71 protein-coding genes (1 of these 71 cut by a window edge) are annotated in these 54,139 nt (G+C 72.9%); 56 read left to right on the forward strand and 15 right to left on the reverse strand.

All coding sequences use genetic code 11. The annotated features are described in order from the left end of the window. The first annotated feature begins 132 nt into the window (after positions 1-132). The 10 genes from ACFVHV_RS06635 (at position 133) to ACFVHV_RS06680 (ending at position 4,666) form a co-directional block, all read left to right on the forward strand. Positions 133-696 (forward strand): hypothetical protein, encoded by a 564-nt coding sequence (locus ACFVHV_RS06635; RefSeq protein ID WP_380349224.1) that lies wholly within the window; start codon positions 133-135, stop codon positions 694-696. Continuing rightward, on the forward strand, positions 693-1,463 hold the full coding sequence (locus ACFVHV_RS06640; protein WP_380349226.1) for a hypothetical protein: 771 nt from the start codon (positions 693-695) through the stop codon (positions 1,461-1,463). Before ACFVHV_RS06635 ends, ACFVHV_RS06640 begins: the two co-directional genes overlap by 4 nt. Positions 1,464-1,465: 2 nt before the next feature. Further along, the gene (locus ACFVHV_RS06645) at positions 1,466-1,648 is read left to right on the forward strand and encodes a hypothetical protein (RefSeq protein ID WP_380349227.1); all 183 of its coding nucleotides are present in this window, start codon (positions 1,466-1,468) and stop codon (positions 1,646-1,648) included. A 59-nt stretch (positions 1,649-1,707) separates the two neighbouring features. Further along, positions 1,708-2,037, forward strand: coding sequence for a hypothetical protein (locus ACFVHV_RS06650; protein ID WP_380349229.1), 330 nt, complete (start codon positions 1,708-1,710; stop codon positions 2,035-2,037). Positions 2,038-2,092: 55 nt separating this feature from the next. Continuing rightward, complete coding sequence (locus ACFVHV_RS06655; RefSeq protein ID WP_380349231.1) at positions 2,093-2,368, forward strand: hypothetical protein; 276 nt, start codon at positions 2,093-2,095, stop codon at positions 2,366-2,368. After that, positions 2,365-2,802: a helix-turn-helix transcriptional regulator gene (locus tag ACFVHV_RS06660; RefSeq protein ID WP_380349233.1), complete on the forward strand. Its 438-nt coding sequence runs from the start codon at positions 2,365-2,367 to the stop codon at positions 2,800-2,802. Before ACFVHV_RS06655 ends, ACFVHV_RS06660 begins: the two co-directional genes overlap by 4 nt. Next, positions 2,799-2,969 (forward strand): hypothetical protein, encoded by a 171-nt coding sequence (locus ACFVHV_RS06665; protein WP_380349235.1) that lies wholly within the window; start codon positions 2,799-2,801, stop codon positions 2,967-2,969. Before ACFVHV_RS06660 ends, ACFVHV_RS06665 begins: the two co-directional genes overlap by 4 nt. A 49-nt stretch (positions 2,970-3,018) precedes the next feature. Further along, positions 3,019-3,747, forward strand: a complete 729-nt coding sequence (locus tag ACFVHV_RS06670) for a hypothetical protein (RefSeq protein WP_380349237.1) — start codon at positions 3,019-3,021, stop codon at positions 3,745-3,747. Positions 3,748-3,812: 65 nt separating this feature from the next. Then, positions 3,813-4,394: a hypothetical protein gene (locus tag ACFVHV_RS06675; RefSeq protein ID WP_380349238.1), complete on the forward strand. Its 582-nt coding sequence runs from the start codon at positions 3,813-3,815 to the stop codon at positions 4,392-4,394. Beyond that, positions 4,391-4,666, forward strand: a complete 276-nt coding sequence (locus tag ACFVHV_RS06680) for a hypothetical protein (protein ID WP_380349240.1) — start codon at positions 4,391-4,393, stop codon at positions 4,664-4,666. The genes ACFVHV_RS06675 and ACFVHV_RS06680 overlap by 4 nt, the downstream gene beginning before the upstream one ends. Before the next feature lie 238 nt (positions 4,667-4,904). Here the strand turns inward: ACFVHV_RS06680 and ACFVHV_RS06685 are convergent, their stop codons facing one another. Next, the gene (locus ACFVHV_RS06685; protein ID WP_380349242.1) at positions 4,905-5,381 is read right to left on the reverse strand and encodes a DUF2511 domain-containing protein; all 477 of its coding nucleotides are present in this window, start codon (positions 5,379-5,381) and stop codon (positions 4,905-4,907) included. A gap of 46 nt (positions 5,382-5,427) precedes the next feature. Between ACFVHV_RS06685 and ACFVHV_RS06690 the strand changes: the two genes are divergently transcribed. The 30 genes from ACFVHV_RS06690 to ACFVHV_RS06835 all read left to right on the forward strand — a co-directional run bounded on the left by ACFVHV_RS06690 (position 5,428) and on the right by ACFVHV_RS06835 (position 26,529). Next, positions 5,428-5,811 (forward strand): holin, encoded by a 384-nt coding sequence (locus ACFVHV_RS06690; RefSeq protein WP_380349244.1) that lies wholly within the window; start codon positions 5,428-5,430, stop codon positions 5,809-5,811. Beyond that, the gene (locus tag ACFVHV_RS06695) at positions 5,808-6,011 is read left to right on the forward strand and encodes a hypothetical protein (RefSeq protein ID WP_380349246.1); all 204 of its coding nucleotides are present in this window, start codon (positions 5,808-5,810) and stop codon (positions 6,009-6,011) included. Before ACFVHV_RS06690 ends, ACFVHV_RS06695 begins: the two co-directional genes overlap by 4 nt. After that, entirely contained in the window at positions 6,008-6,319 is a 312-nt protein-coding gene (locus ACFVHV_RS06700) for a hypothetical protein (protein ID WP_380349248.1), read from the forward strand. Before ACFVHV_RS06695 ends, ACFVHV_RS06700 begins: the two co-directional genes overlap by 4 nt. 297 nt (positions 6,320-6,616) lie before the next feature. Further along, positions 6,617-7,237, forward strand: coding sequence for a hypothetical protein (locus tag ACFVHV_RS06705; RefSeq protein ID WP_380349250.1), 621 nt, complete (start codon positions 6,617-6,619; stop codon positions 7,235-7,237). Next, positions 7,237-7,503 (forward strand): hypothetical protein, encoded by a 267-nt coding sequence (locus tag ACFVHV_RS06710; RefSeq protein WP_380349252.1) that lies wholly within the window; start codon positions 7,237-7,239, stop codon positions 7,501-7,503. The genes ACFVHV_RS06705 and ACFVHV_RS06710 overlap by 1 nt, the downstream gene beginning before the upstream one ends. After that, entirely contained in the window at positions 7,484-9,058 is a 1,575-nt protein-coding gene (locus ACFVHV_RS06715) for a hypothetical protein (RefSeq protein ID WP_380349254.1), read from the forward strand. Before ACFVHV_RS06710 ends, ACFVHV_RS06715 begins: the two co-directional genes overlap by 20 nt. 13 nt (positions 9,059-9,071) lie before the next feature. Then, positions 9,072-10,550, forward strand: coding sequence for a phage portal protein (locus ACFVHV_RS06720; protein WP_380349256.1), 1,479 nt, complete (start codon positions 9,072-9,074; stop codon positions 10,548-10,550). Positions 10,551-10,553: 3 nt separating this feature from the next. Then, a complete protein-coding gene (locus ACFVHV_RS06725) occupies positions 10,554-11,564 on the forward strand; it encodes a hypothetical protein (protein ID WP_380349258.1) in 1,011 nt (336 codons plus the stop codon). A gap of 225 nt (positions 11,565-11,789) precedes the next feature. Continuing rightward, complete coding sequence (locus ACFVHV_RS06730; protein ID WP_380349260.1) at positions 11,790-12,557, forward strand: hypothetical protein; 768 nt, start codon at positions 11,790-11,792, stop codon at positions 12,555-12,557. Between the two features lie 18 nt (positions 12,558-12,575). Beyond that, positions 12,576-13,439 (forward strand): P22 coat protein - protein 5 domain protein, encoded by an 864-nt coding sequence (locus ACFVHV_RS06735; RefSeq protein WP_380349262.1) that lies wholly within the window; start codon positions 12,576-12,578, stop codon positions 13,437-13,439. Between the two features lie 15 nt (positions 13,440-13,454). After that, positions 13,455-13,820: a hypothetical protein gene (locus ACFVHV_RS06740; RefSeq protein WP_380349264.1), complete on the forward strand. Its 366-nt coding sequence runs from the start codon at positions 13,455-13,457 to the stop codon at positions 13,818-13,820. Continuing rightward, the gene (locus ACFVHV_RS06745) at positions 13,820-14,113 is read left to right on the forward strand and encodes a hypothetical protein (protein WP_380349266.1); all 294 of its coding nucleotides are present in this window, start codon (positions 13,820-13,822) and stop codon (positions 14,111-14,113) included. The genes ACFVHV_RS06740 and ACFVHV_RS06745 overlap by 1 nt, the downstream gene beginning before the upstream one ends. 9 nt (positions 14,114-14,122) lie before the next feature. After that, a complete protein-coding gene (locus tag ACFVHV_RS06750; protein WP_380349268.1) occupies positions 14,123-14,683 on the forward strand; it encodes a hypothetical protein in 561 nt (186 codons plus the stop codon). Continuing rightward, complete coding sequence (locus ACFVHV_RS06755) at positions 14,683-15,090, forward strand: DUF6093 family protein (protein WP_380349270.1); 408 nt, start codon at positions 14,683-14,685, stop codon at positions 15,088-15,090. Before ACFVHV_RS06750 ends, ACFVHV_RS06755 begins: the two co-directional genes overlap by 1 nt. Next, the gene (locus tag ACFVHV_RS06760) at positions 15,087-15,470 is read left to right on the forward strand and encodes a hypothetical protein (RefSeq protein ID WP_380349272.1); all 384 of its coding nucleotides are present in this window, start codon (positions 15,087-15,089) and stop codon (positions 15,468-15,470) included. Before ACFVHV_RS06755 ends, ACFVHV_RS06760 begins: the two co-directional genes overlap by 4 nt. Beyond that, a complete protein-coding gene (locus ACFVHV_RS06765) occupies positions 15,467-15,877 on the forward strand; it encodes a hypothetical protein (protein ID WP_380349274.1) in 411 nt (136 codons plus the stop codon). Before ACFVHV_RS06760 ends, ACFVHV_RS06765 begins: the two co-directional genes overlap by 4 nt. Before the next feature lie 10 nt (positions 15,878-15,887). Next, entirely contained in the window at positions 15,888-16,217 is a 330-nt protein-coding gene (locus tag ACFVHV_RS06770; protein WP_380349276.1) for a hypothetical protein, read from the forward strand. A 67-nt stretch (positions 16,218-16,284) separates the two neighbouring features. Further along, complete coding sequence (locus tag ACFVHV_RS06775) at positions 16,285-16,764, forward strand: hypothetical protein (RefSeq protein ID WP_380349278.1); 480 nt, start codon at positions 16,285-16,287, stop codon at positions 16,762-16,764. Further along, positions 16,764-17,276 carry a hypothetical protein gene (locus ACFVHV_RS06780; protein WP_380349280.1) on the forward strand — a complete coding sequence of 171 codons (513 nt, stop codon included), beginning with the start codon at positions 16,764-16,766 and terminating at the stop codon, positions 17,274-17,276. Before ACFVHV_RS06775 ends, ACFVHV_RS06780 begins: the two co-directional genes overlap by 1 nt. 32 nt (positions 17,277-17,308) lie before the next feature. Further along, the gene (locus ACFVHV_RS06785; protein ID WP_380349282.1) at positions 17,309-17,587 is read left to right on the forward strand and encodes a hypothetical protein; all 279 of its coding nucleotides are present in this window, start codon (positions 17,309-17,311) and stop codon (positions 17,585-17,587) included. Continuing rightward, complete coding sequence (locus ACFVHV_RS06790) at positions 17,584-20,934, forward strand: phage tail tape measure protein (RefSeq protein ID WP_380349284.1); 3,351 nt, start codon at positions 17,584-17,586, stop codon at positions 20,932-20,934. The genes ACFVHV_RS06785 and ACFVHV_RS06790 overlap by 4 nt, the downstream gene beginning before the upstream one ends. Before the next feature lie 14 nt (positions 20,935-20,948). After that, complete coding sequence (locus ACFVHV_RS06795; protein WP_380349286.1) at positions 20,949-21,818, forward strand: hypothetical protein; 870 nt, start codon at positions 20,949-20,951, stop codon at positions 21,816-21,818. 10 nt (positions 21,819-21,828) lie between these two features. Then, the gene (locus tag ACFVHV_RS06800; protein ID WP_380349288.1) at positions 21,829-22,875 is read left to right on the forward strand and encodes a hypothetical protein; all 1,047 of its coding nucleotides are present in this window, start codon (positions 21,829-21,831) and stop codon (positions 22,873-22,875) included. Then, on the forward strand, positions 22,876-23,961 hold the full coding sequence (locus tag ACFVHV_RS06805) for a hypothetical protein (protein WP_380349289.1): 1,086 nt from the start codon (positions 22,876-22,878) through the stop codon (positions 23,959-23,961). Then, the gene (locus tag ACFVHV_RS06810; protein ID WP_380349291.1) at positions 23,958-24,422 is read left to right on the forward strand and encodes a hypothetical protein; all 465 of its coding nucleotides are present in this window, start codon (positions 23,958-23,960) and stop codon (positions 24,420-24,422) included. Before ACFVHV_RS06805 ends, ACFVHV_RS06810 begins: the two co-directional genes overlap by 4 nt. Before the next feature lie 12 nt (positions 24,423-24,434). Then, entirely contained in the window at positions 24,435-24,815 is a 381-nt protein-coding gene (locus tag ACFVHV_RS06815) for a hypothetical protein (protein WP_380349293.1), read from the forward strand. 12 nt (positions 24,816-24,827) lie between these two features. After that, positions 24,828-25,760, forward strand: a complete 933-nt coding sequence (locus tag ACFVHV_RS06820; RefSeq protein WP_380349294.1) for a hypothetical protein — start codon at positions 24,828-24,830, stop codon at positions 25,758-25,760. 2 nt (positions 25,761-25,762) lie between these two features. Beyond that, entirely contained in the window at positions 25,763-25,987 is a 225-nt protein-coding gene (locus ACFVHV_RS06825; protein WP_380349296.1) for a holin, read from the forward strand. A gap of 56 nt (positions 25,988-26,043) precedes the next feature. Next, complete coding sequence (locus ACFVHV_RS06830; RefSeq protein ID WP_380349298.1) at positions 26,044-26,244, forward strand: hypothetical protein; 201 nt, start codon at positions 26,044-26,046, stop codon at positions 26,242-26,244. 90 nt (positions 26,245-26,334) lie between these two features. Beyond that, positions 26,335-26,529, forward strand: a complete 195-nt coding sequence (locus ACFVHV_RS06835) for a hypothetical protein (RefSeq protein ID WP_380349300.1) — start codon at positions 26,335-26,337, stop codon at positions 26,527-26,529. A gap of 8 nt (positions 26,530-26,537) precedes the next feature. On the opposite strand, the gene ACFVHV_RS06840 is transcribed toward ACFVHV_RS06835, so the two are convergent. Continuing rightward, positions 26,538-26,726 (reverse strand): hypothetical protein, encoded by a 189-nt coding sequence (locus tag ACFVHV_RS06840; RefSeq protein ID WP_380349302.1) that lies wholly within the window; start codon positions 26,724-26,726, stop codon positions 26,538-26,540. Between the two features lie 109 nt (positions 26,727-26,835). Here ACFVHV_RS06840 and ACFVHV_RS06845 point away from each other — a divergent pair, with 109 nt between their 5' ends. The 5 genes from ACFVHV_RS06845 (at position 26,836) to ACFVHV_RS06865 (ending at position 29,188) form a co-directional block, all read left to right on the forward strand. Further along, complete coding sequence (locus ACFVHV_RS06845) at positions 26,836-28,020, forward strand: helix-turn-helix domain-containing protein (RefSeq protein WP_380349304.1); 1,185 nt, start codon at positions 26,836-26,838, stop codon at positions 28,018-28,020. A 103-nt stretch (positions 28,021-28,123) separates the two neighbouring features. Next, positions 28,124-28,402 carry a hypothetical protein gene (locus ACFVHV_RS06850; protein WP_380349306.1) on the forward strand — a complete coding sequence of 93 codons (279 nt, stop codon included), beginning with the start codon at positions 28,124-28,126 and terminating at the stop codon, positions 28,400-28,402. Next, positions 28,402-28,566, forward strand: coding sequence for a hypothetical protein (locus ACFVHV_RS06855; RefSeq protein WP_380349308.1), 165 nt, complete (start codon positions 28,402-28,404; stop codon positions 28,564-28,566). The genes ACFVHV_RS06850 and ACFVHV_RS06855 overlap by 1 nt, the downstream gene beginning before the upstream one ends. Before the next feature lie 263 nt (positions 28,567-28,829). Continuing rightward, the gene (locus tag ACFVHV_RS06860) at positions 28,830-29,042 is read left to right on the forward strand and encodes a hypothetical protein (protein ID WP_380349310.1); all 213 of its coding nucleotides are present in this window, start codon (positions 28,830-28,832) and stop codon (positions 29,040-29,042) included. Positions 29,043-29,065: 23 nt separating this feature from the next. Further along, complete coding sequence (locus ACFVHV_RS06865) at positions 29,066-29,188, forward strand: hypothetical protein (RefSeq protein ID WP_380349312.1); 123 nt, start codon at positions 29,066-29,068, stop codon at positions 29,186-29,188. Between the two features lie 45 nt (positions 29,189-29,233). Here the strand turns inward: ACFVHV_RS06865 and ACFVHV_RS06870 are convergent, their stop codons facing one another. Beyond that, entirely contained in the window at positions 29,234-29,479 is a 246-nt protein-coding gene (locus ACFVHV_RS06870) for a helix-turn-helix domain-containing protein (RefSeq protein ID WP_380349314.1), read from the reverse strand. A gap of 250 nt (positions 29,480-29,729) precedes the next feature. On the opposite strand from ACFVHV_RS06870, the gene ACFVHV_RS06875 reads away from it, so the two are divergent. Next, on the forward strand, positions 29,730-29,936 hold the full coding sequence (locus ACFVHV_RS06875; protein ID WP_380349316.1) for a hypothetical protein: 207 nt from the start codon (positions 29,730-29,732) through the stop codon (positions 29,934-29,936). A 132-nt stretch (positions 29,937-30,068) separates the two neighbouring features. Continuing rightward, a complete protein-coding gene (locus ACFVHV_RS06880; RefSeq protein ID WP_380349318.1) occupies positions 30,069-31,511 on the forward strand; it encodes a cation:dicarboxylate symporter family transporter in 1,443 nt (480 codons plus the stop codon). Between the two features lie 143 nt (positions 31,512-31,654). Here ACFVHV_RS06880 and ACFVHV_RS06885 read toward each other — a convergent pair whose 3' ends face one another. Further along, entirely contained in the window at positions 31,655-32,728 is a 1,074-nt protein-coding gene (locus ACFVHV_RS06885) for a hypothetical protein (RefSeq protein ID WP_380349320.1), read from the reverse strand. Positions 32,729-32,825: 97 nt separating this feature from the next. Further along, on the reverse strand, positions 32,826-33,380 hold the full coding sequence (locus ACFVHV_RS06890) for an RNA polymerase sigma factor (protein ID WP_380349322.1): 555 nt from the start codon (positions 33,378-33,380) through the stop codon (positions 32,826-32,828). A 361-nt stretch (positions 33,381-33,741) separates the two neighbouring features. On the opposite strand from ACFVHV_RS06890, the gene ACFVHV_RS06895 reads away from it, so the two are divergent. Continuing rightward, positions 33,742-34,113, forward strand: coding sequence for a hypothetical protein (locus ACFVHV_RS06895; RefSeq protein WP_359898613.1), 372 nt, complete (start codon positions 33,742-33,744; stop codon positions 34,111-34,113). Between the two features lie 123 nt (positions 34,114-34,236). Here ACFVHV_RS06895 and ACFVHV_RS06900 read toward each other — a convergent pair whose 3' ends face one another. The 7 genes from ACFVHV_RS06900 to ACFVHV_RS06930 all read right to left on the reverse strand — a co-directional run bounded on the left by ACFVHV_RS06900 (position 34,237) and on the right by ACFVHV_RS06930 (position 42,901). Further along, complete coding sequence (locus ACFVHV_RS06900; protein WP_380349364.1) at positions 34,237-34,866, reverse strand: ATP/GTP-binding protein; 630 nt, start codon at positions 34,864-34,866, stop codon at positions 34,237-34,239. Positions 34,867-34,951: 85 nt separating this feature from the next. Beyond that, positions 34,952-35,299 (reverse strand): DUF742 domain-containing protein, encoded by a 348-nt coding sequence (locus ACFVHV_RS06905; RefSeq protein WP_359898661.1) that lies wholly within the window; start codon positions 35,297-35,299, stop codon positions 34,952-34,954. A gap of 125 nt (positions 35,300-35,424) precedes the next feature. Further along, positions 35,425-35,835 carry a roadblock/LC7 domain-containing protein gene (locus tag ACFVHV_RS06910; protein WP_359898615.1) on the reverse strand — a complete coding sequence of 137 codons (411 nt, stop codon included), beginning with the start codon at positions 35,833-35,835 and terminating at the stop codon, positions 35,425-35,427. Further along, positions 35,832-38,966 (reverse strand): nitrate- and nitrite sensing domain-containing protein, encoded by a 3,135-nt coding sequence (locus ACFVHV_RS06915; protein WP_380349326.1) that lies wholly within the window; start codon positions 38,964-38,966, stop codon positions 35,832-35,834. The genes ACFVHV_RS06910 and ACFVHV_RS06915 overlap by 4 nt, the downstream gene beginning before the upstream one ends. A 106-nt stretch (positions 38,967-39,072) precedes the next feature. Beyond that, the gene (locus tag ACFVHV_RS06920) at positions 39,073-39,936 is read right to left on the reverse strand and encodes an MHYT domain-containing protein (RefSeq protein ID WP_380349328.1); all 864 of its coding nucleotides are present in this window, start codon (positions 39,934-39,936) and stop codon (positions 39,073-39,075) included. Between the two features lie 371 nt (positions 39,937-40,307). After that, positions 40,308-41,714 (reverse strand): cytochrome P450, encoded by a 1,407-nt coding sequence (locus tag ACFVHV_RS06925; protein WP_359898621.1) that lies wholly within the window; start codon positions 41,712-41,714, stop codon positions 40,308-40,310. A 119-nt stretch (positions 41,715-41,833) separates the two neighbouring features. Then, complete coding sequence (locus ACFVHV_RS06930) at positions 41,834-42,901, reverse strand: RNA ligase (ATP) (protein ID WP_380349331.1); 1,068 nt, start codon at positions 42,899-42,901, stop codon at positions 41,834-41,836. Between the two features lie 411 nt (positions 42,902-43,312). Between ACFVHV_RS06930 and modA the strand changes: the two genes are divergently transcribed. The 3 genes from modA (at position 43,313) to ACFVHV_RS06945 (ending at position 46,402) form a co-directional block, all read left to right on the forward strand. Then, on the forward strand, positions 43,313-44,161 hold the full coding sequence (gene modA, locus ACFVHV_RS06935; protein WP_380349334.1) for a molybdate ABC transporter substrate-binding protein: 849 nt from the start codon (positions 43,313-43,315) through the stop codon (positions 44,159-44,161). A 167-nt stretch (positions 44,162-44,328) separates the two neighbouring features. Then, a complete protein-coding gene (locus ACFVHV_RS06940; RefSeq protein WP_380349367.1) occupies positions 44,329-45,144 on the forward strand; it encodes an ABC transporter permease in 816 nt (271 codons plus the stop codon). A 181-nt stretch (positions 45,145-45,325) separates the two neighbouring features. Beyond that, on the forward strand, positions 45,326-46,402 hold the full coding sequence (locus ACFVHV_RS06945) for an ABC transporter ATP-binding protein (protein ID WP_380349337.1): 1,077 nt from the start codon (positions 45,326-45,328) through the stop codon (positions 46,400-46,402). Positions 46,403-46,486: 84 nt separating this feature from the next. Here the strand turns inward: ACFVHV_RS06945 and ACFVHV_RS06950 are convergent, their stop codons facing one another. After that, entirely contained in the window at positions 46,487-47,146 is a 660-nt protein-coding gene (locus ACFVHV_RS06950; protein WP_380349370.1) for a response regulator, read from the reverse strand. Between the two features lie 44 nt (positions 47,147-47,190). Further along, entirely contained in the window at positions 47,191-48,573 is a 1,383-nt protein-coding gene (locus ACFVHV_RS06955; protein WP_380349340.1) for a sensor histidine kinase, read from the reverse strand. A gap of 201 nt (positions 48,574-48,774) precedes the next feature. Between ACFVHV_RS06955 and ACFVHV_RS06960 the strand changes: the two genes are divergently transcribed. The 3 genes from ACFVHV_RS06960 (at position 48,775) to ACFVHV_RS06970 (ending at position 51,294) form a co-directional block, all read left to right on the forward strand. Further along, positions 48,775-49,692, forward strand: a complete 918-nt coding sequence (locus tag ACFVHV_RS06960) for an ABC transporter ATP-binding protein (RefSeq protein WP_380349343.1) — start codon at positions 48,775-48,777, stop codon at positions 49,690-49,692. A 65-nt stretch (positions 49,693-49,757) separates the two neighbouring features. After that, positions 49,758-50,507, forward strand: a complete 750-nt coding sequence (locus tag ACFVHV_RS06965; RefSeq protein ID WP_380349346.1) for an ABC transporter permease — start codon at positions 49,758-49,760, stop codon at positions 50,505-50,507. Between the two features lie 43 nt (positions 50,508-50,550). Then, positions 50,551-51,294, forward strand: coding sequence for a hypothetical protein (locus ACFVHV_RS06970; RefSeq protein WP_359898633.1), 744 nt, complete (start codon positions 50,551-50,553; stop codon positions 51,292-51,294). Between the two features lie 356 nt (positions 51,295-51,650). On the opposite strand, the gene ACFVHV_RS06975 is transcribed toward ACFVHV_RS06970, so the two are convergent. Beyond that, positions 51,651-52,790 (reverse strand): helix-turn-helix domain-containing protein, encoded by a 1,140-nt coding sequence (locus ACFVHV_RS06975; RefSeq protein WP_359898635.1) that lies wholly within the window; start codon positions 52,788-52,790, stop codon positions 51,651-51,653. A gap of 87 nt (positions 52,791-52,877) precedes the next feature. Between ACFVHV_RS06975 and ACFVHV_RS06980 the strand changes: the two genes are divergently transcribed. After that, positions 52,878-53,969, forward strand: a complete 1,092-nt coding sequence (locus ACFVHV_RS06980) for a ferredoxin reductase (RefSeq protein ID WP_380349349.1) — start codon at positions 52,878-52,880, stop codon at positions 53,967-53,969. Positions 53,970-53,974: 5 nt separating this feature from the next. Further along, positions 53,975-54,139 carry the 5' portion of an acyl-CoA desaturase gene (locus tag ACFVHV_RS06985; protein ID WP_359898638.1) on the forward strand. It continues 954 nt past the right edge of the window, so only the first 165 of its 1,119 coding nucleotides appear in the window; the start codon lies at positions 53,975-53,977; its stop codon lies beyond the right edge, outside the window.

Genomic DNA, 54,139 nt, shown 5'->3' on the forward strand with positions numbered 1-54,139 from the left:
ACCGCCCCCTGGGACACCAACACCACGGCCGTCACCCCCCCCCCTTAATAACCCCCCCCCTGCCCCGGGGTACCGGAATGTCCCCTGCTGCGCCCCCACCGCCCCCGCACCGCAACCAGTTGAGGACCCCCGATGACCGCCCTCCCCGGCCGCACCACCCTCCTCGCCGCCGAGCTCGCCTGGCTCCTCCGCCAGGCCGGCCCCATCACCCTCACCACCACCCACCACGACGTCCTCGGCCCCGCCCTCCAGTCCACCACCCCCGACCAGCCCCCGCGCTACACCCCCACCGCCGGCGGCCCCTGGACCCACACCATCCCCGCCACCGACCTCCCCGCCCTCCGCGCCTGGCTCGACCGCCTCGACGACGACACCCCCGTCCGCATCGGCACCGCCACCCTCGCCGACGGCACCGGCACCCTCCTCACCGCCCGATCCGGACCGCAGACCATACGCATCCACCAGCCCATCAACACCGCCGTCGAGGCCCGGTGCGCTCGCTGCCAGCAGCGCCGCGTCGTCCACCCCGCCAGCCCCGCCTGGGGACACGCCCCCACCCCGCTCTGCGGTACCTGCTGGAACCGGTACGCCGACGCCCGCGCGGCCAACGACTACGTCGACTGGCCCGACGCCCTCCGCAACGCCGACGACGACCAGATCACCTGCGCGCTCACCTCCGAGGAGCCCACCCGATGAACCAGACCCAGCCCGCCACGTGCACCACCTGTCACACCGCCATCCACTGGATCGACTGTCCGACCGGCGGTTGGTGGAGGCACGACCAACACCCCGCTGACAACCACGACGCCGAGCACGACCGCATCCGCGAGGCCCTCGACGAGATGCACACCGCCGTGCAGGGCATCGTCCAGCGCTTCATCGACCGCTGCCCCGAGGGCTTCAACGCCGTCGATGTCGCGGACGCCATCGTCGAGGTCTGCTCCGACGAACTCACCGACCTCTACGAGGCATACGCCGGACTCGGCGAGCACGGAGTCCCCGGCGCCGCCAACATCCCCATCGGCCGCCTCGACTTCGGCGACGGCGACCAGGCCGACGCCGACCGCGACTTCGTCCTCAACGCCCACCGGGACGTCGAGCAGCTCCTCGCCCGGGTCCGGCAGCTGAAGGCCGAGCTGGCCGCCGCCAAGGCCGCTGGCTACCGACAGGCCGCCGACAACATCGCCGAGATGACCACCACCCACGGCGCTGACTTCGACCCGCAGATGATTCAGCACTTCCTCCAGCACGGCGCCGAACTCCGCGAACAGGCCGCCGCCCAACAGCTCGCCACGGACCCGATCGTCACCCTCTGGGACCGCATGGTCATTCACCCCACCGACCCCACCGAGCCGACCATCGTGTGCTGCAAGACCGACGACGGACACCCCGTCGCACTCTTCCTCGGCCCCGAGCACCGCGAGGCCCTCGGCCTCCAGCTTGTCGACCCCGACGGCGAGTAGGCGTGAGCGTCGCCACCTACGTCGAGATCCGCTGCGACGGCCCCAAGGAGTGCGGTGCCGCCACCCACCTGCCGTACTCGTCGACCGCCGCCGAGGTCCGGACCATCCATCGAGAGGCCGGCTGGCATCAGCGCCCCGGCGGCCGGGACATCTGCCCCACCTGCTGGACCGCCGCCCACCGCTGACACCCGCTGACGTCCGCCCGCACCCTGCGGGCGGCCCAACCCCCGAGGAGACCACCGCCATGGGCATCTGGAACTCCGCCGTCCTGCTGTACGGCATCCCCCTCCCCGACGACCACGACGCCGCCGGCTGGCAGGGCGAGGAACTCCGCGACAGCGTCCTCAACCACCACGACGGCATCGGACACGCCTCCGCCGGCCCGTACGACCGCCACACCACCTACCTCTGCACCGACTACGCCGACGCCGACATGGGCGAGACCGAGACCGTCACCCCCTTCGACCCGGCCGGACAGGACGAACGCAATGCGCGCCTGCACCACGCCTGCCTGGAACTCGACTACGCCGACCACCCCGAGCCGGCCTGGCACCTGATCGCCAGCCAGAGCTGACCCACCCGCCCCGGCCTGCCGCCCACCAACGGCAGGCCCCACCCGAAGGAGCACCATGACCGTCCACACCCGCCGCGAGATGACCATCCGCCGCGTTGCTCATGTCCTGCCCACCCCCGCCGTCGGCGCCGACCTCGGCAAGGCCTGGCGCGCGGCCCAGGCCGACTACCGTCGCGACTTCGCCGTCGATCCCAACCGGATGCTGCCCGACGACGCGCTGACCGTCACCATCGGCGATGACGAGGTCGTCATCTCGTACGAGGTGACCGTCAAGTGCCGGGACACCATCAACCTCCGCACGGTGCTGGGCCAGGACGGCGGGGAGCAGTGACCCGCCCCCTCACCCAGCGCGAGGCCGACGTCCTTCGGTACGCCGCCCAGGGCTACCCCGTCCGCATCATCGCCGCACGACTCGGACGCGCCGCCAGCACCGTCCACAGCATCCTCCGCCGGGCGACCGCCGCCCTCGGCGTGCGCACCGTCGACCAGGCCATCCAACTCCACAACCAGCCGACCCCGCCCCCGGTCCCGGCCCCGACCGAAGACGCCATGGACACCCCCGCCCAGATCGCCTACCACGCCTACGGCGCCGCGACCGGCGGCCTCACCCACACCGGCCGTCCCATGCCCACCTGGGACCAGCTCGGCCGCACCATCCAGCACGCCTGGGCTGCAGCCGCACAGGCCGTCCTCGACGCCGCCGCCCCCGCGGCCCCGCCCACGAAGAAACGCGCGACCAACCGCGCCGAGCGACGCCGCCGGTGACCGCCCTGGTCGTCCTCGCCCTCGGCGGCCCGGCATCCCTCATCGGCATCTACTGGCTCGGCACCATCCGCGGCGAGCACACCGAAGCCGACCGCGCCCAGGCCGAACAGGACCGGGTCGACGCCGAGTTCATCCGCCTCATCACCGCCGAGTTCCAGCAGCTGTAACCCGGCCACCCGCGCCCACCACCGCACCACCCAACGCCCAGGAGCCACCATGAGCACCGCCCACACCGACCTCACCCACATCGCCGCTCAGTGGCCCGTGCTGCGCGAGCTCCTCGAGGCCTCCACCCCGCGCACTTGGCCGCCGATCATGGGCCTCCAGCACGCCCAGGACGACGAAGAGGCCCTGGCCGCCGCCGACCAGGCCGCCGCGGTTGAGCGCGCCGAGCGCACCGCGGTCGCCCCCGGCGAGCGCCCCGCCCCGCTCCGCGTCAGCGTGCTCGACACCATCACCGAGCTGGAGGCCGAACTCCTCACCCTCGCCGACGAGATCGCCAGCACGGTGCAGAGGCCCGCGTTCACCACCCGGTTCCCCTCGGCCAGCCCGAACGACGACGTCGCCCGCTCGCTCGCCCTGGCCGGCCTCAAGGACGTCAACGACGTACGGCGGTGGCGGTTCAACATGGCCCACCGGGACGGTATGCGGGCCGCGGCCTGGCTCGCCGCCCGCATCGCAGGCGACGACGGCCCGTTCCGACCGCTGTCCGACCAGCAGCGCGCCCGCATCGGCCTCATCGCCGCCAACGTCTGCCGCCGTCTCGACCGCACCCTCGGCGAGCAGGAGGCCACGCGCACCCGCATCCGCGTCACCTGCGGCTGCGGCGGCAACCTTGAGATGCTCACCGGCCAGGGCGACCCCCGCATCCAGTGCGACCGCTGTGGCACCCACGCCAGCATGTTCGCCCTCCTTGACGGCCTCGACGGCCTCGACGCCGCCTGAACCCACCCACCGTGAGGGCGCTCACGCACCGTTTGTGAGTGCCCTCACCCACCGGAGACCATCACATGAGCCCCCTCACCATCGGCGCCTGGCACGCCGCCGAACTGCACGGCATCGCCGGCCCCTGGACCATCCACGGCCACGCCACCATCTGGGCCATCCAGCACCACCCCGGCGACACCACCACCGTGACCGTCGAGCTCAGCGCCCCCGGCGGCACCGGCCAGCCCGGCCACTACACCTACGCCATCGGCTCCGTGAACACCCTCACGGACGGCCGCACCGAGCTCACGCACCTCATCACCCCGCAGCCCGGGCCCAGCCGGATCATCCTCAGCGCCGCCCCCGAGTGCCACCTCGGCAACGCCGACGCCCAGCACCACCTCGCCCGCTCCGTGAGTGTCCTCACGGACTGGCAACCCATCCCCACCGGCGACGGACCGCTCGACGTGAGCGCGCTCCCGTGGCTCGCCCGCGCCGCCCAACGCGCCGCCGAAGCCCGCCAGGCCGGCACCGACCGCAACCACCTCATCCGCCGCCTCGACGCTGGCGGAGTCGCCCGCGAGCTCATCGCCCGCACCATCGGGCGCCACCCCACCCGAATCGCCCAACTCCGTCACGCCCCCTGTGCCAAGGTGAGTGCATGACGCCGACCGGGTACGACAACGCCATCCACAACGCCGCTCACCGCGCCGCCCAGCTGGAACGGCTCCGCGACCACGCGGCCTGCCTCGGCCTCGCCCGAGACCGGGCCGACGCCCTGCTCGCCCAGACACAGGGCGCGTGGGCTGGCAGCACCCCTACAGACGACGGCTTCTTCGCCGCGAAGCAGCTACTCTGGACCGAGTACGAAGCCGCCAACCCGATCCCGGGCGGCGACCCGTTCGCCAAGTTGCACACCGGCATGGCCGGCGCTTGACGCGCCAGGCCCCGGTGATCCACACTGGGCCCCAAGTTCGGCGTGCCCGGACACAGAACTTTCCGAAGGCCCCGCGGCCGAGCAGCAGCTGCGGGGCCTTCGCCATTCCCCATAGAGTTCCGTCTCGCGTCTCCGCTCTCCCCGCGTCAGGGTGCAACCGGATGAGGCGACGGAGCGGGTACCGAAAGGCCCGCACGGCCCCGGTGGTGACGCCCCCGGGGCCGTTTGGCTTTCCCGCTCAGCACAATGCGAGCCCCGCGTTGAGCATCGAGCTGATGTCCACCTTCAACCCGTTGCCGAGCACCGGATCGTCGGCCCAGATCGGCAGCAGCTTCGGGTACCTGGCCTGCGCAGTACCGTTCACCCCGTACTCCCGCCCGCCCGCCTCGAACGTCACCGCCTGCCCCGATCGGCACCGCAACGTCCCCGACTCCACCGTGAACGGCCACGGGCTGATCAACGTCCGCGTGACGAGGCGCTCGTGCGCCCCGCCAGCAGGCACCCCCTGCACCGGCGCCAGAGTGGCCCGCCCCGTGAGGGTCGACGAGACCACTGGGTACGACGGCGCGGCCGCATCATCCCCGCCGCCCCCGGACGCCGAGTACCAGAGCAGCACGAAGAGCACGAGCACCCCGCACCCCAGTGCCGCCTGGGCATTGTCCTTCCGCCGCTTCTGCTGCTCGCGGACATCCCGCGGCGTCAACTCGTCGTCCACGCTTCCTCCCCAATGAGGCGGCTCAGCGTAGGGCAGGTGATCACCCGTGGCCAGACGCAGAGCACTCACCGTCTGCAGCGTGGCCGGCTGTCCCGAGCTGACCGACAGCGGCCGCTGCCCCGCACATCGGGCCGAGGCCGAACGCGCCCGCGGCACCCGTACCCAACGCGGCTACGGACAGCAGCACCGCACCCGCTTCCGCCCCGGCGTCCTCGGCCGCGATCCGGCGTGCGTGTGTACCGTGCAGGACCACGGACACGGCCAACCCTGCGGCCAGCCCAGCCAGCACGCCGACCACTGGCCCCTCTCCCGCCGCGAGCTCGTCGCCGCCGGCCACGACCCCGACGACCCGCAGCACGGCCGCGGCCTCTGCCACAGCTGCCACAGCCGCGAGACCGCACAGCACCAGCCAGGAGGATGGAACGCATGAGCGAGGACTACCGGGCCCTGGCCCAGTGCAACCTTGACCAGGCCGCACTCGCACTCCGCCAGATCCCCACCGGGCCGACGCCCACCGACGTGATGATGGCCTGGTCCGCCAAGGCCCAGGCCATCGCCACCGCCGGCCTGCTCCAGGCCGTGCTTCACCTCGCCGCCGTACTCACCGAGAGGCAGGCGGAGAAGCCGTGATGACCCACCATGACATTCGCAAGCTGCCCGACGGCGGCCAGGTGGTAGCCGAGGAGCACACGCTCACCACCGACCAGATGCAGCAGGCGCTCGCCACCGGCGGCACCGTCACGCCCGGCCTGCTTGTCGACCCGGACCATGGGCCCGACGGGTGCGTGCTGCCGCCTCGGGCTGGCCGCCTGATCGACGTGACCACGATGAGTGACAGCGGGAAGCGATTCCTGCTGGTCCCGCTCGTCCAGGCCCAGCCGACCCAGCAGGTGGACACGGACAGCCAGCACCTGACCCACAACGGGCACAGCCTGTAGCCGAGCGGCATGGCTGACGGCCTCGTAGTGACGGCGACACTCACCAGCAGTACGCGCGACACCCCAGCGAGGACACTGTGAGCGACCGACTCCGCAGAGTGACTGACTACGGTCCGTCATGACCCCTGGGGGGTGACCCCCGGTCTGATCTTCCAGGGACCCGCGGGGGAGGCAGCTCGCAGTCTGTACGGGTCTGGGAGTCCCAGAACCGAGCGTCAAGTGACGCACCGTGACACCAGGCCGGGCCGCAACGGCTCCGGTTGCACCGTGCTGCAACGGCACACCCGGGGAGGCGACATGGCAGGCATGGGCCCGGCGCCGAAGCCGGGGGCCGAACGGCGGCGGCGCAACGCCACGCACGCGACGACCAAGCTGCCTGCAGGCGGCCGTACCGGCGAGGTGCCGCGCTGGCCCCTGCTCGACGACATCGTGATGACGACCCAGCGCGATACCGCCCAGCGCACGGTCGACGAGCTCGAACTGCAGCTCCTGGAGCCCACGCTCAAGGGCCGCCCGCGCGCCGCCGCCCAGCGCAAGCTCGACGCGGCCCGCTCCGAACTGAACATCGTCTCCGCCCAACTGGATGCCGCCCGCCGGGTCGAGGCCGAGCTGTGGACCGAGCTGTGGGCCACCCCGCAGGCGGCCGCCTGGGAGCGCCTCGGCTGGACCCGTGAGGTCGCCCAGTACGTCCGGTGGAAGGCCAAGGCGGAGCAGGGCGACATGGACGCCGCCAAGGAGGCCCGGCAGCTGGCCGACCGCCTCGGCCTCAACCCACTCGCGATGCTGCGGCTGCGGTGGGAGGTCGCCGAGGACGAGGTCGCCGAGCAGCGGCAGGACCGGACGGCCCGGACGCGGCCGGCCAGCGCCCGCCAGCGCCTCAAGGTGATCGACCCGAACGCGGCCGCAGGGGGTACGTGATGCTTTACGTCATCTGCGCGGGCACCTACGACGAGGCCCTCGCCTGGGCGCACGAGCATGGGATCACCCGGCGCCGTGCTCTCTATGCCGGGCGGGCCAGCAGCGTTGACGGCCTGCGGAACTTCGTCACCATCAGGCTGCCGAGCTTCTTCGGTCGCCCGGACTGGCGGGAGATCGAGGCCACCATCCGCCGCAGTGAGCTGAAGATGGCGGCGAATCCGGCGGCGCGCGGTGAGAGCAACCCCGATGGCCTGGCGGGGGGCTGAGTACCCCGGCGAGTTCCCCACCCTCGGCTGGTCGGTCGGCGAGTGGATCGAGGAGCACTGCGTCATCCCGGACGGCGACCGGGCGGGCGAGCCGTACCGGCTCACCGACGAGATGTGGCGCTTCCTCGCCCACCACTACCGGCTGAAGCTCGACGCCCAGCCCGGCCAGCGCGCGCCAGCGTTCGCCCACCGCCGCTCGCAGTTGGTGAGGCCGCAGAAGTGGGGCAAGGGTCCGTTCAGCGCGTCCCTGATCTCTGCCGAGGCCGTCGGCCCGGTGCTGTTCGACGGCTGGGACGCGAACGGCGAGCCGGTCGGCCGACCGTGGCCAACCCCGCTGATTCAGATCGCGGCCAACAGCGAGGACCAGACCGCCAACGTCTACGCCGCGCTGCAGCCGATGATCGAGCTGGGGCCGCTCGCCGACCTGATCCCGGACACCGGCGACACCCGGATCAACCTGCCGGGCGGCGGCCGGATCGACCCGGTCACCTCCCGCGCCCGCACCCGGCTCGGTCAGCGCGTCACCTTCGTGGTGCAGGACGAGACCGGCCTGTGGACGGTGGCCTCCGGCATGGTGCAGGTCGCCGAGACACAGCGCCGCGGCCTGGCCGGCATGGGCGGCCGCTCGATCGAGACCACCAACTCCTGGGACCCCAGCGAGGATTCGGTGGCCCAGCGCACGGCGGAATCCCGGGTGCGCGACATCTACCGGGACCACCGGCTCGCCGACCCGCACCTGAAGTACAAGCTCAAGGCGGACCGGCGCAAGATCCACCGGGTCGTCTACGGCGACTCGGCGAAGAAGCCCGGCGGCTGGGTCGACCTCGACGCCATCGAGGCCGAGGCCGCCGAGCTGATCGAGAAGGACCTGGCCCAGGCCGAACGCTTCTTCGGCAACAGGATCACGGCCGGCACCGGCACCTGGCTGGAGCGGGCCGTGTGGGAGACCCTCGCGCAACCGCGCATCGTCCCCGCCCGGGCCCGGGTCGTGCTCGGCTTCGACGGCTCGGACCTCGACGACTGGACCGGCCTGCGCGCCGAGACGCTCGACGGCTATCAGTTCACCCCCACCTACGGGCCGGACCGGCGGCCGACGATCTGGGACCCGGCCGACTGGGGCGGCCAGGTCCCGCGGCTGGAGGTCGCCGCGGCGTTGGACGAGGTGATGACCACGTACGACGTCGTCCGCGGCTACTTCGACCCGCCCTACTGGGAGACCGAGGTCGACACGTGGTCCGAGAAGTACGGCGACCAGCGCGTGATTCGCTGGCACACCAACCGGATCACGCAGATGCATGCCGCAGCCGAGCGGCTGCTGACCGACGTCACGAAGGTGGACACCGGCTTCCGGCACGACGGCTGCGAGACCACCGCCGCGCACGTCGGCAACGCCCGCAAGGCCGCCCGGCCCGGCGGCAAGTACGTGCTCCGCAAGGCCAGCACGACGCAGAAGATCGACCTCGCGGTGTGCTCGATCCTGGCCCGCGAGGCGGCGGGCGACGCCATCAAGGCCGGTCTCGGCCGGGACGACGACGAGTGGGTGTGGACCGCGTGAGAGGAGGTGCATCGTGGGACTGACCCTGGAACAGGCCGGCGCCCTGGCCGATGTCCTGCTGGCCGAGCTGCAGCACCGGAGCGGTACTGCGCGAACGGCCCAGAACTACTTCAAGGGCAGGGTGCCGCTGCGGTTCGCCACCGACCAGTACCGGGCCTACTTCGAGAAGACGTACAAGGGATTCTCCGACAACTGGGTCGCACCGGTGGCGGAGGCCCCGGTCGAGCGGCTCGCCGTCGTCGGCGTGAAGGCGGCCGGGCAGGTGAGCGCCGACGACGAACTGTGGGGCGTGTGGCAGCGCAACGGCCTCGACGCCGACTCCCAGCTCGGCTTCCTCGGCGCCGGGCTGGCCGCCCGGGCGTTCTGCCTCGTCTGGGGCGACCCGGACGACCCGGACACCCCGGTCGTCACCTTCGAGGACGCCACCCAGGCCGTCGTTCAGTACGAACCGGGCAGTCGCCGGTGCCGCCGGGCCGGCCTGAAAACCTGGCAGGACGGCTTCTGCGAGTACGCCACCCTGTACCTCAAGGACGAGGTCTGGAAGCTCAAGCGCGCGCACGGCGCCGAGGAGCGCAAGTCCGCGAACCTCTCCCAGGCCGAGGAACTGGAGAAGTCCTGGCAGCTGCGCAACTCCGGTGACGAGCCGAACCCGCAGCCGAACCCCATGGGCGTGGTGCCCCTGGTGGAGCTGCCAAACCGGCCGCTGCTGGCGTCCGACCCGATCAGCGACGTGTCCGGCGTGATCGCCATGCAGGACGCCGTCAACCTGACCTGGTCCCAGCTGTTCACCGCCTCCGACGCCGCGTCCTTTCCGCAGCGGGTCATCCGCGGCGCGCAGACGCCCAAGACACCGATCCTCGACCAGAACGGCCAGGTGATCGGCAGTCGGCCGGTGCCGCTCGACAAGTTCGCCGTCGACAAGGTGCTGTGGCTCTCCAGCGAGAAAGCGGCCATCGACTCGTGGCCCGCCGCGAACCTTGAGGCGTACACCAAGGTCATCGAGGTCGCCGTCGGCCACATCGCTGCCCAGACCCGCACCCCGCAGCACTACCTCATCGGCAAGATGGCGAACCTGTCCGGCGACGCGCTGATCGCGGCGGAGACCGGCCAGGTCAAGAAGGTGCAGCAGAAGCAGCTCTGGTACGGGCAGGCTCTGCGCGAGGTGTTCCAGCTGATCGCCCTTGCCCGTGGCGAGACAGCCAAGGCCCGGGTGTTGGCGGGCGGCACGGTGATGTGGGCGGACGCCGAGTCCCGGTCGATGGCCCAGCTCACCGACAGCCTGCTGAAGTTGAAGCAGATCGGGTTCCCCTTCGAGTACCTCGCCCTGCGGTACGGCCTCACACCGACCGAGGTCGCGGACTTGATGGCCATGCGCGAGCAGGAGGCCGCTCTGGACCCGGTGTCGGCGCTGATGAACAGCGCCCAGCAGGCCCAAGGCGCCCAGCCGACGGCACCGTCCGGGGTACCGACCGGGCCCTCGCCGGCGGGGTGAGCCGTGGACCTCGTGGAGCTCGCCGGGCGGCACCTCGTCGCGCGCCGCCGCGTGGCCGCCGCTGCGGTTCTGGGAGCGGTGCGCGAGTGGCGCACCCTCGACAGCCGGGACCTCACCGGCTCCTGGGCCCAGCTGGCGCCCCGGCTGCTGGCCGTGGTGTCTGCAGGGCAGACGGCGTCCGCCGCCAGCGCTCAGGCCTACACCGAGCGTTCGGCCGCGCTGCAGGGCGCCCGGCCCGAGCCGGCCGGGGCCGTGGTCGCCCAGGCGTTCGCCGGGTACGCCTCGGACGGCCGGGACCTGGCCAGCCTGTTGTACCTGCCCGTGATCGACAGCAAGGAGGCCATCGCCTCCGGCGCGAGCACCTCGGAGGCGATGGCGGTCGGCGAGCGCAAGCTCCGCATGCTCGTGGACACCGAGGTCGCCGACGCGGGCCGGGCCGCCGACGGCGTCGGCATCACGGCGGACCGGGCCCTGAGCGGCTACGTCCGCATGATCTCCGGCGGGGCGTGCGGGCGGTGTGCAGTGCTCGCCGGGGTCCGGTACGCCTACAACAAGGGGTTCCAGAGGCACCCGCACTGCCACTGCACGCACGTCCCGGTCGCCGGCCGCGGCAGGCACCGCCCCAAGGTGCCGACGCTGAACCCCCGGGTGTACTTCGACTCGCTGACCGCCGCCCAGCAGAACCGGGCCTTCACTGTCCACGGTGCGCAAGCCATCCGCGACGGCGCCGACATCAGGCAAGTGGTCAACGCCCGCCGCGGCGTGGCCACGACCGGGTCCTGGGTGGAGAACGGCGTCACCCACCGGGGGCGCCTCGCGCGCACCGGCACGGGCCAGCAGGTCACCACGACCTCGTTCGGCACCTCGCGCCGCAGCCTCGCAGGCCGGCGCCTGCGCGAAGCCGGGGCCCGCGGGCAGCAGGTGCGCCGACTGACGCCGGAGGCGATCTACCGGCTGGCCAGCACCCGCGACGAGGCGATCCAGCTGCTGTACCGGCACGGCTACATCGTCTGACTCTTGTCCTTCACCGATTCGGGGCGAGGCACACCACCGGGCCGGGCCGCGGCAAACCGCCGCGCCTTCCCCTCGGTGGCGAACCAGGCCCGGTACCCGGTGGCACAGATGGCATGCCAGCCCCGAACGGGGTCCGGCTGGAAGTTCCACATGACGTCAGCTTCGCACGAACCCCTTGGCCGCGCGCAACGCGTGGCACCTGCGCCCGCAACGGGAGATACCGACATGCCTGACTCCACTGACCCTCTTCTGTCCGCAGCCGAGCTGCCCGTCCACCCGATCACGGGCCTGATCGCGCTCGGCTGGCGCAAGCCCCGCCCGGGCGAGCACCGGTTCCAGCCGATCTGGCCCATCCTCGGAGGCGCCCCCGGTGACGGGGACGATGACCCCGTCGACGAGCCGGACGACGACAGCCCGGACGACGGCGACGACGAGCCGGACGACGAGCCGCTCGGCGACGCCGGGACGAAGGCCCTGGCCGCGGAGAAGGCCCGCCGCAAGGCCGAGGCCGACCGCCGCCGGGTCGCCGAGAAGCGCGCCGCCGACCTGGAGGCCGAACTCGCCGCTGCGAAGCAGGGCGACGGCGGCCCCGACCCGGACCAGATCCGCCGCGACGCGACCACCGCCGCCACCGCCCGGGCCAACGAGCGGATCCTGCGTTCCGAGGTCCGCGCAGCCGCCGCAGGCAAGCTGTCCGACCCCCGCGACGCCCTGCGCTTCCTCGACCTCGACAAGTTCGAGGTCGACGAGGACGGCCAGGTCGACGAGGACGAGATCGCCGACGCGATCGCCGACCTCCTCAAGTCCAAGCCCTACCTGGCCGCAACGGCCGGCAGCACCAAGCCCCGGTTCGAAGGCACCGGGGACGGCGGCGCGCGCAAGGCGCCCACCGGCCCCCGACAGCTCACCGAGGCCGACGTCAAGAAGATGACGCCCGAGCAGATCGACGAGGCTCACCGCAAGGGTCAGCTGCGCGACTACATGGGCTCCTAACCGAGAGGACCCACACCAGTGGCCATCACCCGATTCAAGCCCGAGATCTGGAGCGCCAAGCTCCTCGTCGCCTCCCGCAAGGCCCTCGTCTACGGCGGCCCCCAGGTCATCAACCGGGACTACGAGGGCGACATCTCCGACGCGGGCGACACCGTCCGCATCACCTCGATCAGCGACCCGACCATCGGCACCTACGTGCCGAACTCCACGACCATCACCCCCGAGGAGCTCACCGACGCTCAGCGGACCCTGGTGGTTGACCAGCAGAAGTACTGGGCGTTCAAGGTCGACGACGTCGACAAGCGGCAGGCCAAGGGCGACGTCATGACCGAAGCCATGTCCCGGGCCGCCTACAAGATGGCCGACGTCCAGGACCAGTACATCGCGAGCTTCTACACCGGCATCCAGGCCGCGAACGTCATCGGCTCCACCGGCGCCCCGATCAACATCTACACCACGCCGACCGACGCCTACGACAAGGTCCTGGTCCCCCTGCGGACCAAACTCGCCAAGGCCAACGTCACCACCCAGGGCCGGTACCTAGTCGTCTCGCCGGAGTTCATGGCGTCCCTGCTGCTCGACCCGCGCTTCATCAAGGCCAACGAGTCCGGCACGCCGGACGCCCTGCGCAACGGCTTCGTCGGCCGGGCCGCCGGCTTCGACATCTACGAGTCCAACAACGTCCCGGTGCCGTCCGGCGACACCCAGGTCATCCAGGCGGGCGTCAACGCCGCGATCACCTTCGCCGACCAGATCGTCAAGACCGAGGCCTACCGGCCGGAGTCGAGCTTCTCCGACGCGATCAAGGGCCTGGCCGTGTACGGCGCCAAGCTCGTCCGGCCCGACATGCTCGCCTGCGCCTACATCGACCCCGCCGCCTGATCGGAGACCTGACCCATGGCCCGCACCGCCCTGCCCTACAGCAGCCTCCTGCCCAACAGCAGTCTCGCCGACCCGGCCGGCACCGCACTCACCTCCGGCGCCGGAAACGGCGGCCAGATCGCCAAGGCCGCCCCCGAGCTGACCCTCCTGCGCCTGTCGAACGCCTCCGGCGGCTCCGGCACCGCCACCATCAAGGCCGGCGCCTACCCGCCCGCCCTGGCCGCTGGCCTCGGCGACCTGCCCGTCACCGTCGCCAACTCCGCCACCCAGTGGATCGGCCCGTTCGAGTCCGGCCGCTTCCTCCAGAGCGACGGCTCCCTCGTCATCGAGACCTCCGTCGCGATGACCGCCACCGCCTTCCGCGTCCCGAGGAACACCTGATGCCCGACACCATCCACGTCCGCGGCGAGGGCGGCGCGGTCATCGCGATGGACCTGCCGCTGCACGAGGCGATCGCCCACCGCCTCGCCACCGGCCAGCTGCAGCGCGTCAGCGAGGACGGAAGCCCGTACACCGAAGGCGACGACGACGTCCCGTCCACGCCGACCAAGCAGCCGGCGAAGACCGACCCGAAGGCGCTCTGGGTTGGCTGGGCCGTAGCTCAGGGCGCCGATCCTGACGAGGCCGACGGCATGACCAAGAACGACCTGATCGAGGCATACGGCGCCGAGTAGGAGGCGAGCATGAGCCTGCCCCCACTCGCCACCCAGGCCGACGCCACCGTCTACGGCTACAGCCTCCCGCCCCAGGCCGCGGACGCCCTCCTCGCGAGAGCCTCCGCCCGCATCCGGCGGGCAGCCGGCCAGCCGATCACCTCCAGCACCTCCACCGTCCGACTCCCGGCGCACGACGGCACCGTGACCCTTCCCGGACCTCCGGTCACCGCCGTGGCATCGGTCGTCGCCGTCGACTGCACCGGCGCCACCTCGGCCCTGCCCTGGTGGTGCTGGGACGGCGACCGGCTCACCGTCCCGTGCGGCACCGGACAGGTCGAAGTCGTCTACACCCGCGGCTACACCACCGTCCCGGACGGCGTCGTCGAGCTGACCTGCGCGGTCGCCTCGCGGTTCGGCGCCACCCCGGCCGGCGCCGACGGGCTGCTGCGGTCCGAGCAGATCGACGACTACAGCAGGACGTTCGCCACCGAGGCCATCACCGCGGCCGGCGACCTGCTGCCCGGAGAACTCGAGGCCCTCGAAGCGGCCCTCGGTACGCCCGAGGCCTGGATGACGGGGAGCCGCTGATGGCCATCTTCCCTCTGCTGGCCGCCGGCCGGGCGGCCCACGAGGCGCTGATGCTGGACACCGTGCGCCTGGTGCGGCCCGGCCAGGACGTCTACGACCCGGCGACGGGCGCCACCGGCCAGCCGGACGCCCGGGTGCTGTACAGCGGCCCGGCCCGGGTCAAACCGATCGTCGCCCAGGACCAGGGCATCGAGGCCGGGCAGCGGCAGGTAGTGCTGCGGCGGTATCAGGTCGCGCTGCCGTGGTCGGCGATGCCGCTCGCGGTGGACCGGGTCGTGGCCGGCGACCAGGTGCTCGTGGACGTGTCCCCGGATCCGCGGCTGGTCGGCATGACGCTGTGGGTCACCAGCGTGAGCGAGTCCGCGACGGCGACGGCCTGGCGGCTGGAGACGGAGGACCGGTCATGAGCGCGGACGTGAGCGGCCTGGAGGCCATCGCCGACTACCTCGCCCGGGCCGGCGCCGAGATGGACCGGCAGACCCGGCAGGTCCTGGCCAAGGGCGCGCTGAACATCAAGCGCGACTGGGCGGCCAACGCCCGCGCCAGCAGCGGCCGGTACGCACCCCACTACCCCCGATCCATCTCCTACGACCCGCCGACCGTCGGCCCCGGCGGCGCGTTCGTCGTGATCGGCCCCGACAAGGGGGCAGCTCAGGGGGCGCTCGGCAACCTCCTGGAGTACGGCGGCAGCAAGAACCCGCCGCACAACGACGGCGGCCGCGCGCTGGCCGCCGAGGAGCCGCGGTTCTTCGGCGCGGTCGAGCAACTCGCCCGGGGCCTGCTGTGAACGCCCCGGTCCCCGACGACCTGCCGCACGTCCTCGCCGCGAAGGCCGCCATCGAGGCCACCGGCGTCGCGGTCTACCTCGGCGGCGCCCCCGCCGGCGCCACCCTGCCCAAGGCGTACGTGGTGCTGTACCCGTCGCCCGGCATCGAGACCGCGGCCTCGCTCGCCGACGACCGCACCGACCTCGACCTGCCGCTGCAGGCCACCGCGGTGGCCACCACCCCGGACGGCGCGATCGGCACGGCCGTGCGCGTCCGGCGGGCGTTCGCCGGCGGCCTGGTCGTGGACGGCCGGGTGTGCTGGCGGCCCGAGCCGGTCGGCGGTCCGCCGCTGCAGCGCGACGACGACGTCACCCCGCCCTGCTGGTACCAGCCGCTGCAGTACCGCATCCGATCCATCACCTCCTGAGGAGGCCACCGTGCCCCTGCTCGTCCCCCAGGCCGTGTCCCTGACCGGCCTCACGCCGACCTACAGCCCCGCCGCCGCGTCCACGACCGTGCCCTGTGGCGACAGGCTGTTCCTGCACGTCAAGAACGCGGCCGCCGGCTCGATGACGGTCACCCTGACCTCGACCGCCAAGGTGGCCGGGCAGGCGGCCGCGGACGTCGTCGTCACCGTCCCCGCCACCACCGGCGACAAGATGATCGGCCCGCTCCCGGCCAGCCTCCTGGCCGGCGGCACCGACGGGTCCTGCGCGGTCACCTACTCGTCCACCGCCAGCGTCACCGTGGCCCTGCTCCGCATCTGACCCGCCCCGCTCACCCCCTTGCCCCGCGCCGATCCGGCCGGGGCATTCCCACGCCCCGGGAGGGCACATGTCCGACCTCATCGGCGACGGCAAGGTCCGCGTGGCCTGGGCCGCGTCCATCGCCAACATCAACGCGCCCGCGGTCGCCGAGCTGACCGCGGCCCAGGACCTCACCCAGCGCATCACCCCGGACGGCCTCAAGACCGACCCCACCACGGCGGCGGTCGACACCGGCAACCTCGCCAGCACCTTCGACACCGAGGAGGCCGGCCGCACGAAGTTCGCCAACGAGCTGGTACTCAAGCGCGGCACCACCACCCAGGAGGACCTGCCCTACAGCACCCTCGTCAAGGGCGCCCGCGGCTTCATGGTCGTGCGCCGCGGCCTGCCCTACGACACCGCCTGGGCCGCCGGCCAGCAGGTCGAGGTCTACCCGACGGTGTGCGGCGAGCGCCAGAACAAGGCCACCGCCGCCAACGAGGTCATGAAGTGGACGGCGCCGATGTTCGTCACCAGCGAGCCCGCGACGAACGCGCTGGTGGCCTGATGCCGGACATCGAGGACATCATCAAGGGCACGACCCTGCGCGAGACCACCGTGCCGCTGTGCCTGGCCGGTGAGCTCCAGGGCGAGTACGAGGCCCTGGAGCGGCAGCTCACCGATGCCGCCACGCTGGTCGGTGAGTCCCTCGCAGGGAGTCCCCGCGTGCCGATCGCCGAGCGCATGGAGGACCTGCGCGCCGAGATGGCCGAGCACCTGGTCGAGTTCCGGTTCCGGGCGCTCGGCCACCAGGCGTGGTCCGACCTGCGAGCGGCCCACCCCGGTGGCGACGGCCAGGTTTTCAACCCGGACACGTTCGGCCCGGCCGCCGTCGCGGCGTGCGCCGTCGAGCCGGCCATGACGGTCGAGCAGTACAAGCGGCTCGCCGAGAAGCTGACCTACGGCCAGCAGGAAGCGCTCTTCGGCGCGGTGTGGGAGCTCAACACCACGGTGGCCACCGCCGTCCCTTTCTCGCTTCTCGCCTCCGCGACCGTGGCGGGCCTTGGCGGCGAGAAGTAGAAGCCGCCCGCGCCTGGGGAGTTCCCAGGTCCGTGTTCCTCGGCCGTGTGGTCGGCCCGGGCGAGCCGCTGTGGACCGACTCCGACCGGGCCTGGGCGCTGGCCCTGCTCGCGGTCGAGGACGAGACCTGCCGCGGCTGCGGCCAGCCGATCGGCGAGGCCACCAGCCCCGACACCGAGGGCCGGTGGGAGGCCGAGCTCATCCGCTGCCACCCCTGCACCACCGCCTCGACGACCACCACCCGGTTCCAGCAGGACGGCGGCGACCCCGCGGGCGTCCACGTCCACGTCCACCGGAAGGAGGCGCCGTGACCGACCGCAGCGTCACCGTCCGCCTGGGCGTGGACAATACGAGCGCCCGCCGGGCGACCGCGCAGTCCGAGCAGGATTTCCGCCGGGTCGCCCAGGCCGCGACCGCCTCGGCGGCCGAGCAGCAGAACGCCTTCCAACGCGCCTCCACGGCCGAGCAGGCGTCCTTCGAGCGCACCGCTGCCGTGGCCCGCACGACCGGCCGGGCCACCCAGGAGGCCATGGCCGCCACCACCGTCAGCGTCGGTCGCCTGGCGGCCGCCGCCGAAGAGGTCCCGGCGACGTTCGCCAGCGCGGCCTCGCTCTCCACGCGCGCCATGGCCGAGATCGCCACCTCGGCGCAGACCACGTCCACCACGGTGGTTGCGGCCGAGACCCGTATGTCGGAGGCCACCGCCGCCTCGGCCGCCGGCATCCGGAACTCGCTGGCGATGCGCCTGGCCGCCGCGGAGGCCGTGGTGGCCCAGGAGGCCGCGCTCGCGACCGCCACCACCGCCTCGGCCGCAGCCGGCACCAGCCAGGCCGCCGCGCTTGGGAACGTCGCGGCCACGGGCGGCCGCACCGAGAAGGCGTTCAGCGCGGTCCGCACCTCCGGACTGCTGATGCTGGGCATGTTCGCCGCCGCCGTCGTCACCGCCGCCAAGTTCGAGAAGGCGATGAGCGGCGTCGAGGCTGTCGCGGACGCGACCGAGCAGCAGATGGGCAGGCTGCGCGAGGCAGCCCTCATCGCGGGCCGTGACACCGCCTACTCCGCGTCCCAGGCCGCCAGCGCGGAGGCCGAGTTGGCCAAGGCCGGCGTGTCGGTGGACGACATCCTCTCCGGCGCGCTCAAGGGCTCGCTGGCTCTCGCCGCCGCGGGACAGCTCGACCTCGCCGAGTCCGCGACGATCAGCGCGCAGGCGATGAACACGTTCAAGCTCAGGGGCTCGGACGTCAGCCACATCGCCGATGTGCTCGCCGCCGGCGCGAACAAATCCGCCGCTGACGTGCACGGATTGGGCGAATCCCTGCGCATGGGCGGCCTGTTGGCCCAGCAGACCGGGCTCAGCCTGGAGGACACCGTCGGCGTGCTGTCCGCTTTCGCGGACAGGGCGTTGATCGGCAGCGACGCCGGCACCTCCCTCAAGACGATGCTTCAGCGCCTGGTGCCACAATCGGACGAGGCCAAGGGCATCATGGACCAGCTCGGCTTCAGCGCCTACGACGCGGGCGGCAGCTTCGTCGGCCTGACGAAGCTGGCGGGCAACCTGAAGAGCTCGTTCAGCAACCTCACCCCCGAGGCGCGCAACGCCGCGATGGCAACCATCTTCGGCTCGGACTCGGTGCGCGCGGCAACGATCCTGTACGAGCTCGGCTCCGCGGGCGTCGACCGCTACCGGAACGCGGTGAACGACCAGGGCGCCGCCACGCGCATGGCCGGCACCCAGATGAACAACCTGGCCGGCGACATCGAGCAGCTGTCGGGCAGCCTTGAAGTGGCGCTGATCAACGGCGGCACCGCGGCCACCGGCGTCCTGCGGGACATGGTCCAGTGGGTCACCCATCTGGTCAACGCGTGGTCCTCGCTGCCGAGTTGGCTGCAGACCTCCACCATCGCGCTGTTCGGCATCGGCGGGGCGCTGGCGCTCCTTGCGGGCGGCATCGGGCTCATCCTGCCGAAGGTCGTCGCCTTCCAGGCATCGCTGGCCACCCTGGCGGAGACGATGCCGGTCCTGGCCGGAGCCGCCGGCCGGTTCACCGGCTTCATGCTCGGGCCGTGGGGCATCGCGTTGGGTGTCGCGTCCGCCGCGCTGGCCGTCTTCGGCCTGTCGACGGTCGACGTCAAGCAGGAAGTCCAGGGCCTGACCGAAGCCGTCAAGGCAGACTCGAACGCAATCGGGGCCAACGTCCGGGCGTGGCTGGCCCACAAGCTGGAGACCGACGGAGTCCTCAAGGCCGCCAAGGCCCTGGGCATCTCGACCGCGGACGTCACCGACGCCATCCTCGGCAACTCGGACGCGGTCTCCCGGGTCAACGGCGTGCTGGAGACCTACCTGCGGCAGGTCGACGGTGTCGAGGGCGCGGCCACCGACGCGGGCCACGGCGAGGCCGAGTGGACCAAGAGCCTGCGCTCCGTCGAGGGCGCGATGAAGGGACTGTCACCGGAGATCACCGGCGCGGTGGAGGCCGCGAAGCGCGAGGCGGAGGCGGCCGGCGGCGCATCCTCCGCAACGAAGGGCCTCGGCGACGCATCCCGGGTCACGGCCCAGGACCTGTCCGACACTCGCAGTGCGGTCGAGAAGCTGACCGACAGCCTCGACACCCTGAACGGCAAGAACATCTCGGCCACCAAGGCCTCGATCGCGATGCAGTCGTCGCTCGCCGACCTGCGGGACAAGGTCAAGGAGAACGGGCTCGAACTCGACATCCACACAGCGAAGGGGCGCGACAACAAGTCCGCCCTCCTGGACGCCGCCTCGGCGGCCCAGGCGCACGCCAAGGCCGTCATGGAGCAGACGGGGTCGAGCGAGCAGGCGATCGCGGTGTTCGGCGAGGACGTCGAGGCCCTCAAGCGGGTCATGTCCCAGGCCGGGTGGACACAGCAGCAGATCGAGTCGCTGACCTCGGCGTACGCCAAGGTGCCGCCGGCCGTGACGACCAAGGTCAGCGATCCGGGCGCGCTGCAGACCATCGCCGACCTCCAGGAGGTCAAGGCGAAGGTGATGGACGTCCCTCCCGGGAAGAGCATCACCATCCGGGCGCCGTCCACCGAGGCGATCCAGGACCTGCGGGCCGTCGGCTACACCGTCGACCAGCTGCCCGGCGGCAAGGACGTCAAGATCACGGTGCCGAGCGGCGACGCCGTCAACGGGACCGCGCGGATCCAGCAGGCCATCAACAACATCCAGGGCCGCACCGTCACCGTCTCCGTCGGCTACGACAGGGAGTACGCCGACAGGCACCAGCCGGTCGGCTGGGCCAACGGCGGCATCCGGCGGTACGCCGCAGGCGGGATCACGGCGTTCGCGTCCGGCAGTGAGCGGCACGTCGCGCAGATCGCGCCCGCCGGTGCGATGAGGCTGTGGGCCGAGCCCGAGACCGGCGGGGAGGCATACATCCCCCTGGCCGGCGCCAAGCGTGGACGCAGCCTGCGGATCCTCGACCAGGTCGCCGGGATGTTCGGTCAGCAGCTCATCCCCGCCCGGCCGACGGCCGGCGAGCTGATTCCGGCCCGGCAGCTTGCGTCCCCGGTGGCTGCGGCTGCTGCGGGCGGCGGCGGTCCGACGACCAACATCACCCTCTACGGCGCCCGGCAGGGCATCGAGGAGCAACTGGCCGACATCGTGCGGCACCAGCAGTTCATCACCTGAGAGGGGGTTGGCCTGTGGCTGGGTACCCTCCGGGCCTGGTGCTCGGCCGCCAGGTCACACTCGGCACGCTGCAGTTGGGCCAGGTCGACGCGGCCGGGGTCGCCTGGACCGTAGCCAAGGACGGCCTGGAGGGCTGGTCCGGGGCCGGGGTCCGCAGCCAGTACTCGGACCGGGAGGCGGATCACGGTGCGTGGGCCGGGAAGACGTACCTCGGTACGCGGGTCATCACCGTGGCGGGCACGATTGCCGCCCCTGACCTGGCGACGCTGGACGCGGCCGTCGATCAGTTGGACGCGGCGGCCAGTCTGACCGACACCCTGCTGACCGTCGCCGAGACCGCCCCCAAGCAAGTCACTGTGCGCCGCAGCGGCGCGCCGCTGGTGAAGTACGAGACCGACCGGGTGGCCCGGTACAGCGTGATGCTGACCGCGGCCGACCCGCGCCGGTACTCGACCACGCTGCAGTCCGCGTCCGTCGGCCTGCCTGCGGCCGGCAGCGGCGTCACCCTGCCGATCACGCTGCCGCTGACGATCCCGGCCGGCAGCAGCTCCGGCACGGTGACGCTGACCAACGCCGGGTCGATCGGCGCCCGGCCGCTCTTCGTGATCACCGGCCCGCTGCCAGGGTTCACGCTGACCGCGCAGTACCCCGACAGCACCGTCCGACAGCTCATCTACTCAGACACCCTCGGCGCGGGCGACCTGCTCGCGATCGACACCGACGCGCACTCTGTCCTCCTCAACGGGACCGGCAGCCGCCGCCGGTACATGTCCGGGCAGTGGCCCGAGGTCCCGCCCCGACAGACCGTCACCTTCGCGTGGAGCTCCACCGGCTCCGACCCCACTGCCCTGATGACCGCCAGCATGCGCTCGGCCTGGATGTAGAGGAGCCCCCGTGCCTACCGATCCCCTGTGGCTCCCGACGCTGGGCTACACCGAGGACGAGCTCCGCAAGATGGACTCGGCGTTGCTCATGGCCGACGGCACGGCGCTGGGCTCGCGGCCCGGCATCCGCCCGGGCGACCCGGGCCTCGCCGTCACGCTGTCCGGCGCGGCCGTCAACGTCTCCGCCGGCACCGCTTCGCTGTACCGGCCGGGCCAGGGTGTCTACCGGGCCCAGATGCCGGCCACGACTCCCGGCACGCTCGCGGCCGCTCACACCACGTGGTCCAGGATCGACCTGGTCTACCTGCGGGTGTGGGACACCAGCGTGGACGGCAGCGGCCAACGCAAGGCGGACACGGTGCTGCTGCCCGGCACGGCGTCCGCGACGCCGTCGGCCCCGACCCCGGCCCCGACCGAGATCTACGTGCCGCTGGCCACGATCACGGTGCCGTCCACGGGCGGTGGCGGCACCGGCGCGGCCACCGTCTCCAGCGCGGTCCGGCAGCTGACCGTCGCACCCGGCGGCATCCTGCCGGTCTCCAGCGCGGCAGACATTGCGATCGCCGGGTCGTACTCCGGTCAGGCCAGGTTCAACACCCTGCGCATGCAGCCCGAGTACTGGAACGGGGTCAACTGGGCAGCACAGGGCGACTACACCAACGTCACGCCCGCGTGGACGGCATCCGTCACGAACCCCTCGCTCGGCAACGGCACCCTGCTCAGCCGGTGGGCGCGGGTCGGCCGGAAGATCTCGTGGATGGGGACCCTCATCCTCGGCTCAACGAGCAACGGCGGCACGGGGATCTGGAGCCTGAGCCTGCCCGTTCAGGCCGCGTCGACGGGGATCCTGCAGCTGGGCGTGGCCGACTACGTCAACGCTGGTGACAACGAGTACCAGGGCGAAACCCAGATCACCTCCGGTGCTTTCACGGCCGGATTCATCGTCAAGACCTCTGCGACCAGCGCGAGCACCGGCAACATCTCCAACACGGTGCCGGTCGCCGCCAGCTCCAACACGCGGCTGCACTGGAACATCGACTACGAGGCGGCGAGCTGAGTGGCGGCCGTCGAACTCACCTGGCTGGGCGTGGACCTGCGCACGGGAGCGATCGCGGAGGAGCTGCGGTCGTTGGCGCCGTCGGGCGGGCTGTCGCGGCGGATGGGTGCGGTCACCAGCGCCCAGCTGGACCTGGTGCTCGCCGGCGCCCCCGCGGGCTGGGAGGCGGCGACGGACCCGGGCCGGACGATGCTCGTCGGGGTCGACACGGCAACCGGCGTACCGGTGTGGACCGGGGTGCCCAAGCCGAGGACGGGCGGGTCCGGGCCCGTCCTGCAGATCGGCGCGGCCAGCCCGGAGTGCTACCTGGAGGGCCGCTACCTCGGCAGCGACTACAGCGTCACCGCAACCGACCAGGTCGCCGTGATGGCAGCCCTCGCCGCCCCGGCGCTGACCGGCGGCCCGCCGATCGTCCTGGACACCACCGCCTCCGGCACCCTGATCGACTACACCGCGGCCGACGCCGACGACCGGCCGATCCTCTCCTACCTGCAGGAGATCAGCGCCATGCAGGGCGGCCCCGAGTGGACGCTCGACACCGTGTGGGCGGACGCCGCCCAGACCCGCGTGCAGCTCGTACTCCGGATCCGGCCGACGATCGGCGTGGTCGACCCGATGCCGGAGCCGGTCTTCGATCTGCCGGGCTGCATCAGCGAGTACACGCTGACCGAGTCGTACGAGCGGGGGCGCGGTGCCACTTCGGTGATCGCCCGCGGCGACCGGGCCGACGGCGTCCGCGCCACCAGCAGCACCCACACCGCGACCGACCTGCTGGCCGCCGGCTGGCCGCTGTGGGAACACCGGGCCACGCCCGCCCAGGGCATCACGGACACGGCCCAGCTGGAGCGGCACGCGGCGGAGGACCTCGCGCTGATGGGCACCGGCAGCCGGGCGTGGACGGTCACCGCGGTCGCGAGCAGGGCCCCGCGGCTCGGCACGGAGTGGGGGCTCGGCGACAGCGTGCGCATCTCCGTCGCCGAGTCGCCCCGACACCCGACCGGAGCCGAGGTCGTCGCCCGGGCGTACGCCTGGGAGCTCAACCCCGCGGCCGACCGGGTGTCCCCGATCCTCCTGGAGGATGCATGAGCAGTACCCGTCTCAACCAGTTGCCCCGCGACCCGACATGGATAACCCGCCGGCTCGCAGAGCTGGAGTCCGCCCTGGCCCAACTGCGGGCCCAGCAGCCCGACATGAGTGCGGCGGCCGCCCTGCTCGCGCCGCAGGACGTGGACTCAACTAAGTGGCCGCAGACCGCCAGCACGTCGTACGCGGCGGTGGCCCGCTGCTACAACATCGCCTGGAAGCGCAGGGTCCGGGTGATGGTCGCGACGACGGTGACCAGCGGCTCCACCGGCAACGTCCGAGTCACAGCCAACGGCATCCAGCTCGGCCTCCCGGTCCCTGCCGGGACGGCCCTCGACGTCACCGCCGCCCTCCCGCCGTCCGCCCCGATCGGGGCCCAGTACCTCATCGCCGTGGAGGCGGTCCGCACGTCCGGTGCCGGCACGGTCGGCGCCCAAGTCCAACTCATCTCCGCCATCGACTGATCAGGAGCACCGTTGCGTCTCGTCAACACCGTCAGGGCCGACAGCCCCGAGCAACTCGCCGAGCGGATGACGCCGTTCGCCAGCGGCGAGTTCCTCGCCGGTCGTGCCGGCCAACCCTCGGCCGCGTCGGCCGGGCAGCCGCAAATCCCGGTCGAGCTGTGGCTGCTGGCCGTGCAGCGCGTGTCCGCGGACCCGGGCGAGTGGACCATCTACGGCCTCTCGTCGGACGAGGACATCCCGGGCTGGCCGCACCAGACCGGCACCTACACCGGGGGCCTGCGGCACCCGAGGCAGGTCGGTGCCGCGCTGGCCGCGGCCGGCTACCAGGTCGTGATGCGCCACTACACCAGCTTCACGGTGACGTGCGTCAGCGACGACGTCCCACTCACTTAGGAGGCGACCACCATGACCCCGCAGTGGAAGCGCCTGCTCGACCATGTGATGGCCGTCCCCGAGCAGGTGTACGAGGGCTGGTCCCGGGCCGAGGGCTACAACAACGACAACCCGTGGGGCGAGCGCTTCGGCGAGCCCGGCGTCCCGTGGTGCGTGATCTGGGACTGGTGCATGTACGACGACGTGGGCCTCGCCGGGATCGTGCCGCGGGTCGACAACGTGGTCACCTTCAGCAACTGGGCGCGCCAGCGCGGCCAGTGGTCGGAGTACCCGTCGATCGGCGCCTGGGCCAACTTCGGCAACGGCCACACCGAGCTGGTCGTCGGCTTCGACTCGGCCAACGTCTACACCAAGGGCGGCAACAGCGTTCAGGCGGGCTCGACGGACGCCGGTCAGGGGAACGGCGTCTGGTCGCACGCCACGGCCCGCAGGTCGAGCCGCATCGTCGGCTACTTCGCCCCGGTCTTCCCGGACGGCTGCCCGCCGACCGCCGACCCCCGCGACCCGCGCGGCGGCCGCCCCCAGACCTCATACCGCTGGCCCGGCCCCGACCCGGCGCCGGCCCCCACCCCCGTCCAGGAGGACATCGACATGACCGTGACCCCCGACGAACTGTTCAACTGGCGGGTGCCTCAGGCATCCCTGGCCAACGGCTACGTGCCGAACCTCGCGGAGCTGCTGCGCGGTGCCTGCGAGGCGAACGACAAGGTCGACCAGCTCCGCGCTGACCTGCCGGACATCGTGAAGTCGGTGCTGTCGTCGGTGCTGGCCTCGCCGATGCCCGACTTCGCGGCCCTGCCCAACGGCTACCGGCCGAGCCTGGTCGAGGCCTTCAACGGTGCCAAGGAGGCGGACAGCAAGATCAACCAGCTCACCGCCATGGTGCAGGCGCTGACCACCACCGTCAACCAGCTCGCGACCAAGCTTGCCTCGAAGGAGTCCTGACCATGCGGAAGTTCGTCCTGGACCTGGTCGAGCGCACGGTGGCGACGTATGCGGTGGCGTTCCTCGGTCTGCTGCTGGCTGACGGGGTGGACCTGGCCTCGGTCGGCACGTTGCGTGCGGCGGCGGTGGCGGCGCTGCCGGCCGCGCTGACGGTGCTGAAGAGCGCGGTCGCCACGCTCATCGGTGACCCGAACAGCGCCGCCCTGCTCGGCCGGAGTCGCCAGTGACCAGCCCTGCCCCGGACGCCGGGGTGTACATCAGCCCGGCCCAGACCCTAGCGGAGGTGAGGCGCATCGCGGACGGCCAGATCCGGATGGAAGGCAAGATCGATCAGATCCTCGGCGACCAGCGCGAGCACCGGGAGACGATCGCCGACCACGAGCAGCGCATCCGGGGCCTCGAGGTCAGGGTCTGGATGGCTGTGGGTGCGGCTGTGGTGCTCGGCACTGGCGGCGGTGCGCTGGCCCAGATGCTCGCCCGCTGAACAACGACGCCCCCGCTCTCCTTCGGGAGGGCGGGGGCGGTTCGTGTGTTCCGACCCGACCGACCGTCGACGCGCGCCACTATGGGCGGCATGACCGATCTGTCACCAGCCCTGGCCATGCACCTCGGCCGTATGGCGGTCGCCGCCGAAAGCCTCGCACCGGCGCCTCGGGCCCGAGTCGAGGATGCGATCGAGCGCGCGCTTCACGACGCTGACGAGGGGGTGTGCGCCCTCCTGGACGTCCTGCTGGCGGAGGCACTTCGCGCGGTGGGGCCCGGGGAGTAGGCAGCGTCTCAGGGCGTGTCGCCGATCCACCGCCACACGCCGTGCTCGTCCGGCGCGTACCAGAACCGGCCGGCGGGCCCGTAGGCACTGTGGGGGCTGGTGAGGGCGGTACCGGGGTCGGGGTCGTCAGGGTCGACGACGGCGCACTCGCCGTCCAGCGGGCCACCGTGCAGCTCGACCGTGTCCCAGGAGTCCATGCGGTCATCAAACAGCAAGCGGCGGCGGAGTGCTGGACTCCGCCGCCGACGGCTGCCCGCCACCTACAGCGGGTATCGTCCGCAGTGGTCGCTACGAACGGAGCCCAGTATGCCCTCCAACACCCCCGAGCACATCGGCGCCCGCATCGCGAGGTACAGAAAATTGCGTCGGCTGACCCAGCAGGAGCTGGCCGACCGCGCTCACCTCTCCATCAGCATGATGGCCAAGGTCGAACAGGGCGCCCGCCCCGCCACCGCGGCTGTCGTGGCCGCCGTCGCCCGGGCCTTGTCCGTACAGACGACGGACCTGACCGGCCAGCCTTACCTCACCGAGCTCCAGCAAGACGAGCTTGACGGCCTCATCCAGCCGATCCGCGAGGCGCTTGACCTGTACGACCTCGGCGCCGACCCGGACGTCACCCCGCGTGGTATCCCGGCCCTTGCTGCGGAGGCCGACCAGTTGTGCGCCGCGGTGCGCGACGGCCGGCTCAAGGACGCCGCCGCTGGTCTGCCGGACCTGATCGCCGAAGCCACCACTGCGGCGTGGATCGCTCAGACCACCGAGGCCTGGAGCACGCTCGCCAGCACCTACCGCACCGCCTACGACATCACCACGAAGCTGGGCTACCCCGACTTGTGCGTGGTCGCCCTCGACCGCCTCGACTGGGCCGCCCAGCGCGCCTCGGACCCGGTCCTTGCAGGCATGCGGCAGTACCTCCGGTCGCTGGTCTACCTCCGGGCCGGTCAGTACCGGATGGGCCAGCGACTCGTCACGGTCGGACTGGAAACTCTCGAACAGGGTGAGCCCGGGCGCACGCGCAACGTCGTCACCGGCCAACTACACCTCGGCGCCGCGGTTCTCGCCGCCCGAGCGGGGGACGGGGACATCGCGGCCAGCCACATCGCGGAGGCCTCCCGCACGGCCGCGGCAACGGGTGAAGCTGGCAGGGTGCACTGGCTGAGCTTCGGCCCGACCAACGTTGCGACCCATCAGGTTGCTGTGCTGGCCGAGCAGTGTCAGTACGCCGAGGCCCTTCAGGCCGCCGCCGGGCTGGCGATTCCCGCGGACTGGCCTGCGTCGCGGGTGGCCGCGCACCTCGCAGAAGTTGCCCGCGCACAGCTGTGGACCGGCCGAACCGACCAGGCCCAGCAAACGCTGCAGCGTGCGCGGGAGGTGGCGCCGCAGCAGACCCGGTATCAGCCCATGGTGCGTGAGACCGTCGCCGGGCTGCTGTCGGCACGGCGGGCCACTCCTGGCACGTTGGTCAACCTCGCCCACTGGGTTGGCATCTGACTGACTATCACACATTGGCCCCGGACTATCACCAGACTGTGATAGTTCGGGGCCTTCGCGCGGCCGACACTCTCTGTATCGGGACCTACACCGAGGAGAGACGATGGCCCCCACACTCACCCGCACGCCCCAGGAACTCGCCCGCCGTCACGACCTGCAGGACGCCGCCTCCGGCTACCTCGGCGACAGCGTGCGGGTGGTCGCCCCACGCTCCGGCGCCAGGCTGACCCCGGCCCAGCGATCCGGCACCGCCTGCGTCGCCTGCGGTAGTACGGGTCGGTTGACCAACGCCGGGCACGTCGAGGACGACGGGCTCGCCTACGCCGTGGGCGTGTGCTCGGCATGCCCGCGGTACGCCGCGAGCCTGGAAGCGCACTGCTGATGCCACAGTTCAACCCGCAAAGCGAGGAGTGGTACGCCGCCCTCCGCGGGGTGCGGGAGATGTGCGACCGCACCAGCCAGACCCGCGAGACCGCCAGCCAGCCCGCCCCAGCCGAACAGGCCCGCCCCACGCAGCAGGCCCCGTCCGCGGACACGGCCGAGTGACCACCGCCGAGGACGGCTCTGTCGAAGACGGCCCAGTCGAGTGGGGCATCTGCCCTGTCTGCGGAGGCTGGGAAGAGGGACGGGTCCTGGGGGACCTCACTGCACACACGGCGGCTGTCGAACACTGTCCGCCGCCGAAACCCGTGCAGCCCGGACGGCGGCCCGGCGTCGATGCGCCCAACGGTCCTGCCTTGTGACTGACCCGTCGATAGCCTCGTTGCCCCAGGGGGCACACGCCCCCGATCCACGGAAGGAAAAGGCCTATGGACCCGGAGCCGGATGACCCGCGTGTTGGTGTGGTGGAGAAGTTTTACGGGCTGCACGGGGAAACGTTCTTCGTGAGCGTCGCCCCCATGGACCTGGTGATCGTTCATATCGACCAGGTCGCGGCTGCCCTCCCCCGGGAAGAGGCCGCTCGATTCGGCCGGAGGATCCTCCAGCTGTCGGAACCGGAGGAGGAGGGAGGTGATCAGTAGTGCCCTGTCCCGCAGGATGCGGCGTGGCCATGTACGTCAACGGGGCGTACTGGCAGTGCCCGATGTGCGGCTACCTGCTGCCGTACAACGGCTACGTGCCTGAGCCGCTGTACGACGTCCGGACTGCGAGTCCGCTTCGCTGCTGAACCTCAGCAGCGACTCCCGGCCGGCCGCACCGGCGTGCGGCCGGCCTACTCGTCCCAGAACAGCCGCCAAATCGGCAGCCCGAGGCCGTGAGCGATTCGCACTAGGTGATCGTGCGTAAGCCCGGCCTCGCCCAGCTCGATCTTCGACACCGTCTTGCGGTGCAGCCCCGAGCGTTCCGCCAGGCCCTCCTGCGTGAGGCGCTGGAGCTGCCGTGCCTGCCGGATCCGACGGCCCGTGTCGCGTCGCTGCTGGTCAAGGTACGCCTGGTCTGGCGTCGGAGGGGGGATCACCCTCCGACGCTGGCTAGTCCATGATCAAAAGTCTGCCCCTGACCAGGGTCAAATCGTACGAACTCCTGTTCGCTATGATTTGTTCGAATTTGAATCCTGGGGGGATTCCCACCCGGAGTGCACCATGCCCACCCTCGCCCGCACCGTCACGCCCCCCTCCCACTTAGTCCGCTGGGTCACCCCTACCGGCATACGCGACAGCTTCGCCCTGCCGCCCGCCGCTCCCGAACCACCAGACCCCAGTGAGACGATGACCAGCGACACACCCCACCTCGCGCCCGAGCACGCCGCCCGCTACCGCATGGCCGAGGCCGACCTCGACCGGGCGCGCAAGATCGACCTACTGACCGTCAGCCGACCGCGGCTGGCACTGGAGTTTGAGCGCGTCCGCGCCGCCTTGGCTGACACCCTGCAGCTCGTTGACGACCTCGCATCTTCCGACAGGCACGAAGACTAGGCTCCCCACCTGCAGGTATGTCAGCGCGTGACTATGGGCACAAGCCAAATGTCTCGTCCGTCACTTCGGGGCCCATAGTCGGAGCGGCCCATCCCCCGGGGCCACCAGGACTGCACGGCAAGGGAGCCGCAGATGTCGATCGCTGGAGCCGCCCCGGCGGCGGGACCCAGACGCAAGGACCGGACCCACTACCTCTACATCGCGGTGATCGCCGCGGTGGTCGCGGGCGTCGTGGTCGGTCTGGCCGCCCCAGGGTTCGCCGTGGAGCTGAAGCCGGTCGGCACGGGCTTCGTCAACCTGATCAAGATGATGATCAGCCCGGTGATCTTCTGCACCATCGTCCTGGGCATCGGCTCGGTGACCAAGGCCGCGAAGGTCGGCAAGGTCGGCGGCCTCGCCATCGGCTACTTCCTCGCCATGTCGACCGTCGCGCTGGCCATCGGCATGGTCGTCGGCAACCTCCTGGAGCCCGGCGGCGGCCTGCACCTGACCGCCGCGCTCGCCAAGTCCGGCCACGCCCAGGCGGCCGCCGGCGGCGCCCAGTCGACCACCGACTTCCTGCTCGGGATGATCCCCGAGACCCTGTTCTCCGCCCTCACCCAGGGCAAGGTCCTCCAGACCCTGCTGGTCGCCCTGTTCACCGGCTTCGCGTTGCAGGCGATGGGCGCGGCCGGCGCGCCGGTGCTGCGCGGGATCGAGCACGTGCAGCGCCTGGTCTTCCGGGTCATGTCGATGATCATGTGGGTCGCGCCGATCGGCGCCTTCGGGGCGATGGCCGCCGTCGTCGGCGCCACCGGCACCGCCGCGCTGAAGAGCCTGGCCGTCATCATGATCGGCTTCTACGTCACCTGCGTGCTGTTCGTCGTCGTGGTGCTGGGCACGCTGCTGCGCCTGGTCGCCGGGGTCAACGTCTTCGCGCTGCTGAAGTACCTCGGCCGCGAGTTCCTGCTGATCCTCTCCACCTCCTCGTCCGAGAGCGCGCTGCCCCGCCTGATCGCCAAGATGGAGCACCTGGGCGTCAGCCGCCCCGTCGTCGGCATCACCGTGCCGACCGGCTACAGCTTCAACCTCGACGGCACCGCCATCTACCTGACCATGGCCTCGATCTTCATCTCCGAGGCGATGGACAAGCCGATGTCGCTCGGCGAGCAGCTCTCACTGCTGGTCTTCATGGTGATCGCGAGCAAGGGCGCGGCCGGGGTCACCGGCGCCGGACTGGCCACCCTCGCGGGCGGACTCCAGTCGCACAAGCCCGCACTGGTGGACGGCGTGGGACTGATCGTCGGCATCGACCGCTTCATGTCGGAGGCCCGCGCGCTCACCAACTTCGCGGGCAACGCCGTCGCGACCGTGCTCATCGGGCACTGGACCGGCGAGCTCGACGCCGAACGGGCCCGGCAGGTGCTGGCCGGCGAGCTGCCGTTCGACGAACTGACGCTGGTCGACGCCCACGGTGCGCCCGCCGGCGCGGCGGACGGCTCCACGACCGACGCCCCGGAGGACGTCCCCGCCCAGGGAACCGGCCACGGAACCCCGCAGGGAACCCCTCAGGGGACCTCCCCCGTCGGCGTCTGAGCCCGGCGGCACCCCCTCACTCCCTGGTCCGGCGCCTCCCACCAACCCCCGGAATCGGCGCCGGACCAGGGTTTCGTCTTTCCGCCCGGCTTCCGTCCGGCTTTCGATCCGGCTTTCGGTCCGGCGGCAGTCCGGCCGGCGCGTCACAACTCCTGCGAGCCGCTGACCACCCAGGCCACCCCACTGGCCGGGTCCTCCAGCGCGATGTGCAGATGGTGCAGTCCGGCCGACGGTTCCTGCCAGGTGAAGCAGCGCATCCGGGCCACCAGCGCGTTCACCTCGTCCCGGTCCGTCCCGCCCGCACGATCCGCGCCGTCCGTCCCGCCCGCACCGTCCGTACTGCTCGCACCGCCCGTACTGCTCGCACCGCCCGTACTGCCCGCACCGCCCTGACCGTCCGCCCCGGCCACCGCCGCCAACGCCCGCCACAGCCCCAGCCTCCCGTGCGCACAGCCCCGCGACCGTCCCACGGCGGCGGCCCGCACCAGCGCCGGGTAGGCGAGCGCGAACGGCAGATAGCCTCCGACCACCCGCCGGTCGCGGGCCAGCAGGGCGGCCGCCGCCGGGGCCTGGCCGCGGACGCAGGCCGTCTGCGCCCACGGCGCGAGCGCGCCCAGCCCGGCCAGCGCCCGGGCGACCCGCGGTCCGGCCGGCCGGCCACCCGGCTGCGCCGCCGGGGGCAGTTCCACCTCGCCCAGGCCCTCCCGGCTGGCCGGCAGGGTCAGCAGCGCACTGCGCGCGCCCCCGCCGGGCAGGTACTCCCGCACCCGGGCCGTCTCGCCCCAGCCCGCCGCCTCCCACGGCTCCAGACGCAGTGGCACGCCCTCCGGATCGGGCTCGGCCGGGTGCGAGAGGTCCTCGCCGAGCAGCGCCCTGGTGTGTGCGACCAGCCGTCGCACCGGGGCCGGACCGAGCAGCGGGGCCAGCCGCAGCCAGGAGTGCCTGGTCGCCAGCACCTCCCAGAGCGGACCGGCGTCATGATCGGCCACCCCGGCGGCCGTCCCCGCGCCACCCTCCCGGTCGAACAGCCGGACGGCCAGCTCGGGCGGCGCCGCGTAGGCGATCAGGTGGCCGAGCGGAGCCGTCAGCGCCGCCGCGGCCTCCTCCCCCGCCTCCGCCACGGCAGCCGCGCGGCCCTGCCGGTAGGCGGCGAGCAGCTCGGGCCAGCGGCCGTCCTCGGCCAGTGCGCGCAGGCCGCCGTCCTCGTACGTGATCACGATTCGCAGGGTACGGGCCGGGGCAGCGCCCGAGCCGACTTGCCGATGGTTCGGTGCGTCGGGGTGGCGCGGCGGTCGCCCGCCCGCCGCCGCGCCCTCAGCTCCGCTCCCGCTCCCGCGCGTGTTCCCGATCGCGCTCCCGACCGCACTCCCCGTCACGCTCGCGCTCCCGCTGGACGACGGCGCGCAGCCGACCGTGGGCGCGGCGCCGGGTGACCGCCAGCGTGCTGCGGTGCAGCCCGAGCAGCTCGGCGGCCTCGTCGACGCTGTAGCCGTCGAGGTCGACCAGCACCACCGCACGGGCCTGCTTGACGGTCAGGAAGCCGAGCAGCCGCATCACCTCCCACCGCGCCTGCAACTCGGCCATCCCACCGGCCCGGAGGTCGGGCAGCCCCCGGTCCCGCTCGCCGATGTCGCCCGTCTCCGGCACCTCGGGCATCGACACCCGTCGGCGCTCCCGGCGCCACTGGTCGCGCAGGATGTTGACCATCGTGGTGAACGCGTAGGCGTACGGCTGTGGATGGCCGAGGAAGCGCTCCGGCCGACGGGCGATCCTGAGGTACGCGTCGTGGACGACGTCCCCCGCACCGGCCGGACCGCCGGCGAGCGAGGCCGCCGCCTGCTGGAGTCTGGGCAGCAGATCCGTGAACACCTGGTTGAATTCGGCCGATTGACCGCCGCTCCCGTTGGGACCGAAGTCCCTTTCCCGTCCGCCGCCGCCCTCATTCCGACCGCTGCAATCCGCCATGCCGCTCTCCCCGGAAATCGGCACTCCGAGAACCCGGTCCGTCCTGGCCGCAGGAACCATGAGCCAACCGGATTACTTGTGACACAGGTCACATCATAGTTCGTCGTCTCACTGTGCGCAGTCATTCGTGTGCAACACGTCACCAGTCGTACGGGGGGCGGGAATTCACCTCCGCTCGGACCACGCGATCCGCGTTCGGACCGCGCGGACATCCCGACGTCCGGGACACCCGCCCGACGAGAACCCCTCAGCAAGGAGAACCACCGTGCGAGGCTGCATCGCCAGGAAGATCGCCACGTTCGGGCTGGCCGCCACGGCCGCCCTCGGCGCACTCGGGGCCACCGCCCTGCCGGCCGCCGCGGCGACGGCCGGGACCCGCTCCGTCACCCCCGGGGCCGCCGAGGCCTGGAACACCATCACGTCCGAGGCCTACCACTGCGTCATCACCGGCAACTACGGCTGGCGCTGGGAGGGCTACTGCAACGTCTACTCCGGGCGACTGCGCACCATCACCTACTGTGCCGACGGCTCGCACACCACCGGCCTGTGGATCGGCGCGCGACCGGAGGCCTGGGCGGTCTGGGGCAAGTGTCCCGGGTCCACCTGGACGCGGATCGTGTTCCAGTGGCACAGCTGAGGCACTGCTGAACCGCTGACAGAACCGGCGGTCGACGGCCGACAGATGACGGCTGACAGATTTCGAAGGCTGTCATCTGTCATCTGTCAGCCGCCCGCCCGCTGCACCTCCGCCGCCACCGTCTCAGCCCACCGGCGAGACGTCCGCGAGCAGCCGGGCGGCGTGCACCCGGCCCGCGTGCTCGACCAGGTTGATCAGCACCTCCTTGCCCGAGGCCCGGCGGCGCGCGTCACACAGCAGCACGGGTGTCCCGGCATCCAGGTCCAACGCGCGGGCGACGTCCTCCGGGCCGAACTCCCGCGTCCCGGCGAAACGATTCACCGCGACCACGAACGGGATGCCCCGGTGCTCGAAGAAGTCGACGGCCGGGAAGCAGTCGGTCAGCCGGCGGGTGTCGGCGAGCACCACCGCACCGAGCGCCCCCTGGGCCAACTCGTCCCAGAGGAACCAGAACCGGTCCTGCCCGGGGGTGCCGAACAGGTAGACCGCCAGCCCCTCGCGGATGGTGATCCGCCCGAAGTCCATCGCCACCGTGGTGGTGGTCTTCCGCTCCACACCGTCCAGGTCGTCCACCTCGCGCCCGGCCTCGCTCAGCCGCTCCTCGGTGCGCAGCGGCCGGATCTCGCTGACCGCGCCGACCAGCGTCGTCTTGCCGACCCCGAAGCCGCCCGCCACCAGGATCTTGAGCGCGAGCACGGTGCCGTCGGGATCCTCGGCGTCGAACGGATCCGGCCCGCCGTACGGATCGGACAGGCCGAGGGGGTCGGACGGTACGCGCGGTCCGGACGGTACGAGCGGTGCGGACGGTACGCGCGGGGCGGACGATGCGGACGGGTGGTCAGAGTGCGCGGAGTCCACGGATGACCTCCTGGAGGATGCGCTCGTCGGGGAGCAGGGCGGGCGGGACGGGACGGCGGACCCGGATGAGCCCGGCCGTCAGCAGATCGCCGAGCAGCACCCGCACGACACCCACCGGCAGGTCGAGGTCGGCGGCCAGCTCGGCCACGGACAGCGGGGTGCCCCGGCACAGCGCCAGGATGTGCGCCTGTTCCGGGCCGACCGGCGGCTCGGGCACGCCGGGCAGGAGCGTCGGGTCGGGCGGCTCGGTGACCACCACGGCGATCAGGTCGAACTGCTGCTCCCCGGCCCCGGTGCGCCCCCGGGTCATCGCGTACGGGCGGACCATCGGCCCGGCCTCGTCGTCGTACCAGCGCGCCCGGTGGGCCGCGGCGAGCGGGTTGCGGGGCTGCCCGTCGGGGTCGGCCCCCGGGTGCTCCGGATGTCGCCCCCGGTACGGGCGGGGCACCGGATTCACCGGCCGCCCACCGCCCGCGGCGGGGCGCCCAGATGCTCCCCGACCCGGCGGACCAGCCTGGCCATCTCGTAGGCGATCAGGCCGAGGTCGGCCCGGGAGGTGGCGAACACGGCTAGGCAGGTGCCCTCTCCGGCCGCCGCGACGAGCAGGTAGCCGCCCTCCAACTCGACCATGGTCTGGCGGACTTCGCCCGCACCGAAGTGCCGGCCCGCTCCCTTGGCAAGGCTGTGGAATCCGGAGGCGACGGCCGCCAGGTGCTCTCCGTCCTCCCGCGCCAGTCCGGCCGAGGTGCCCATGGCCAGGCCGTCGGCGGAGAGCATCACGGCGAAGCGCAGCTCGGGGGCGCGCTGGACCAGCTCGTCCAGGAGCCAGTTCAGCGCTCCCGCGCGGTGGGTGGTGGCGATCACGGACGCTCTCCTTCGGATCGGGACGGGGATTGGGGGTGGTGCGCCCGCGGCGGCTGCGGAGGGTCGGCGGGCTGCCCGTCCCGCCGGCCTTCCGGGTGCAGACCGCGCGCCCATCCGTTCTGGAACGCGGACATCGCCGCCCGCGCCTCCTCGGGGCTGCGGCCCGCCGCACCGAAGCCGTCGCCGGAACCGCCCCCGGAACCCGGCCCGGCGGAGGCGAGGACGGAGGAGGAGGCAGCCGTACGGCCCCTGTGCGCAGGCGGACGGGCCGGGGCCTCGCGCAGCTGCGGCGCGAGGCTCGCCTGGCGGGTCCGGCGCGGCAACTCCTCAGGCCCCTGGCCGAGTTGGTGGCCGCCCGAGCGGGGACCGTCCGAGCCGGGGCCACGCGATCCGACGCCGTCCGAGCCGGAACCGTCCGTGGCCGGTCCGGGTACCGGCTCCGCGAGGGAGCCCTGACCGTACGGCTCCGCGCCGTACGGCTGCGGCGGCCCGGACTGCGGACGGGCGGCCGCACCCGCGCGCCCCTCCGCAGCCGGACCGGCCTCCCGGGCACCGGAGGCCCGGAAGGGGGTGCGGCGCACCGGCCCGGGGGCACTGCCCCGGACACCGAACGGCAGCAGCGCCCCACCCTCCGGCGGCGGCCCACCCGCCGCCGGAAGCCCGTCACTCGTCCCGCCCTGCGGGTGCTCCCGGTGCCCCGGTTCATCCCGGCGCCCGGGGTGCCCCGGGTGCCCCGGGTGTCCCAGGTGTCCCGAGACGCCGGTCGGGAGACCCGGCGAGCCACCGTTCGGGCCACTGCCCGGACCGCCCGCCGGCCGCTCCGCACGGCCGTGCTCCGGGGTGAACTCCCGCTCCGGGACAGCGCGGTGATCCGCCCGATCGGCGAGCACCGGCTCCACCGGTCCTGCTCCGACCGCCGCGGCACCAGACGCGGCACCCGACGCGGCGGTCGGGGCGGCACCCGACGCCACCGTGCCACCCGACGCCGTGCCGCCCGCCGCCGCCGAGGGCAGCGGAGGCGCGACCGGCTCGAAGCCGTACCGCACGTCCTCGGCCCCCACCGCCGCCGCCTCGTCGGCCAGCAGCGCGGTCGACAGCAGGACCACCGCCGTGGTGCCGCCGTACGCGGAGGTGACCAGCGAGACCTTGACGTCCTGCCGCCGGGCGAGCCGGCTGACCACGAACAGGCCGAGCCGGTCGCTGTCGAAGAGGTCGGTCTGCTCGGCGGCGGCGATCCGGCGGTTGGCCGCCGCCAGCACCTCCGGGCCCATGCCGAGGCCGCGGTCCTCGATCTCCAGCGCGAAGCCGTTGCCGACCCGTTCGCCCCGGATGTGCACCCGGGTGTGCGGCGGCGAGAACCCGGTGGCGTTCTCGACCAGTTCGGCCACCAGGTGGGTGAGGTCGGCGACGGCGTGGCCGACCACCGCGGCGCGCGGCAGCGGGTGGACCTCGACCCGGGCGTACTCCTCGACCTCCGAGACGGCCGCGCGCACCACGTCCACCAGGGGGACGGGACGGCGCCAGCCCCGACCGGGGGCCGCCCCGGAGAGGATGATCAGGCCCTCGGCGTGGCGGCGCATCCGGGTGGTGAGGTGGTCCAGCCGGAACAGGTCGGCGAGCTCGGACGGATCCTCGGTACGGCGCTCCATCGCGTCCAGCAGGGTGAGTTGGCGGTGCACCAGGACCTGGCTGCGGCGCGCGAGGTTGACGAACACCCCGGACACTCCGGAGAGCACCTCGGCCCGTTCGACCGCCGCCGTGACCGCCGCCCGCTGGACGGTCCCCAGCGCCCGGTGCACCTGGCCGATCTCGTCGCCCCGCCCCACCGGCCGGGGCGCCTCGGCCTCGATGTCCACCTCCTCGCCCGCACGCAACTTCCGCATGGTCGCGGGCAGTTTGCGCCCGGCCAGCTCAAGTGCCGAGTTGCGCAGGCCGATCAGCTCGGTGACCAGCCCGCGCCCGATCTGCACCGAGATCACCAGCGAGGCCACCACGCCGACCAGACCGAGCAGCACGGCCATCCCGGCCGGGGTGAACAGGCCCAGTGCGTAAGGGTCCTGGCGCTCGGCGGCAAGCCTTCCGGCCCGGTCCTCGACGCCCCGCAGGGCGCCGGCCACGTTGCCCGCGACCATCGCCCAGCGGTCGGCCGGCACCGCCGCGACCGCCGCCCGACCGTCGGCGGCCGTCCGCACCCTGTCCTCGTACCCGGCCAGCTCGCGGTGGTCCTGGCCCCCGGTGACGGCGAGCAGCTCCGCCCGGTCGACGGAGCGCAGGTCGGCGGCGGCGCCCCGCTCGAACTCGCGCCGGGCGAAGGCCGCGCCGGAGAACTCCCGCAGCTGGTCGTCGCCGAGCCCGCCCGACAGCTGGGCGGCGCGCAGCAACGCGTCCTCGCGGGAGAGCAGTTCGCGGGACCGGGCCAGCTCCAGCAGCACCCGCGCGTCGGCGGCCGCCTGGCGCTCCTGGAAGGGAGCGACGGCGCCGGCGGCGGCGAGCGCCCGGTCCACCGCCTCGCCGTACGCCGCGTACGCCTCGGGCCAGCCGACGCTCCTGGCCAGGACCCGGTCGCGCAGTGCGGGCAGGGTCGCGAGCGAACCGCCGAGGGCGTCCAGCCGGGCGGCCGCCTCACCGCCCAGGCCCTGGGCGTCGGCGCGGTTGTAGCCCCGGTCGGGTCGGCGGGGGTCCGGGAAGAGCGGGGCGAGCGCCCGGTCGGTGGCCGCCGCCGCCTCGCGCAGGGCGCTCTCCCGGGCGGCGCTGGGGGCGGTCGCCGGGATCGCCGGGATCGCCGCCGGAGCCGCTGGGGCCGCTGGGGCCGCTGGGGCCGCCAACAGCTGACCGACGGCGGTGCGTTCGGCCTGCAGCCCGGCGACCGTCTCCGCGACCGGCGTGAGCAGCGTGCGCTGGGCGTCGCGCTGGCGCATCAGGCCCCAGACGCCCTGGGCGGTGGTGACGGTGGCGAACCCCCACAGGGCGATGACGGAGACGACCGGGACCATCAGCAGGGCGATGATCCGGGCGCGGACGGTCCGGGGGCGCAGCCCGCGCAACCACGGGCCGGGGCGCGGCGAACGGGCGGGCGGCCCGGCATGGGCACCCCGGCGGGTACCGGGGGCGGTACCGCGGTCTTCTCGCATGGGTGAGGAGCCTTTCGGGCGGGGAGGGCGGAGGCCGGGTGGGCGGAGGCTGCGGGGCCGGACCGGGAGCGGGCGGGCGGGCGGTGCGAGGGCGCGAAGGTGCGGCTCAGGCTGCGCGGTCGTGCCGCTCGGCGTCGCGCCGCCCGCCGGCCGCCGGGGTGGGCTCGTGCCACGCGCGTTCGGGGTATGGGGGCGCGGCGGGGACCTCCTCCACGGCCAGTTCGCCCGCCTCCCGGTAGCCGGCCCGCTCCTGGGCGGTCGGCGAGAGTGCCACGAAGGCCGAAGCGAGGAAGAGGAACGAGCCGAGGCCGACGGCGAGCGGGAAGACGAACTCCATCGGGCTGACCCCGCCGAGAACGGTCCGGGTCGGCTCCAGCCGGACGTGGACGGCGGCCATGCCGGTGTAGTGCATGCAGCTGACGGCGAGGCCCATGGCCATCGCGGCGGCCGCGGCCGTGTACACGTTGCGGATGGTGACGGCGGCCCAGAGCGCGGCGGTCGCGGCGCCGACCGCGATCAGCACGGACAGCGCGACCGTCCCGGCGTCGTAGTGCAGTCCCCCGTGCATCCGCAGGGCGGCCATGCCCAGGTAGTGCATCGCGGCGACGCCGAGACCGGTGGTGACGCCGCCGGAGAGCAGGGAGAGGCCGCGGTGCCGGCCGTAGCAGACCACGGTCAGGCCGAGGCCGGTGACCAGCACCGCGACCACGAGGCTGAGGACGGTCAGCGGCACGTTGTAGCGCAGCTCGGTGCCGTCGACGGTGAAGCCGAACATGGCGACGAAGTGCATGGTCCAGATGCCGGAGCCGATCGCGGCGGCGGCCGTGATCAGCCAGTTCCGCCGGGCCGGACCGCTCGCGGCCAGTCCCCGCAGCGTGCAGCGCAGGCCGAGGGCGGCGCCGGTGCAGGCCATCAGGTACGAGAGGGCGGGGGTCAGCCAGCCGAGGCTGAGATGGTTGAGAGTGCCCATGGGACCTCCGGTCGACCGGTCGGGCCCGGGGGCGGTACGCGGTGCGCCCGGGCGCCCCGGGCCGGGCGGACTGCACACGAATGGCATATGCCAACCGCATGTGCGCTTCCGGCCTGGGGTGCGTGGGACGCTACCGAGGGGCCGGAATCGGTCAGACAAAGATCTGAAAAGCTGCCCGCAGGAAGCGGGTGATGTGTTCCGATGGCCCTGTCGTCTACCCAGAGGGCGTCCAGCGCGGCGGACGGCGTGCGGGGAGCTGCGCACAAACGACAGCGGACAGATGACAGAGTTTGAAATCTGTCATCTGTCCGCTGAACTCTGTCGGCTGTCGGCTGTCGGCCGCACGCTGTCAGACTGTCAGCCGCCGGCCGTCAGCGGCTCGCCGTCACCCGGATCCGCATCGGGCTCGCCGCCCGCAGCGTGATCCCCTGGGCGAGCGCCACCCGCCGGTCCACCGCCTCCACCTCGAAGTCCCGCAGCAGCACCCCCAACGCCAGCACCGCCTCCAGCATCGAGAAGTGCTGCCCGATGCAGGCCCGCGGTCCGCCACCGAACGGGAACCAGGCGTAGCGGTGCCGGGCCCGTTCCGCCTCCGGGAGGAAGCGGTCCGGGTCGAAGCGCTCCGGGTCCACCCAGTGGTCCGGGTGCCGGTGGGTGACCAGCGGCGCGACCACGACCTGCGCCCCGGCCGGGATCACGTACCCGTCGATGACGGTCTCCGCGACCGCCCGCCGCCCGCCCAGGGCCGCCGACGGGTAGAGCCGCATCGCCTCCTTCAGCACCCGGGTGATGTAGGGCAGCGCCTCCAGGTCCGCCGCCGTCGGTGCCCGCCCCGCCAGGACGGTCCGCGCCTCCTCCCGGGCGAGCCGCCGCTGCTCGGGGTGCATCGCCAGCAGGTGCAGCGCGAAGGCCAGCGCGGTGGCCGTGGTCTCGTGCCCGGCGAGCAGGAACACCAGGACCTGGTCGCGGAGTTCGGCCGGGTCCAGCCGCCCGCCGTCCTCGTCACGGGCCCGTCCGAGCAGGGTGAGCAGGTCGTCCGCGTCCTCGTCGCCGCCGCCTCGCGCGGCCCGTTCGGCGATGATCCGGTCGCAGACCCCGTACAGCGCCCGCTGTGCCTCGGCACCGCGCCGGTTGGCCGGGGTCGGCCAGGTGCGCGGGAGGCGGACCGGGGCGTAGCCGCGCTCCTTCACGTACTCGCCGAGCACCGGGAAGCTGCGGTGCACCACCGCTATCGCCTCCTCCACGTCGGCACCGAAGAGGATCCGCGCGACCGCCCGCAGGGCGAACCGGGACGTCTCCTCCGCCGCGTCCACCACCCCGCCGGGCACCGCCCGCCAGCGCTCGGCGAGCGACTGCGCCTCCTGCGCGAGCGCGTCCGCGTAGCCGTCCACCCGGCGCCGGGTGAACAGCGGCTGCACCATGCGTCGTTGGCGCTGGTATTCGGCGTCCTGGCTGGTCAGCAGCCCGTTGCCGACACTGGTCCGCAACTCGTCGTAGAAGGGGTCCTCCTTGCGGAAGTTGGCCGCCTCGACGGCCAGCACCTGCCGGACGCCCTCCGGCGAGAACACCCCGTAGAAGTCGGCGCGCAGCCCGGGCGGCCCGGCCTGGAAGCGCACCACGTCGCCGTGGTCGCGGCGGGCCGCGAGGTAGCTGCGCAGCGGGCGGCGGGTGAGGTCGAACAGCGAGCCGACCAGGCGGTTCCCCGCCGGGACGGGTATCGCGGAGGTGGGGGCGGGCGCGAGCCCGGGGGCCCGAACGGGGACGAGTTCGATGGTCATCGGCACTCCTTCTGTACAGGGGTGTGCCCGCCGCCGCTTCCGACGGGCGGTCAGCACCGAAAGGAGCCGCGCCCGGACCCACCGACGGGCCGACCTGCCCGGCCGGATCCGGACCCGTCTCACTCGTATTCGGTGCCCCCCTTGCGGGTCAGGTAAGCGTCGCTGACCACCTTGGCGATCGCCCGCCCGCCGAGCACCGGGCTCCAGCGCTCGGTGACCGGCCGCACCACCACGCCCTCGCGCAGGTGCAGTTCACGCCCGGAGACGCCCTCCTTGCCCCGGGCGAACCCCAGGACGGTCTCCGGGTCGAACGGCCCGCGCCACAGCTCCGGCACCAACGGCAGCTCGCCGTCCAGCAGTTCGGCCGCCGAGAACCAGTTCAGCTGCCCGTCCACCACGGCCGAGACGTCGAAGGCCGCGTAGCCGGGCCGCTCGGTGCGCGCCGAGGAGCCGTAGCCCAGGTCCTGCACGCCCTCGCCGAAGACCTCGCCGAAGACGCCGACCCGCTCCGCCCCGAGGCGCTCCGCCAGCCGGGCGGCGGCGGCCGGGATGCCGTAGGCGCGCACCGCCCGCCAGTAGAGGTTGCGCTCGTCCTCGACCAGCGCCAGCCCCTGCGCGCCGATGCCCTTGGACGACACCTGCACCTCGCCGGTGGCGGCGACGTACGTGACCAGGCAGCAGCTGCCGTGCAGCTTCTCGGTCAGCACCACCGGCTCGCCCGGCTCGAAGGCGTCGGGGTAGCGCTTGAGGTTCTCGATGTCCACCCAGGGCAGCAGGTCGGGCGCGCTGACCACGTCGCCGCTCATCGACGTGGGCACCGGTGGCTGCCACTTGACGACCCCGAGCAGTTCGGCGAAGTCCTCGCCGCGCTCGGCCGCGGCGGCCAGGTCGGTGCCGGCGAGTGCGGCGGGCCGGCAGACGATACCCTGGGACAGCTCGCCGCGCAGCCGTACCGCCTTCACCCGGTTCGCCCGGGCGCCGGCCAGCTTGCCGGTCAGGCCGAGCTCCTCGATCAACTCATCGGGCAGGACGGACTGTTCGGGGATGTAGACGGCGTGGTCCCCGGTCCGGTACATGCCCTTGGCGACCACCGCCCGGTAGAGGCCGACCTGCGCGAGCTCCAGGGCATCGGCGTTCGGGTGCTCCAGGACGGTCAGCTTCTCCGCGGTGACGCGCAGCGTGGACATGGAAGGACTCCTCCCCTCGGTTCGGCCGCGGCGGTGCTTGCGACCAACCCGGCCGCGTGTACGGACGGCCACCACTCTGTCCGTTCGACCACCGACGGCGCGACGCAATTTCCGCGCGCCCCCTCCGGCCCCGCCGGCATGACCCGCGCGACCCGCCACGCCCCGCCCCGCCCCACCGGCACGACCCGCCTCACACCCGCACGACCCACCCCGCCGAGCGCCCCCGCCATGTGCCCCCGCACCCGTTTTGAGCCATCCCACAGCAGTCCGGAGGCCCGCGCCGGCTCCCGCCTGTGCAAACCGACAGGGGATTTATCGCTCGCATATGCGGCACTATGATCGCCGTAATGGCCGCAGCTGCGGCCAGTCCCTCGCGCCCCTTCCGGCGCGCACCCTGGAGGGGAACCACCGATGAGCACCCGCACGCCCACCACCCGCAGGCTCGCCGTCGCCGCCGCCGCGGTCCTCGCGCTCACCCTCGGAGTCACCGCCTGCGGCAGCGACGGCGGCAAGTCCTCCGGTTCCACGGCCTCCTCGGCCACCTCCCCGGACGCCTCCGCCGCCGGCAGCGGCGTCCCGAAGGCCTCCGGCACCGTCACCGTCTTCGCCGCCGCCTCGCTCAAGGAGACCTTCACCGAGCTCGGCAAGAAGTTCGAGGCCGCCAACCCGGGCGCCAAGGTCACCTTCAACTTCGGCGGCAGCTCCAGCCTCGCCACCAGCATCAACTCCGGCGCCCCGGCCGACGTGTTCGCCGCCGCCAGCCCGGCCACCATGAAGACCGTGACGGACGCGGGCGGCGCGAGCGGACAGCCGGCGACCTTCGTCAAGAACACGCTCGCCATCGCCGTCCCCAAGGGCAACCCCAAGCACATCGCGGGCCTCAAGGACCTCACCGCCTCCGGCGTGAAGGTCGCCCTGTGCGCAAAGGAGGTGCCGTGCGGCGCCGCCGCCCAGACCGCGCTCAAGGCCGCCGGCCTCGACCTCACCCCGGTCACCCTGGAGCAGGACGTCAAGGGTGCGCTCACCAAGGTCGAACTGGGCGAGGTCGACGCGTCCCTGGTGTACCGGACCGATGTCCAGGCCGATGCTGCGAAGATCGAGGGCGTGGACTTCCCCGAGGCCGCCAAGGCCGTGAACGACTACCCGATCGCCGCCCTCGCCAAGGCCCCGAACAAGGACGGCGCCGCCGCCTTCGTCGCGTACATCCAGTCGCCCGAGGCCAAGCAGGTGCTGACCGCGGCGGGCTTCCAGGCACCGTGAGCGACCGCACCACCGGCTCCGGGCCGAACCGCCCGAACCAGGACCGCCTGGAGCAGGACCGCCCGGACCAGGGTCACTCGGCCCGTACCGCCGACGGCGACCCGGCGGAGCCCGCACAAGCAGGTCCCGCGCAGGCAGGACCCACGCAGGCAGGACCCGCGCAGGCCCTGCCGCGGCGGCGCCCGCGAAGCCGCCGCCCGCGCACGCACCGCGTCCCGGTCACCCTGCTGCTCCCGGCGCTGCTCGGACTGGCCTTCCTGATCCTGCCGCTGGTCGGTCTGCTGATCCGGGCCCCCTGGAGCGGCCTGTCCGAGCAGCTCACCAGCCCCGCCGTCTGGGACGCGCTGCGCCTGTCGCTGATCAGCGCGACCGCGGCCACCGCGGTGTCGCTGGTCCTCGGCGTCCCGCTGGCCTGGCTGCTCGCCCGCACCGAGCTGCCGGGCCGCCGGATCATCCGGGCGCTGGTCACCCTGCCGCTGGTGCTGCCGCCGGTGGTCGGCGGTGTGGCGCTGCTGCTGGTGCTCGGGCGGCGCGGCATCGTCGGCTCCTGGCTGGACTCGGCCTTCGGCATCACGCTGCCGTTCACCACCACCGGGGTCGTGATCGCCGAGGCGTTCGTGGCGATGCCGTTCCTGGTGATCAGTGTCGAGGGCGCGCTGCGGGCCGCCGACCCCCGCTACGAGGAGGCGGCCGCGACCCTGGGCGCCTCCCGGCTGACCGCGTTCCGGCGGGTCACCCTGCCACTGATCGCCCCGGGGATCGCCGCCGGTGCCGTCCTGGCCTGGGCCCGGGCGCTCGGCGAGTTCGGCGCGACGATCACCTTCGCGGGCAACTTCCCGGGCCGCACCCAGACCATGCCGCTGGCCGTCTACCTGGCCATGGAGTCCGACCCGCAGGCGGCGATCGCGCTGTCGCTGGTGCTGCTGGTGGTCTCCGTCGCCGTCCTGGTCGGCCTGCGCGACCGCTGGCTGTCGACGCCGTGACCCGGCCCGCGCGCACGGCCTCGGACACCGTTGCGGACGCTTCCCCGCACATCTCCCGCGACACTCCCCCGGCCCCAGCGGACCCAGCGGACCCAGCGAACCCAGCGGGCGCATTGGACCCGAGGGACCCGAGGGACCCGAGGGACCTCCCGGGCACTCTGGACACCTGGACGCCATCCCGATGAAGACCGACAGCCGCCCCGGCCCCGCTCTGGACGCCCGCCTGCGGGTCGAGCGCGCCGCGTTCTCCCTCGACCTCGCGCTCACCGCCGCCCGCGGCGAGGTGGTCGCGCTGCTCGGCCCCAACGGCGCCGGCAAGTCCACCGCCCTGCGCGCCCTCGCCGGACTGCTCCCGCTCACCGGCGGCCATCTGCGCCTGGACGGCCGCCTCCTGGAGGACCCGGCGCAGCGTGTGCACACCCCGGCCGAGGAGCGTCCGGTGGGGGTGGTGTTCCAGGACTACCTGCTGTTCCCGCACCTCAGCGCGCTCGACAACGTCGCGTTCGGCCCGCGCTGCCAGGGCCGCCCCAAGCGTGAGGCGCGCGCGGAGGCGGCCGGCTGGCTGGAGCGGATGGGCCTGGCCGACCACGCCTCGGCCCGTCCCGGCCGGCTCTCGGGCGGCCAGGCCCAGCGGGTGGCGCTCGCCCGCGCTCTCGCCGTGCGCCCCCGGCTGCTCCTGCTGGACGAGCCGCTGGCCGCCCTGGACGCCCGCACCCGGCTCGACGTACGGTCCCAACTGCGGCGCCATCTGGCCGAGTTCGAGGCGGTGGCGGTGCTGGTGACGCACGACCCGCTGGACGCCATGGTGCTGGCCGACCGGCTGGTGGTGATCGAGGACGGCCGGCAGGTGCAGTCCGGCAGCCCGGCGGAGGTCGCCCGGCACCCGCGCACCGACTACATCGCCCGGCTGGTCGGGCTGAACCTGTACCAGGGCCGGGCCGAGGGCACCCGCGTCACACTCCCGGACGGGGCGGTCCTGGCCACCGCCGAGGAGCTGGACGGCCCGGCCTTCGTCGCCTTCCCGCCCTCCGCCGTGACGCTGTACCGGGAGCGTCCGCAGACCAGCGCGCGCAACCTGTGGAAGGCCGAGGTCACCGGGCTGGAGCTGCACGGCGACCGGGTCCGCGCCGAGCTCGCCAGCGACCTGCCGATGGCCGCCGACCTCACCCCGGCCGCCGTCGCCGAGCTGGAGCTGACGCCCGGCGCCGCGGTCTGGGCCTCGGTCAAGGCCACCCAGACGCACGCCTACCCGGCCTGACGCCCCACGGCGGTCTCACTCCGGCGCCCCCGGCGCGGTCACTACGGCGCGGTCATTTCGGCGCGGTCTCGCCCCCCGACGCGATCACTCCGCCGGCTCGACGAACCCCGACTCGTACGCCGCGATCACCGCCTGGGTGCGGTCCCGCGCGCCCAGCTTCGCCAGCACGCTGCTGACGTGCGTCTTCACGGTCTGCACGCCGAGGAACAGCCGCTCGGCGATCTCCCCGTTGCTGAGGCCGCGCGCGACCAGCCGCAGCACCTCCGCCTCGCGCTCGGTCAGCGCCGCCCGCTCCATCGCCGCACGGGCGGTCGGGTTGCCGTGCCCGGCCGCCAGGCGGCGGATCGCGGCCGGGAACAGCAGCGACTCGCCCGCCGCCACCAGCCGTACCGCCTGGGCGATCTCGGCCGGGCGGGTGCGCTTGAGCAGGAAGCCGTCCGCACCCGCGCGCAGCGCCTGGTAGACGTAGTCGTCGTTCTCGAAGGTGGTCACGACCAGGATCCGCGGCGGGCGCTCACCCGGTGCGCCGGGGCGCAGCAGCTCACGGGTGGCGGCCAGGCCGTCCAGCACCGGCATCCGGACGTCCATCAGCACGACGTGCGGACGCAACGCGCGGGCCAGGGCGACGGCTTCCGCTCCGTCGGACGCCTCGCCGACCACCCGCAGGTCCCCCTGCGCCTCCAGGACGGCCCGCAGACCGGCCCGGACCAGTTCCTCGTCGTCGGCGAGCAGGATGTCCGTCATCCCGGCGGCTCCTCCGGCCGGACCTGCCATCGCAAGATCGTTCGTCACGAGCCCAAGCGTAGGGGCAGGCGCACGGCAAGCACCCACTCCCCGCTCCCCTCCTCGAACGGCCCGGCCACCCCCGCCGCGGCCCCTGCCACGGCCCCTGCCGCCGTGCCCGCCGCTGCCGTGCCTACCGCCGCCGTGCCCGCCGCCGAAAGCCCCGCCTCCGCCTCCCCGCCGAGCAGCGTGGCGCGTTCGCGGATTCCGCGCAGTCCCTTTCCGCCCTTGCGCGTCGCATACCTGCCCGCCCCGCCCGCTCCGCCCGCCGGAGGCCGCGTCGCTCCGTTCGCTGAACGTCCGGCGCCGGGCAGCCGGTTGGCGCAGCGCAGCTCCAACCGGCCGTCCCGCACGGCGATCCGGATGTCGATCGGCTCGCCCGGTGCGTACTTGAGCGCGTTGGTGACGCCCTCCTGGACGATCCGGTACGACTCGCGGGAGAGCACTCCGGGCAGGGTGCCGGGCTTCACGTCGCCCCGCGCCTCCACCGGGCTGCCAGCCGCCCTGGCGGTGTCGAACAGCGTGGGCAGCTGGTCGATCCCGGGCTGTTCGGTGGCCACGCCGTTCGCCCCGGCCGGGGTCTCGCGCAGCAGCACGAGGGTGCGTTCGAGGTCCTCCATGGCCTGTCGGCCGGTCTCCTCGATGACTTCGAGCGCCTTGGCGACGAAGTCCCGGTCCCCGACCTCGCGCGCCGCGCCCGCCTGAAGGACGGTCACCGTCAGGGCGTGGCCGATCGAGTCGTGCAGCTCGCGGGCCAGGCGGTTGCGTTCCAGGAGCCGTTCGGCCCGCAGCTCCGCCTCGGCCAGCCGCTCGGCCGGGGAGGGGCCCAGCAGCCGTATCGCCATGGCGAGTTGGAGACGGCCCGCGCACACCAGGAACCAGCCGAAGCCGAGGACCGCCAACGGTACGAGCGGGAGGTACCAGAGAGCGTCCGGGCCGGTCAGCCGGTCGAAGGCCCCGGTGATCCCGAAGACCAGCGGGAACCCGACCGCCGAACCCAGCGCGACCCGCCCGATCAGCCAGCCGGCCGTCCGCCGCCGGTCGGCCCAGGTGAGGGAGGGCTCGGTGGCGATGTCCTCCTCGCGGTCGGGCACCAGCAGCAGCCGCGCCTGCACCCCCTCGGCCCGGCGGGCGGCCGGTATGAGCGCGGCCAGCGCGAGCAGCACGACGTCCACCGAGACGCCCGCCATCAGGATCTCGCCGAGGCCCTTGTGGTACGTCCCCGGATAGACCATCAGCACGATGCCCGCGAAGAACCACCCCACCAGCAGGTGCAGCATCCGTGCGTAGGTGGTGCCGGCCACCAGCGGCGCGAAGAGCCCGGACACCGCGCTCAGCGGCGCCGCGGTCACGGACACCGCGCTCTTCAGCACTGCGATCTTGGACATCGGGCCATCCTGCCAGTCCGCCCCCGGCTCCCGACTCCCGCTCCGGTCGCCCGCGATCTCCCTCCCGGGAGGGAGGCGGCTCCCCGCCCCGGCGGGATCCGCCGCACCGGCCCGCTCCGGTCGAATGGAACCACCGCCCGGGGCCGACCACAGCGAGCACCGGCGAAGACCGCCAAGACGACGAGACGAGGGGAGCGGGCCGTGATCGAGATCCAGGGCCTGACCAAGGAGTACGACGGCCGGCGCGTCGTCGACGACCTGACCTTCGAGGTGCGACCCGGCGTGGTGACCGGCTTCCTCGGCCCGAACGGCGCCGGCAAGAGCACCACCATGCGCCTGGTCCTCGGCCTCGACCGGCCGACCGCCGGGCACGCCCTGGTCGACGGCCGCCCCTACGTCGAACTGCCCGACCCGCTGCGGACGGTCGGAGCGCTGCTGGACGCCCAGGCACTGCACGGCGGCCGGACCGCGCACGGCCACCTGCGCTGGCTCGCCGCGAGCAACGGGCTGCCGGCCCGCCGGGTGGACGAGGTGCTCGGCCAGGTCGGCCTGGCGGACGCGGCCGCACGGCGGATCCGGGGCTTCTCGCTCGGCATGCGCCAGCGTCTCGGGGTGGCCGCCGCACTGCTCGGCGACCCGCCGGTGCTGTTGCTGGACGAGCCCGTGAACGGCCTGGACCCGGAGGGCATCCGCTGGATCCGCACCCTGCTCCGCGATCTGGCCGCCGAGGGCCGGGCGGTGCTGGTCTCCTCCCACCTGATGACCGAAATGGCGCTCACCGCCGACCACTTGGTGGTGATCGGGCGCGGCCGCCTGCTGGCCGACGCCGCCACCTCCGAGTTCATCGACCACCACGGCCGGACCCGGATCAGGGTCCGCGCCGTCGACCCGACCAAGCTCGCCGCCCTGCTCCGCGACCCCGGACACGGCCTCGACGCCACCGAAGTCGCCGGCGGCGCCTGGGAGGTGAGCGGCACCGAACCCGAGCGGATCGCCGCGCTCGCCGCCGCCGACGGCGTGGTGCTGTACGAGATCGCCGTGCAACAGGACTCCCTGGAGGAAGCGTTCATGCGGATGACGGCCGACAGCGTCGAGTACCGTGCGGAGGCCGCCGCGTGAACGCCTCGACCCCTGCCGTGACGTCCGCCGCGACATCCGCGGTGGCATCCGCCGCGACATCCGTCGTGACGTCTTCCGGGTCCCCTGCCGTCAACGCCCTGCGCGCCGAGTGGATCAAGCTCACCACGCTCCGCTCGCTCTGGATCACCCCGCTGCTCGCCCTGGTGCTCACCGCGGGCGTCACCGCCGCCGTCGGCGCGGCCCTGGGCGGCAAGGACCACAACATCACCGACGACCCAGGTGTCGGCGTCTTCTACGGCCTCAACTTCGGCCAGGCGGCGCTGACCTGCTTCGGCATCCTGCTGATCGGGCAGGAGTTCAACACCCGCATGATCGGCACCTCGCTCACCGCCGTCCCGCGACGCGGCCGGCTCTACGGCGCCAAGCTCACGCTCGGCGCACTGGTCGGCCTGGTGGTCGGCGCCGTCGGCACGGCGGGCGCCTTCGCCGGATACGCGGCCTCCGTCCCCGCCGACTGGGACGGGCCCGCCTTCGTCCGCACCGCCGTCGCCGGGGTGCTCTACCAGACGCTGGTGGTGGTGCTCTGCCTCGGAACGACCGCCGTGCTGGGCAACCTCACCGCCGCCATGGGGCTGCTGGTCCCGACCCTCTTCCTGCTCTCACCACTGCTCGGCGGAGTCCCGGGGGTGCGCCGGGTGGTGCAGTTCCTGCCCGACCGGGCCGGCCAGTACGCCCTGCGGTACGTCGACGACCCGCAGATCGCCTACGGCCACTGGACCGGGCTGCTGATCATGGCGCTCTGGACCGCCCTGGCGGCGTACGGCGGCCTGCGGGCGATGCGGCGCGCCAAGTGACCACGGGCGAACAGGACATGGGAGACGGGACATGGGAGCGACGATGAGCACGATGGCCGACGCGGTTCGCGCCGAACGGGTCAAGTTCACCACCCTGCCCTCGCAGTGGGCGGCCCCGCTGGTCGCCCTGGCGCTGACGGTCGGCGTCACGGCGGCCGTCAACGCCGCCTACGGGGCGAAGGACCACACGGCCGGCGAGGACCCGGCCGGGGGGATCTTCTACGGACTGCTCTTCGGGCACGTCGCGGTGGCCTGCCTCGGCATCCTGCTGGTGGGGCAGGAGTTCAACACCCGCATGATCGGCACCTCGCTCACCGCCGTCCCCCGGCGCGGCCGACTGTACGGCGCCAAGCTCGCGCTCGGCACCGGGCTGGGCCTGCTGCTCGGGCTGGCCTCGACGGCGGGTTCGTTCCTGGTCGTCGGCGCCACCGTCGGCCTGGACCTCTCCACCCCGGGCCTGACCCGCAGCTTCCTGGCCGGCGTGCTGTACCACCCGATGATGGTGCTGATCTGCCTCGGACTGACCGCGATGCTGGGCAACTTCAGCGCCGCGCTCGGCCTGCTGACCCCGATGGTGTTCCTGGGCACCACCTGGCTGGCCGCCATCCCCGGTGTCCGCGAACTCGGCCAGTTCCTGCCCGACCGGGCCGGCCTGTACGCGATGCGCACCCAGCCCGAGCCGGGCGTCCACTACGGCCACTGGACCGGGCTGCTGATCATGGCGCTCTGGACCGCCCTGGCGGCGTACGGCGGACTGCGGGCGATGCGGCGGTACGAGCCGAGCTGACGGGCGACGGGGGGAACAGTGGACGGATGACAGATGACGGATGACAGATTTCAAAATCTGTCATCCGTTCGCTGTTATCTGTTGGCCGTCATCTGTTCGCCGCCGTTCGTCGCCGCCACCCGTCGCCCGCCACCCGCCACCCGTCGCCCGACACCCGCCACCCGAGAGCCGCCCGACACCCGCCCGGCCCCGCCGCCACCGCAGCGCCGGATGCTCCGCGATCACCGTGCAGCTGCCCGGCGCGATCTCCCTGCGCCCGAGTCCTGCACCCGGATGCAGGACCCGGACCGACACCGAGAACGAGGCAGGATTCCTGGCCCGCTCGCGGACGCAGTCGTGGACGGTCGAAGTACGCGTCAGCTGCCCCGAAGACCCACCGCCATGGTCAGTTCAAGGACGCGGTCCGGCGAGGCGAGATCCGGAAACAGCTCCCGCAGCTGCGACATCCGGTACCGGACGGTCTGAGGATGGACGAACAACGCCGCCGCCACCTCGTCCCGCCTGCCCTGGTGCAGCAGCCACGCCCGCAACGTCTCCTCCAGTCGCCCCGCGGTCGCGACGGGCAAGGCCCGCAACGGCGCGAGGGCTCGGGCACGCAGGTCTGCGAACGCGTCCACGTCCGCGCTCAGCACCAGCTCGGGCAGGTGGTCCTCGGTGTCGCGAATCTCAGCGGAAAGGGAGCGCGCGCGTACGGCCCGGGCGTACGAGGCGGACGCACGAGTCCATGGCCGTGCCGGGCCGACCACGGCGGTGCGGCCGGTCAGCTGCCGCAGGAGGTGCGGTCGGTCGGCATCGGGGACGAGCAGCACACCGGTGGCGTCCGGCAGGTCGTCGAGGACGAGAGTGCCCGGGTCGAGCACGCGGTAGGCAGGCCGGGCCTGGGCGGCGGGCAGCAGGACCACGGTCAGCGAAACCGGGGGCTGCCACCCGGCCCGTTGAACAGCGGCCAGCAGCACGTCCGGACTCGCGCCGGCGAGGAGGTCGCGGGCCAGGTGTTCCAGGTGGCGCTCGTGGGCCCTGCCCCGGGCGGCCAGTTCGTCGGCATGGCCCGCGGCGCTCGCGGCGGAGAGCTCGTCGATGTAGGCGAAGGTCAGCTCGGCGAACTTGGCGACCTCGGCGGCGGGCAGACCCGCGGGTACGGCACCCGCTGCCAGGCATCGCCATGCCACGCGGGCGCCGACGCGGTAGGCGCTGAGCAGGGCGTCCATCGAGCGGCCGTCGCGCACCTCGCCGCGGCCGAGCTCGTAGGCCGCGTCACCGGCGTCGCCACTCGTGGCGTTCCCGCTCGCGAGGTCCAGGTAGTGACCCAGGGTGGTTCGGACGGCCCGGCGGATGGTGCCGCCCATGCGGCCCGAAAGCGCGTTGGCATAGGGCGGGACCTCGTCAATGATCGCCTGGACGACCTCGTCGGCGGTGGCCGTCAGCGCGGCCCGAAGAGCGGTGACCGTCGTCTCATCCAGGACCAGTTCGGCGGCCCTCCTGATTGCATGGCTCACGTTTTTGTTCCCTACGAACAATTCAGCCGACCAGATTCACATCCTACGGTCAGGACTTTACGCCCTGAGGCGCAGCAAGCTGGGGTCATGACGAGTGCAGCCCTCCGCAGCAGGGCATGGAAGCTGCTGGAGATGGTCACGACGCCGCTGCTGCCGTCGGACTACCTCGACCTGGTCAGCCCGCTGCGTGCGGGCGCCGACCTGCGTGGGCGCATCGAGGCCGTGCACCCCGAGACGGCTGACGCAGCGACCATCGTGATCAGGCCGGGACGGGGCTGGCGCGGCCACACAGCCGGTCAGTACGTGCGGATCGGGGTCGACGTCGACGGGAGGCGCCTGTGGCGTGGCTACTCCATCACCTCACCGACAGACCGCCGGGACGGCCGCATCACGATCACCGTGAAGGCGATCCCGGACGGCAAGGTCAGCAACCACCTCGTCCACAGGGCGACACCGGGCACGCTGATCCAGCTCGACCAGCCGACCGGTGACTTCGTGCTGCCGCATGCCAAGCCCGCCAAGGTGCTCTACCTGACGGCCGGCAGCGGCATCACGCCCGTGATGGGCATGCTGCGCGATACCGAGGTCGACGACGTCGTCCTGGTCCACTGCGCACCACAGCCGCAAGACGTGATCTTCCGCGACGAACTGCACGGCCTGGTCGCGGACAAGAAGCTGCGCCTCACGGAGGTGCACACCGACACAGACGGCAGGCTCGACATCGCCCGTCTCGGCGAACTCGTGCCCGACTGGGCCGAGCGCGAGACCTGGGCCTGCGGGCCTGCGGGCCTGCTCGACGCCGCAGAGGAGCACTGGACCGAGAACGGCGTCCAAGAGCGCCTGCACACCGAACGCTTCCGCCCCCGCATCGCCGGCGACGGCAACGGCAACGGCAACGGCAACAGCGACGGCGGCAGCGACGGCGGCGAGGTCACGTTCAGCGCCAGCGGCAAGACCGTCGACGCGGACGGCGCCACGCCCTTGCTGGACATCGGCGAGGAGGCCGGCGTGCTCATGCCCTCCGGGTGCCGCATGGGCATCTGCTTCGGCTGCGTCACGCCGCTCAAGGCGGGCGCCGTCCGCGACCTGCGCACCGGCGAGATCACCGAGGCCGAGCCGGGTGTCCTCATCCAGACCTGCGTGTCCGCCGCGGCGGGCCCCTGCGACATCGAACGGTAGGCACCTTGACCGCCATCGACCCCACCGCCCACCTGACCGCCGAGCAGATCGAGGAGCTAGGCCGCGAGCTGGACGCGATCCGCGACGAGGTGCTCGCCGACCGGGGCGAGAAGGACGCCGCGTACATCCGCAAGGTCATCTCGGCGCAGCGCAAGCTCGAACTGGCCAGC

The organism is Kitasatospora sp. NPDC127116, from assembly GCF_042677365.1.
Taxonomy (GTDB): Bacteria; Actinomycetota; Actinomycetes; order Streptomycetales; family Streptomycetaceae; genus Kitasatospora; species Kitasatospora lactacystinica.

Coding starts and splice junctions, on each gene's coding strand:
- ACFVHV_RS06635 (WP_380349224.1), top strand. CDS start 133: ATGACCGCCCTCCCCGGCCGCACCACCCTCCTCGCCGCCGAGCTCGCC.
- ACFVHV_RS06640 (WP_380349226.1), top strand. CDS start 693: ATGAACCAGACCCAGCCCGCCACGTGCACCACCTGTCACACCGCCATC.
- ACFVHV_RS06650 (WP_380349229.1), top strand. CDS start 1,708: ATGGGCATCTGGAACTCCGCCGTCCTGCTGTACGGCATCCCCCTCCCC.
- ACFVHV_RS06655 (WP_380349231.1), top strand. CDS start 2,093: ATGACCGTCCACACCCGCCGCGAGATGACCATCCGCCGCGTTGCTCAT.
- ACFVHV_RS06670 (WP_380349237.1), top strand. CDS start 3,019: ATGAGCACCGCCCACACCGACCTCACCCACATCGCCGCTCAGTGGCCC.
- ACFVHV_RS06675 (WP_380349238.1), top strand. CDS start 3,813: ATGAGCCCCCTCACCATCGGCGCCTGGCACGCCGCCGAACTGCACGGC.
- ACFVHV_RS06680 (WP_380349240.1), top strand. CDS start 4,391: ATGACGCCGACCGGGTACGACAACGCCATCCACAACGCCGCTCACCGC.
- ACFVHV_RS06695 (WP_380349246.1), top strand. CDS start 5,808: ATGAGCGAGGACTACCGGGCCCTGGCCCAGTGCAACCTTGACCAGGCC.
- ACFVHV_RS06705 (WP_380349250.1), top strand. CDS start 6,617: ATGGCAGGCATGGGCCCGGCGCCGAAGCCGGGGGCCGAACGGCGGCGG.
- ACFVHV_RS06710 (WP_380349252.1), top strand. CDS start 7,237: ATGCTTTACGTCATCTGCGCGGGCACCTACGACGAGGCCCTCGCCTGG.
- ACFVHV_RS06715 (WP_380349254.1), top strand. CDS start 7,484: ATGGCCTGGCGGGGGGCTGAGTACCCCGGCGAGTTCCCCACCCTCGGC.
- ACFVHV_RS06730 (WP_380349260.1), top strand. CDS start 11,790: ATGCCTGACTCCACTGACCCTCTTCTGTCCGCAGCCGAGCTGCCCGTC.
- ACFVHV_RS06740 (WP_380349264.1), top strand. CDS start 13,455: ATGGCCCGCACCGCCCTGCCCTACAGCAGCCTCCTGCCCAACAGCAGT.
- ACFVHV_RS06745 (WP_380349266.1), top strand. CDS start 13,820: ATGCCCGACACCATCCACGTCCGCGGCGAGGGCGGCGCGGTCATCGCG.
- ACFVHV_RS06750 (WP_380349268.1), top strand. CDS start 14,123: ATGAGCCTGCCCCCACTCGCCACCCAGGCCGACGCCACCGTCTACGGC.
- ACFVHV_RS06755 (WP_380349270.1), top strand. CDS start 14,683: ATGGCCATCTTCCCTCTGCTGGCCGCCGGCCGGGCGGCCCACGAGGCG.
- ACFVHV_RS06760 (WP_380349272.1), top strand. CDS start 15,087: ATGAGCGCGGACGTGAGCGGCCTGGAGGCCATCGCCGACTACCTCGCC.
- ACFVHV_RS06775 (WP_380349278.1), top strand. CDS start 16,285: ATGTCCGACCTCATCGGCGACGGCAAGGTCCGCGTGGCCTGGGCCGCG.
- ACFVHV_RS06780 (WP_380349280.1), top strand. CDS start 16,764: ATGCCGGACATCGAGGACATCATCAAGGGCACGACCCTGCGCGAGACC.
- ACFVHV_RS06810 (WP_380349291.1), top strand. CDS start 23,958: ATGAGCAGTACCCGTCTCAACCAGTTGCCCCGCGACCCGACATGGATA.
- ACFVHV_RS06820 (WP_380349294.1), top strand. CDS start 24,828: ATGACCCCGCAGTGGAAGCGCCTGCTCGACCATGTGATGGCCGTCCCC.
- ACFVHV_RS06825 (WP_380349296.1), top strand. CDS start 25,763: ATGCGGAAGTTCGTCCTGGACCTGGTCGAGCGCACGGTGGCGACGTAT.
- ACFVHV_RS06835 (WP_380349300.1), top strand. CDS start 26,335: ATGACCGATCTGTCACCAGCCCTGGCCATGCACCTCGGCCGTATGGCG.
- ACFVHV_RS06840 (WP_380349302.1), bottom strand. CDS start 26,726: ATGGACTCCTGGGACACGGTCGAGCTGCACGGTGGCCCGCTGGACGGC.
- ACFVHV_RS06845 (WP_380349304.1), top strand. CDS start 26,836: ATGCCCTCCAACACCCCCGAGCACATCGGCGCCCGCATCGCGAGGTAC.
- ACFVHV_RS06850 (WP_380349306.1), top strand. CDS start 28,124: ATGGCCCCCACACTCACCCGCACGCCCCAGGAACTCGCCCGCCGTCAC.
- ACFVHV_RS06855 (WP_380349308.1), top strand. CDS start 28,402: ATGCCACAGTTCAACCCGCAAAGCGAGGAGTGGTACGCCGCCCTCCGC.
- ACFVHV_RS06860 (WP_380349310.1), top strand. CDS start 28,830: ATGGACCCGGAGCCGGATGACCCGCGTGTTGGTGTGGTGGAGAAGTTT.
- ACFVHV_RS06875 (WP_380349316.1), top strand. CDS start 29,730: ATGACCAGCGACACACCCCACCTCGCGCCCGAGCACGCCGCCCGCTAC.
- ACFVHV_RS06880 (WP_380349318.1), top strand. CDS start 30,069: ATGTCGATCGCTGGAGCCGCCCCGGCGGCGGGACCCAGACGCAAGGAC.
- ACFVHV_RS06905 (WP_359898661.1), bottom strand. CDS start 35,299: ATGGTCCGCCCGTACGCGATGACCCGGGGGCGCACCGGGGCCGGGGAG.
- ACFVHV_RS06915 (WP_380349326.1), bottom strand. CDS start 38,966: ATGCGAGAAGACCGCGGTACCGCCCCCGGTACCCGCCGGGGTGCCCAT.
- ACFVHV_RS06920 (WP_380349328.1), bottom strand. CDS start 39,936: ATGGGCACTCTCAACCATCTCAGCCTCGGCTGGCTGACCCCCGCCCTC.
- ACFVHV_RS06925 (WP_359898621.1), bottom strand. CDS start 41,714: ATGACCATCGAACTCGTCCCCGTTCGGGCCCCCGGGCTCGCGCCCGCC.
- ACFVHV_RS06930 (WP_380349331.1), bottom strand. CDS start 42,901: ATGTCCACGCTGCGCGTCACCGCGGAGAAGCTGACCGTCCTGGAGCAC.
- modA (WP_380349334.1), top strand. CDS start 43,313: ATGAGCACCCGCACGCCCACCACCCGCAGGCTCGCCGTCGCCGCCGCC.
- ACFVHV_RS06945 (WP_380349337.1), top strand. CDS start 45,326: ATGAAGACCGACAGCCGCCCCGGCCCCGCTCTGGACGCCCGCCTGCGG.
- ACFVHV_RS06950 (WP_380349370.1), bottom strand. CDS start 47,146: ATGACGGACATCCTGCTCGCCGACGACGAGGAACTGGTCCGGGCCGGT.
- ACFVHV_RS06955 (WP_380349340.1), bottom strand. CDS start 48,573: ATGTCCAAGATCGCAGTGCTGAAGAGCGCGGTGTCCGTGACCGCGGCG.
- ACFVHV_RS06970 (WP_359898633.1), top strand. CDS start 50,551: ATGAGCACGATGGCCGACGCGGTTCGCGCCGAACGGGTCAAGTTCACC.
- ACFVHV_RS06980 (WP_380349349.1), top strand. CDS start 52,878: ATGACGAGTGCAGCCCTCCGCAGCAGGGCATGGAAGCTGCTGGAGATG.